Below are 54,023 nucleotides of genomic sequence, written 5' to 3' on the forward strand. Positions count from 1 at the left end.
AGGAACTTGCCGAGGACGTCCTGGTTCTCCATGGCGAGCGAGTCCCCGAGATAGAGCACCTTCGGCGCCGGCTTGGCCCCATCGGCGTCGTTATCGGCATCGGCATCGGCATCGGCATCGTTCTCGGCGTCGGCTTCCGTGCCGGGGGACGCGGTGGAGGCCCGCTGACGGGTGGTCGGTGACGTGTCCGGCGCCGCGGCCGACGGCGGTGCCTCCCCGGGCGCGGACTCCGGATCCCCGCACGCGCCGAGCAGCAGCGCGGCGAGCACCGCCCCCGCCACTCCCACGATCCACGGCTTGCGCATACGGCGACCCCCGCCCCGGCCATCGAAACGGTTCCCCAGGCAAGCACAGCCCGGGACGAGGCGGAAGACCCGTGTCGGCCACGAGGGCGCCCGGACCGGAAACGACCGGACGCCCCCACCCGGTCAGGTCAGGGCGTCATGCCGCCGGAGCACGCGGCACCCGGCTCCGGCGTCTGCTCGCCCTGGACGTACTTGTCGATGAACTTCCGCACCCGCGGGTCGGACGCCTTGTCCACCTTCAGCTGGTGCTCCCAGGCGCTCAGCACGATGGGCGAGGACTGGTCCTCGTAGGGGCTCATGAAGGTGTACGTCGTCTTGTTCACCAGTCCGGTCAGCGACTCGACGTCCGCCTTGGCCGCCTTGTCGTTGTACGTGATCCAGACGGCGCCGTGCTCCAGCGCGTGCACCGCGTTCTCGTTCGGCACGGCCTTGGTGTACACCTGCTTGTCGCAGTTGACCCACACCTGGTTGTGGTCGCCGCCCACCGGCGGGCTCATCTTGTAGTCGACGGGCTCGGAGACATGGTTCTGGGTGAGCTTCGACCAGCTCTTGACGCCGTCGACCGGCGCGGCCTTCGCCTCCTCCTTCTCCTGGGCGGAGTCGATGAGGAACCAGCCGCCGCCCACGAGCCCGGCGAGGATCACACCGGTCACGCCCAGCGTGAGCATCCGCATCCGCCGCTCACGGGCCTGCTCCGCCTTGCGTATCTCCTCGACGCGGGCGCGCCGCGCCGCCTCCCTGGCCTTCGGGCTGTTGTTCCTGCCCTTCGAGCCGCTGTTGTTGGCCTTCGCCTTGGATGAAGCCATGGGGATCGTCCTTCTTCTCCCTGCCGCGCCGCACGGGCACGGCGGTCCTGCGAGTCGTCGGTGGGTCTGTCGTACGGGTCTGTCGTACGGGCCGGTGGCCGGTCTAGACGCGGAGCAACTGCAGTTCGTGGAGATCGGGAGGGCGGGCCCGTCCCGGCTCCCGGGAGCCGACGGGCGTGACCAGGGCCGGAGCGGGCGCCGGCGGCCAGGGCGCGGCGGTGTGATCGGCGCCGGGCAACGGCACATGGCCCAGGACCGCGGCCGGGTCGGAGGCGTGGCAGTCGTGCCCGCCGGGGCTGTGCTCACAGGGGTCGCGCTCCGCACGCGCCGCCCGCGCGGGGGCCGCCCCCTCCGCCGCCGGCCCCGCCGACACCGAATGCGGGCGTGGCCCGGGAGCCTCACCGGGCGGCGAGCCCGCGCAGAACAGCAGGAACGTGGTCAGGGCCAGCGAGACCACGAGCATCAGGCGCACCGACCGGCTCCGGGCGCACGGCAGCGCCGTACGTCGGAAGGGTCGGCCGGACATGGAGGCACCTCACGAGTCGAGGCGAACGGGAGTGCGAGCGCCGCTGAAATTATCAGACGGCGCACGGCCGTGGTCCCGTCCCACGGATCCCGTGCCGGTTTCACGCGGTCCGTCCCGTTCGGCGCGCGTCCCGGTGCGGTCCTGGCTAGCGTGAGACCGGGGAGAACCACCCGTTCCGGGGAACCACCGGTCGAACCGAGGAGAGTGGCAGCCATGGCCGCACATCCCGAGGGAGCACCCTGTTGGGCCGACGCGATGTTCAGCGACGTCGAGGGGGCGAAGAGTTTCTACGGCGACGTACTGGGCTGGACGTTCGGCGAGTCGTCCACCGAGTTCGGCAACTACACACAGGCGTACGTCGACGGCAAGGCGGTGGCCGCGGTCGTCCCGCCGATGCCCGGACAGGAGGGCCAGTCCGCCTGGTGCCTGTACTTCGCCTCGTCCGACGTGAACGCCACCGCCGCGAAGGTCCGTGACAACGGCGGCGAGGTGCTGATGGAGCCGATGCGGGTCGGCGAGTTCGGCTCCATGCTGCTGGGCCGCTCCCCGGACGGCGTCGTCTTCGGCGTCTGGCAGCCCGGCGTCCACAAGGGCTTCGAGGCGATGGGCGTGCCCGGGGCGTACGTCTGGGCCGAGATCTTCACCCGCGAGCCGGAGAAGTCGGACGCGTTCTTCCCGGCCGTCTTCTCGTTCCGGGCCAAGCAGATGGACCACCCCGACGACCCCGAGCTGGACTTCCGGGTCTTCGACCGGGGGGAGAGCCCGCTCCTCGGCCGGATGAGGATGACGGACGACTTCCCGCCCGAGGTGCCCTCGTACATCAACGTGTACTTCACCGTCTCCGACTGCGACGACGCGGTCGCCAGGGCCACCAAGCTGGGCGGTGTCCTGCGCTTCGGCCCGATGGACACCCCCTTCGGCCGCTTCGCCGCGCTCAGCGACCCGCAGGGCGCGTCGTTCTCGGTCATCGACGTCACCACCACCCACGGCGAGATGCCGGCGCTCACGGACGTCGACTGAGCGGACCGGGCGGTGTGCGCGGGGGCGTGGGACCCGTGGACGGTCCCACGCCCCCGCGCATGGCATGATCGAGCGCATGCCGGAACGTGTTGTGGCCGCCTGTGACGGAGCGTCCAAGGGAAACCCCGGACCAGCGGGCTGGGCCTGGGTGGTCGCCGAGGACGATGAGATCCCTTCGCGCTGGGAGGCCGGCCCGCTGGGCAGAGCCACCAACAACATCGCCGAACTCACCGCGCTGGAGCGGCTGTTGGCGGCCACCGACCCGGCCGTCCCGATCGAGATCCGGATGGACTCGCAGTACGCGATGAAGGCGGTCACCACCTGGCTGCCCGGCTGGAAGCGCAACGGCTGGCGCACGGCCGCCGGCAAGCCGGTCGCCAACCAGGAACTCGTGGTCCGTATCGACGAGTTGCTCACCGGCCGCGCCGTGGAGTTCCGCTACGTCCCCGCCCACCAGGTCGACGGCGACCGGCTCAACGACTTCGCCGACCGCGCGGCGAGCCAGGCGGCCGTCGTCCAGGAGCCCGCCGGCACCGAGCTGGGCTCCCCGGAACCGCCGGCCGCGCCCGATACGCCCCCGTCCCGTTGGAGCGCGGCGAAGAAGTCCGCGAAGTCCGGCCGACCCGGCGGCCGTACCGGCTCGTCCTCCGCGTCCTCGTCCCGCACCATCAAGGCGAAGTTCCCCGGCCGCTGTCTGTGCGGCCGTCCGTACGCCGCGGGTGAGCCCATCGCCAAGAACGACCAGGGCTGGGGCCACCCGGAGTGCCGTACGGCGGCGCCGGCCGGCGCCGAGTAGCGGCCGCCGCGCGGGACGGCGTGGGCGTCACAGGACGGTGCCGCGCCACTCCCCGGTCGCCCGGCCGCGCTCCTCGATGAACTTCTTGAAGCGCTCCAGGTCGCCCTTGGTCTGCCGCTTCACGACCCCCAGCTTGTCGGCCACCTTCTCGGCGGTGCCCTCGGGCTGGAACTCCATCTGGAGCATCACCTTCGTGCGCTCGGGGGAGAGGTGGTGGAAGGTGACCACGCCGGCCTGCCGGGCCTCACCGGCGACGGTCGTCCACGCGACCCGCTCGTCCGGGATCTGCTCGGTGATCTCCGCGTCGAACTCCCGGTGCACGCCGTCCACCTTGGTCACCCAGTGCGTGAGCGTGTCCGAACGCTGCTCGATCCGCTCGACCCCGCTCATGAACTCGGGGAACGTCTCGAACTGTGTCCACTGGTCGTAGGCGGTCCGCACGGGGACCTGGACCTCGATGGACTCCTCGATCTGGGTCATCGGTCGCCTCCTGACATCGGTTCGGGTGTCGATCGCGTCCGGGTCGCCCCGGGCGCGTCCGAGGCGGGTACCCAGGTCCTCCGTGGATCAACGTGGTCAGGCCGCGTCGAACGTGTAGTGCGCGGTGTGGTCCAGGAGGGCCGCCGGGGTCGTGTCGTTCCACGGCTTCATGGTCTCGTTCAGGTCGACCACGTTCGGCGTCCCGGCGCCCGGCACGTACGCCGAACCCGGGTGCAGGCGCTGCCAGTCGGCCCAGAGCCTGTCGACAAACGCGTGGTGCAGCCAGAAGACCGGGTCGTTGGGGGAGACCCCGGTGCCCATCTGGCCGCCCACCCAGACATGCACCCGGTTGTGGAGGTTCACGCCCCGCCAGCCCTCCAGATGGTTGCGGAAGCCGTCCGAGGCGCTGTTCCAGGGCGCCATGTCGTACGTGGACATCGCGAGCACGGAGTCCACCTCGGCCCGGGTCGGCAACTGCCGTACCGCGCTCCCGAGGGACCGCCGCAGATAGGTGCGGCCGTCGATGCGCACATTGATCGGCCAGTTCCCGGTGGACGCCGCGAACGGCCCGTCCATCACCCGCCCGTCGCGGCTGCGCCCGGTGCCGCCGAGGAAGTCCGGGGCCCACAGCGACGAGCGTGCCGTGCGGTCGGCCGTCCAGTCCCAGTAGGGGAGTGCCACGGCGGGGTCCACGGACTGCAGGGCCCGTTCGAACTCCAGCAGGAATCTGCGGTGCCAGGGCAGGAAGGACGGCGAACGGTGGCCCGTGCGTTCGCCGTTGTCGGTGTCGCCGAGGATGAACGCGTTGTGCGTCGTGACGAACTCGTCGTAGCGGCCCGAGCGCTTCAGCGCGATCAGCGCGTCGGTGAAACGCCGCTTCTCGTCGGCGGTCAGGGTCGCCTGGTTCTTGCGTACGGTCATGGGTCTGCGGCTCCTCGCGGTGGTACCTGTGGTGCGTGTGCGGATCAGTTGAAGGGGACGAGACGGGCGCCCTGGAGTTCGTCGACCGCGGCGCGGGCGGCGGCGCGCGGGGTCGGCACGGGGGAGTAGTGGCTGACGACGCTGATCCAGCTGCCGTCGGCGTTCCGCATCACATGCAGCTCGGCCCCGTCGACGAACACGGCGTATCCGGCGCCGTGATGGTGACCGCCGCCCTCGGTGGCGTGCCCCTGTATCCGGCGGCCCCGGTAGACCTCGTCGAAGGCCTGAGGGTCCTGGTGGCCGCCGTGGTCTCCAGGGCCGCCGTGGTCGTCCGCGACGGCGACGGCGGCGGTGAGCGGGGCGCCGACGGTGACGGCCAGCGCCGCCGCGGCTCCGAGCGCGTGACGGCGGGTGATGTCGGGCATGCGAAAGCCTCCTGGGAAAGGGGGATTGATGACTCGTCATGCCTATCGATCCGATGCGGAACCGGAGAAATCCCAGGAATCCGGTTGGCTGTGATCCGGACAATTAAGTACATGTCGTGCAAGGTTGAACAAAGATGATCTTGCTGTGGCGGCCCTCGGGGGCGGGCTGGAGGGAGATATTCCGCCCGGTGGTGGCGGCGGCGCCGATGATCTTGCGGCAGTCGTGTGAATCGAGTGGCCGGTGTCACGCGGGCAAAGTGACGTGAATCCGGGGCGCGCGAGCGCTGCTACTCTTCGTGGTCAATTGATCGCTTTGCGCAGCGAAATGGGAGTGTGCGTGAAGATCGCGTGCGTCGGCGGCGGACCCGCAAGCCTGTACTTCTCGATCCTGATGAAGCGGCAGGACCCGTCCCACGACATCACCGTCCATGAACGGAACCCGGCCGGATCGACCTACGGCTGGGGCGTGACCTACTGGTCCGAGCTACTCGACAAGCTCCGTGAGAAGGACCCCGAGACGGCCCTCGCCATCAGCGAGAACTCCGTCAACTGGAACAGCGGCGTGGCGTACGTCCGCGACCGGACGACGGTCCAGCCCGGCGACGACGGCTTCGGCATCGGCCGGCGCCGCATGCTGGAACTGCTCGCCGAACGGGCGCGGGCCCTCGGTGTCCGCGTGGAGTACGAGCACGAGATCGCGGCCGACGACCTGCCGGACGCCGATCTCGTCGTCGCGGGCGACGGAGTCAACAGCGCGGTGCGCGAGCGGTACGCCGACCGCTTCGGCAGCGACATCACGCTCGGCCGCAACGTCTACATCTGGCTCGGCACCACCAAGGTCTACGACGCCTTCACCTTCTCCTTCCAGGAGACGGACCACGGCTGGATCTGGGCCTACGCCTATCCGTTCAGCGACGAACAGAGCACCTGTGTCATCGAGTGCTCCCCGAAGACGCTGACCGGCCTGGGCCTGGACCGCCTGGGCGAGGCGGACGGCCTGGCCCTGCTGGAGAAGCTCTTCGCCGAGATCCTGGACGGCCACCCCCTCCTGGGCCGCGCGCAGGACGACGGCACGGCCCAGTGGCTCACCTTCCGCACCCTGACCAACCGCGCCTGGCACCACGGCAACCTCGTCCTGCTCGGCGACGCCGCCCACACCACGCACTACTCCATCGGCGCCGGCACCACCCTCGCCCTGGAGGACGCCATCTGCCTGGCCGAAGCCCTCGGCGACCACCCGGACACCGCGACCGCGCTCGCCGCCTACGAGCGACGGCGCAAGTCCGAGCTGCTGCGACTGCAGAGCGCGGCCCGCCACAGCGCCCAGTGGTACGAGAACATCCACCGGTACATCGACCTGCCCCCGGAACAGATGTTCGCGCTCCTCGGTCAGCGGCACTCCCCGCTGCTGCCGTACGTGCCGCCGCAGCTCTACTACCGCCTCGACCGCGCCGCCGGCCGTCTGGAGGCGCTGCGCCGCCTCAAGCGCTGGCTGGGCCCGAAGCTGGCCCGGTCGTCGCAGTCGCGCGCCCTCGCCGGCCGGAAATAGCGGGCTCCCGGAGGTCTCGGGGGGCCGCTAGCGCACGCCCTGGGGCCGGAACTGGACGCTGATGCGCGGCCCCACCGCCCGCGCCGACTTCGGGATCGCGTGGTCCCAGGTGCGCTGGCAGGAGCCGCCCATCACGATCAGATCGCCGTGGCCGAGCGGGAAGCGCAGGGTCGGTCCGCCGCCGTGAGGGCGCAGCGCCAGATCGCGAGGGTCGCCCACGGACAGGATGGCCACCATCGTGTTCTCCTGGGCGCCCCGCCCGAACCGGTCGCCGTGCCAGGCCACGCTGTCCCGGCCGTCGCGGTAGTAGCACAGCCCCGCCGTGACGAACGGTTCGCCCAGCTCGGAGCCGTAGTGCGCGGAGAGCGCCTCCCGGGCCTCGTCCAGGACGGGGTCCGGGAGGGCGTCCTCGGCGCCGTAGAAGGCGAGCAGCCGGGGTACGTCCACGACCTGCTCGTACATCTGCCGCCGTTCCGCCTTCCAGGGCACCTCCTCGGCGAGCCGGGTGAACAGCGCGTCGGCCCCGCCGAGCCACCCGGGCAGCAGATCCACCCAGGCGCCGGCGCCCAGCTCACGCCGGCGCAGCCCGTCGAGGGGGCCGAGGCGGAGGTCGTCGGACTGGTCGAAGAGGGAGCCCTGGAGGTGCGTGGCCATACAAGCAGCGTACCTCCATATTCGACAATCTGTTCGACTGTGCTGGCTCCCTCCCCGCCCGTGGTGCTCCGGGCCGCTGATCAGTGCTACGGATCGGCGCTGCTGATCAGTGCTGCTGGGCCTTCTGCGGCGTCAGCTCGCTCGGCCGTACGACCACGAAGCCCTCGCCCTCCAGCTTCAGCTGCACGGCCTCCCCGGAGCCGCCCCGGATCATCGAGCCGAAGGACTGGGAGCGGTGCAGCGAGGTGGTGAGGTGGGCCGTCCAGCCCACGACCGCGTCCGTGTCGACGAACACGGGCAGCTGCGGTGAGACCGGGATGACCAGCGGATTGCCGTCGCAGACGAGACCGAGCTTCCCCTGCCCCGTGAAGACGCTGTTGAACAGACCGCCGCCGGTCATACCGGCCCCCTTCACGGTCTTGATCTCGTACGCCAGCGAGGCGTCGAAACAGAGCACGTTGCGGCCGTTGACGGTGAACACATCGCCCGGCTCGATGTCGACGATGAAACAGTTCTGCGCCTCGTGCGCGAACCAGGCCTCGCCCTGCCCGCGCACCGCCATCAGCGGCAGCCCCTCCCCGGTGACCGCGCGCTTGAGCATGCCGCCCATGCCCTGGCCCTTGCGCTCGAACTGCAGATTCCCGCGATAGGCGATCATCGCGCCCTGCCGCGCGAGCATCTCGCCGTTGACGGCGTACTTGATGGACTTGGCGTTCTGCACACTCATCCCCGGCGCGTACGCCGGCTGGATCATGTTCTCGTTGGAAAAGAGATCGCTCTTCATAGGGGCATGCTGTCCCGGACCGTCCGGTTCCGCCAAGCGACGCGCGCGGCAAGCGAATTGAGGTGCCTGACAACGTCTCGCCCGGAATGGTAGAAGCGGACACATGACCAACAAGATCGGCGTCGACCTCCCGGACCGCCGGGGCCGCACCGGGCTCGACCGCACCGGCCGCGACCTCACCGGCAACCCGCGCGTCAAGGTGCGGGACGTGCGACTGCTCTCCAGCCACTGGTACGTGGAGCGCACCACGACCTTCGACTTCCAGCACGCCGACGGCACCTGGAGCACCCAGGAGCGCGAGACGCACGACCGGGGCAACGGCGCCACCATGCTCCTCTACGACACCGAACGCGAAACGGTGCTGCTCACCCGGCAGTTCCGCTACCCGGTGTACGTCAACGGCCACCCCGACGGGATGCTCGTCGAGACCCCGGGCGGCCTCCTCGACGAGGAGGACGAGCATCCCGAGGTCGCCGTGCGGCGCGAGGTCGTCGAGGAGACCGGGCACACCATCGGCGAGATCCAGCACGTCTTCGACATCTACATGAGCCCCGGCTCGGTCACCGAACGCGTCAGCTTCTACGCCGCCCCCTACGGCGCCTCGACCCACACCCACGAGGGCGGCGGCCTCGACGAGGAGGGCGAGGACATCGAACTGGTCGAACTGCCCTTCCGCCGGGCCCTGGAGATGATCCGGAGCGGGGAGATCGCCGACGCCAAGACCATCATGCTGCTGCAATGGGCGGCGCTGGAGGGGCCGTTCAGCGCCGGAGGCAGGGCGTAGAGGGACGGAGGCCTCGGGGGCCGAGCGCCCGTCTCGGCCGAGGACTCAGGCGTCGAGGATCTCGGCCGGGCACTCAGGAGTCGAGCGTCTCGGCCGCCTCGGCGGCGACCGCCTCCGCCACGGCCGTCAGGGCGGGGGAGTCGAGCTTCCACTGCTGCCAGAACAGCGGGGCGTCCACGGTCCGCTCCGGCGCCAGATGGACGAGCCGTCCGGCGTCGAGCAGCCGCTCGGCCTGCGCGGCGGGCACCATGCCCCAGCCCATCCCGGCGGTCACGGCGTCGACGAACCCCTCGGACGTCGGTACGTAGTGCCGTCGGGCACCGGCGGGACGGCCCCGTGTCAGCCTTCGTACGAAGGTGTTCTGGAACTCGTCCCGCCGGTCGAAGAACACGACCGGCGCGTCGGCGATCAGGTCCTTCAACGGCACACCCGAGCCGATGCCGAGCCACCGCTCCGCGAAGGCGGGAGCGGCGCAGGGCACGTACCGCATCCGGCCGAGCGGCCGGACCGAGCAGCCCGCCACGGCGTCCGGCGCCGAGGTGACGGCGGCCATCACCAGCCCCTCGCGCAGCAGCCGGGCGGTGTGCTGCTCGTCCTCGCGGAGCAGTTCGTAGCAGGGGCGCAGGTCCTCGGGCACCCGGGTGAGGGCGGGCAGGAACCAGGTGGCCAGCGAGTCGGCGTTCACCGCGATCGACACGCGGGTGGTCTCCCCGGCGCCCGTCATGCCGAGCGCGGTGTGCGCGTCGTGTTCGAGGCGGGCCAGCTGGCGCGCGAACCGGACGATCACCTCACCGGACTCGGTCGGCCGCACCGGCTTCTCCCGGATGAGCAGGACCCGGCCGACCCGCTGCTCCAGCGCCTTGACCCGCTGGCTGACCGCCGACGGCGTCACATGCAGGGCACCGGCCGCCGCGTCGAACGTTCCTTCGTCCACCACCGTGAGCAGGGTGCGCACCAGATCGAGCGGGAGCTGAGTCGGAGACATCACGATCGCTAATGATACGTAAGAATCTTTAGCTGTACGCGGGGCGAAGGTTTTCCTAGCGTCGTGGGTGTGTTCAGCGAAATGACCGCCCTCGCCGCCGGATTCGGCACCGGCCTCTCCCTCATCGTCGCCATCGGCGCCCAGAACGCCTTCGTCCTGCGCCAGGGACTGCACCGCGACGCCGTGCTCCCGGTGGTCGCCATCTGCGCGCTCTCCGACGCGGTGCTGATCGCCCTGGGGGTCGCCGGGGTCGGCGCGGTGGTCGTCGCGTGGCCCGGCGCGCTGCGGGCGGTCGCCCTGGTCGGCGGCGGCTTCCTCCTGGTCTACGGCGCCCTGGCCGCCCGCCGGGTCCTGCGGCCCGGCGACGACGCGCTGCGCACGGAGAGCGGCTCGGCGGGCTCGGTGCGCCGGGCCGTCCTCACCTGTCTGGCGCTGACCTGGCTCAACCCGCACGTCTACCTGGACACCGTGTTCCTGCTCGGCTCCATCGCCTCCGACCGGGGGCCCCTGCGCTGGACCTTCGGTCTCGGCGCCGTCTTCGCCAGCCTGTGCTGGTTCGCCGCCCTTGGCTTCGGCGCCCGGCTGCTCAGCCGCTTCCTGGCCCGCCCGTCGGCCTGGCGGGTCCTCGACGGGCTGGTCGCGGTGACGATGCTCGCGCTCGGCGGGATGCTGATCGCCGGGGCCTGAGCCCCCTGACATGTCCGTACACCGACACGATGTGAGACGGCCGGGACACCGCCTGTTCCGGCGGCGGTGATCTCCGCGATAGTGGTGCCCGTATCGAAAGATGTATCGAGCATCAGGATGCCCGTGGACACCACCAAGAGCAGCGCCGGCGACGACACCGCACCGGAGGGCGACGACACCGCGCCCGAGGGCGCCTCACCGCAACCACCCCGCCGGGGCTGGCGCCGCTGGGCGATGGACACCCGCCCGCTGCGCCGCCCCGCCTACCGGCGTCTGTGGTCCTCGACCATCGTCACGGCCGTCGGCAGCCAGCTGACGGCCGTCGCCGTGCCCAAGCAGATCTACGACATCACCGGCTCCTCCGCCTGGGTCGGCTACGCGAGCCTCGCCGGTCTGCTGCCCCTGGTGGTGTTCGCGCTGTGGGGCGGCGCGGTCGCCGACAGCGTGGACCGCCGCACCCTGCTGCTCGTCACCAACACCGGGATCGCCGTCACCTCGGTGCTGTTCTGGGTCCAGGCCGTCACCGGCCTCGAATCCGTGTGGGCGCTGATGGTCCTGCTCGCCCTCCAGCAGGCGTTCTTCGGCCTCAACTCACCCGCCCGCAACGCCTCCGTGGCCCGGCTCGTCCCCGCCGGTGAACTGGCCGCCGCCGCGGCGCTCGGCTCGACCGTGATGCAACTCGGCCTGGTCGCCGGGCCGTTGCTCGCCGGCGCCCTCATCCCGGTCATCGGCCTCGCCGAGCTGTACCTGATCGACGCACTCGCCCTCTGCATCACCCTCTGGGCCGTCTACAAGCTCCCCGCCCTGCCACCCCTGGACGGCGCCACGACCAAACGGGCCGGCTGGCGGGAGGTCCTCGCGGGCTTCCGCTACATCGCCCTGCACAAGGTGCTCCTGCTGTCCTTCCTCGCCGACATCATCGCCATGGTCCTGGGCATGCCCCGCGCCCTCTTCCCCCAGCTGGCCGACACCACGTACGCGCCCTACGGCGAAGGCCTCGCCCTCGGCCTGCTGTTCGCCGCGATCCCCATCGGCGCCGTCGTCGGGGGCCTGATGTCGGGCACCTTCTCCCGCTCCCAGCGGCACGGACTCATGGTCATCGTGGCCGTCATGGCGTGGGGCGCGGCCATCACCGGCTTCGGGCTGACCACCAGTCTCTGGTTCGCCGTACTGTTCCTCGCCGCCGCCGGGGTCGCCGACATGGTCTCCATGATCTTCCGCGGGGCCATCCTGCTGTCCGCCGCCACCGACGAGATGCGCGGCCGGATGCAGGGCGTCTTCACCGTGGTCGTCGCCGGCGGCCCCCGTCTCGCCGACGTCCTGCACGGCACCGCCGGCGCGGCCTTCGGCGCCCGTACGGCCGTCGTCGGCGGCGGCCTGCTCGTCATCGCCGCGATGCTGCTCCTCGCCTCGGTGACACCGGCCCTGTGGCGGTACCGCATCTGACCGGTCGGCACCTCCGCACTTCCGTACGCTTGTCAGCCGCACACCCCACAGGCAGGAGTCGCAACGATGGAGTACGTGAAGCTCGGTTCGACGGGTCTGGACGTGTCCCGGATCTGTGTGGGATGCATGAGTTTCGGCGTCCCCGGCCGAGGCACGCACGAGTGGACCCTGGACGAGGAGGCCTCACGCCCTCTGATCCGGCAGGCGCTGGACGCCGGGATCAACTTCTTCGACACGGCGAACGTCTACTCCGACGGCACCAGCGAGGAGATCGTCGGCCGTGCGCTCAAGGAGTTCGCGCGGCGTGAGGAGATCGTCCTCGCGACCAAGGTGAACGGCGCGATGCACCAGGGCCCCAACGCGTGGGGCCTGTCCCGCAAGGCGATCATGACGGAGATCGACGACAGCCTGCGGCGCCTCGGCACCGACTACGTGGACCTCTACCAGATCCACCGCTTCGACCCGAACACCCCGGTCGAGGAGACGATGGAGGCCCTGCACGACGTGGTGAAGGCGGGCAAGGCCCGCTACCTCGGGGCGAGTTCGATGTACGCCTGGCAGTTCGCCAAGATGCAGCACACCGCCCGCCTGAACGGCTGGACGCGGTTCGTGTCCATGCAGAACCACTACAACCTCCTCTACCGCGAGGAGGAGCGCGAGATGCTCCCGCTGTGCGCTGACCAGAGCGTCGCCACCCTGCCCTGGAGCCCGCTCGCCCGGGGCCGCCTCACCCGAGACTGGGACACCGTCACCGCGCGCACCGAGACCGACAACTTCGGCAAGACCCTCTACCAGGAGGGCGACCGCGAGATCGTCGACGCCGTCACCCGGATCGCCGACGAGCGCGGGGTGCCCCGGGCCCGGATCGCCCTCGCCTGGCTGTCGAGCCGCCCCACCGTGACCGCCCCCATCGTCGGCGCCACCAAGCCCCACCACCTCGACGACGCCGTGGCCTCACTGGACGTCACCCTCACGGAGAAGGAGATCGAGGAGCTGGAGCGGCCGTACACACCGCGCGCGATCAGCGGCCACTGAGCCGGGGCGGCGCTCGACCACGGGTTCACCCGCGTTGGAGCACCGCTGTAGGAGTTCTCTCTCTACGGTTCTCGCGTGTGCACGGGGGGTCCCGGCCTCATGTGCGCTGCACCCGTTGTCTCGGCGCCCCCTGCGGCACGCGGTCGCGGGCGCCGAGCCTGGTGAGTGGCTCGCCCGTCCCGCTCGGGGCATCCGGGGTCGTCAGGCGTGGCCTGAGCGTGGCAACGGCCCGCGACCTGGGCGCGCCGGGCCTCAGCGCTCACCATCGCGTACGTTTCCGGCCATACGGGGGCGGCACAGCATGGTCGACGAGCCACAGGGGCACCGATGCCCTCGTGCAGACAACAGACGAGACGGCCGACTTCACGGCACTGTCGCAGGAGTTGACCGGATTCGACGAGGCGACGCTGCGGGGCACGGGACTCGCTGAAACCTACCTGGCAGTGGCCGCCGAGCGACTGGGCCGGGACCGATTGGGGCGGCTGCTGGGGGCGGGCGGAGACCCGCTCGGCGAGCTGGACGACGACCTGCTCGGTGCCGCCCGCGCCCTCACCCACCTGTGGTACACGGGCAGTTGGCCGGATCCGTCACCCTTCGTGGTGTCGGCGCGGGCCTACGCCGAGGGGCTGGTCTGGAAGGCGGCAGGGCTCGCCGCTCCCGCCACCGCACCCGGCGGCTACGGGAGCTGGGCCGCCTCCCCGTCATCCTCCCCCTCCCGGGCGGGCTCCCGGTGAGCCACTACGACGTGATCGTCGTGGGCGCCGGGGTCGCCGGCTCGCTCGTGGCGAAGGAACTGAGCCGCCGGGGTCGCCGTGTCCTGGTCCTGGAGGCCGGGGAGCGCGTCACCGACCCCGTGCGAGGCCACCGTGAGGCCCTCGACCGGTACGCCACGGCATCCGCGAAGGTGCCGGGCTCCGCCCACCGGCCCCACCCGGCCGCCGACTGGCCCGAGGTCACCGACCTGACGGGCACGGACGGCGACCCGGGATTCCGGGCGGCCGGCCATCTGTTGCAGGACGGCCCGCTCCCGTACGCCAGCGGCTACGTCAGGGCCAACGGCGGCACCGGCAACGTCTGGACGGGCCTCGCCCCGCGCATGCTGCCGGAGGACTTCGACACCGAAGCCTTCGGGTACGGGCGCCGCTGGCCGCTCAGCTATGACGACCTGGAGCCCCATTACCGGGCGGCGGAAGGGGAGTTGGGGGTGGCCGCCGACACCGACGAGCAGCGCGCGCACGTGGGGCTAGGCTTCCCCGAGGGCTACACCTTCCCCATGCGGGCTCTGCCCGCCAGCCACCTGGACCGCCTCCTCGCCGCAAGCCTCGACGGACGGTACGTCAAGGATCCGGTGACCCTGGGCGAGGTCGAACTGCGGCTGGTCGGCACCCCGCAGGCCCGTAACGGCGTGCCCGACCCGGGCTACGACGGCGGGCGCGGCTACGTTCCGCGCGGCGCCCAGGGGCGGCCCGACCCGGCCAGCCGGTGCGTGGGCAACGCGACGTGCATCCCGCACTGCCCCTCGTACGCGAAGTACACCCCGCTCAAGACCCAAGGACAGTGGGGGAGTTCGGTCACGCTCGTGGACCGGGCCGTGGTCAGCCGCGTGCTCGTCGACGGGAACGGGCGCGCCACGGGCGTGGAGTACCTCTCGTACGACGGTCGGGCCACGCGGGTGCAGGCCGTCGTCGTGGTCCTCGCCGCGCACGCCATCGAGAACGCCCGACTGCTGCTTCTGTCCCGGCTCGCCACCCGCAGCGGTCAGGTCGGCCGCAACCTGATGGACCACCCGGTGCTGCTCACCTGGGGCCTCATGCCGGAAGCGGTCGGCCCTTATCGCGGGCCCGGGTCCACCTCGGGCTTCGAGGGTTTCCGCGCCGGGCCCGAACGGCGCGCGCGGGCGCCCTTTCGCATCGAGGTCGGCAACTGGGGGTGGGCGTGGGCCAAGGGCTCGGTGGACGGTGATGTAGCCCAACTCCTGCACGAAAAGGGTCTGTTCGGAGCCGAGCTGCGACGCGCCGTCGGGGACCGGGTACGCCGCCAGTTCGCCCTGCAGTTCGAGATGGAGCAGGGCGCCGACCCCGCCAACCGTGTCACCCTCCACCCGCACGCACGCGACCAGCTCGGCCTGCCCCGCCCCCAGGTCACCTACGACCTGTCGGACCACGTCAAGGACGGCATGGTCGCCGCCAAGCGCGCGTCCGACCAGATCTTCGCCCTGCTCGGCGCCGAGGACCACACCGACTACGAGCCCCCGGCGGCGTGGCCCGGCCGCTTCGAGCGCAAGGGCCGCCTCTACGGCTATCGCGGCGCCGGCCACGCCGCCGGCACCCACATCATGGGCGACTCCCCGCGCACCTCGGTGGTCGACTCATGGCAGCGGTGCTGGGACCACCCCGGCCTGTACGCCGTGGGCTGCGGCAGCATGCCCTCCGTCGCCACGTCCAACCCGACGCTGACCATGGCCGCCCTCGCCCTGCGCAGCGCCCGGCGCATCGAGGCCGACCTCACCGAACGGGAGCGCCCCGTCGCGCTCACCCCGGACGCCCCCGCATGAGTACCCCACGTACGCCATGTACCCCCACGGACCCCCCGTACCCCAGGAGTGCCCGCATGAGCCCGCTGCCCCTGCCCCCCGTCGCCGAGCCCTTCCAACTTCCGTTCCATTACGGTGCGTTGCACAACATCGGCATCGACTGGCTCACCGAGGCGGAACCGGTCCGGAACCTGCTCGCCAAGCATCACCCCGCCCTGACCGCCGCCACTTTCGACGGCCGGGCCCTGGTCTCGCTCAACTACCAGCTCTACTTCGCGCAGTACGCGTTCGGCGGAGGCGTCACCCAGGAGATCGAGTACAACGTCATCGCCTTCCCCACCGCCCAGGCGGACCGCGTCCCCGAGCTGACCTACGCGCAGTACGCGCAGGGCTGGGACCAGACGAAACTCCTCGGCATCGCCCGCATCCACGTCGTGTGCGACAACCCGTACGCCATCACGGCCGGACGCGTGCTGTACGCCGAGCCGAAGTATCCGGGCTGGTTCGAGGTCGACCTGCCGTCCCTGAACGGCCCGGCGGGCGAGACCTGGACCGTGCACTGCAAGGCGGCCGAGGTGGCGGACGACACGCTGGTGCGTGAGGACACCCACCTGGTCTCCCTCAGAGCCGAGCTGGACGGCCTGACGGCCACTCCCGCCAACAACACCCCCATCACCGGCTACGGCACCGACACCGACGGCCGGGCCCTCGCGGGCCCCATGAACGTCTACCAGCCCTATCGCTGGTTCGACCTGAGCGCCCCGCACCACACCGACCGTGTACGCCTGACTGTCCACTCCCACGACAACGACCTCGGCCGCGACCTCCACCATCTGCTCGGTGACACCCGCGCCGCCGGCGCCTGGACCTACCAGTCACCCCCGGTGGCCGCCCACAACCGGCCCTACTACCTGGGCTCCCAGGACTGAAGGACTCCTTGGAGCGCGACCGCCTCACCCGCTTCGCGAGAGCGGGTGTCACAGGCGGGCGTACTCCAGGCGCACGGTGGTGGCGAGGCGGGCCAGGGCCTCCTCGGCGCCCTCGCGGTCGGTCTTGTCGAGGAGGGCGAGTGCGTCGGCGGCGGCCACGCGGACCCGCTGGGGGACCTCGTCCAGCGCGGCCATGCGGTAGGCGATGGTGCGGCGGGCCGCGCGCTCCTCGGCGCTGACGCCGTCCGGTCCGGTGCGGGGGAAGACGGCGGCCTCGTAGGCGGTCACATGGATGAGTACGCCGTGCGCGATGCCCTCGGCGTAGCCCCGCTGCCCGGCCTGCCGCTGGGCCATGGCGAAGTGCGCCATGGCCCGCCGCCGCACGATGAGCGAGCCCACCATCCCGACGAGCCCGGCGCACACGGCCGCCCCCAGGGCGACGAGACCGCCGCCGATCAGCGCGCCGATCAGGGCGCCGCCCGCCATCAGCAGACAGGTCAGCCCGGTGGTCAGCATCAGCAGGGCGCGCGCGGGAGTGAAGGAGGCCATGGCGTGCAGTGTCTCAGCCCCGGCCGGGTGCCCGAGCGGTGGGCCGGTGGGGGAGGGGGCGACGCGGTCCGTGCCGGACGGTCGGACGGCGCCCCGCGCGGCGGGTCATTCGCCGCCGGAGGGCCCCGGACGCTCCAGGCGGGACAGCCAGGTCGTGAGCACCGTTTCGAGTGACCCGGCCTCGTCCGGCGCCAGCAGATCCAGGAGGCGCCGCTCGTTGCGCATGTGCGCCGTGAACGCCTCGTCGATCAGCTCGCGCCCCGGCCGGGTGAGGGCGACGATCCGGCCGCGCTGGTCGTCCTCGGCGCGACGGCGGGTCACGAGCCCGGCCCGCTCCAGCCGGTCGATCCGCTTCGTCATCGCGCCGGTGGTGACCATGGTGTGGGCGGCGAGTTCGCCCGGTGCCCGCTCGAAGGGCTCACCGGCACGGCGCAGGGTGGCGAGGACGTCGAACTCGCCCTCGCTGAGCCCATAGCGGCCGTAGACGAGACACAGTTCCTCGGTGAGCCGGTCCGCCAGGCGGTGCAGCCGGCCGATCACTCCCTGCGGGCCGACATCGAGGTCGGGCCGCTCACGGCGCCAGTCGGGACCGGAACCGACTTCGGCGACCGACTCACGCGAGAGTCCTCGAAGCTCGCCTCACTCCCTGAGGTGATCCGCCCCGGGCGTGACCGGGCCGAGGCCGGGCGGCAGCCGGTGTGCGGCGATCGCCGCGGCCTCCCGTGCGGTGGTCGTGTGCGCGAGGACGGACTCGCCCGTGAGGTCCGCGTTCACCGTGTACCGGTCGACGGTGTGTGCCATCAGGATCGGCCCGACGTCGGCCAGCCGGCGGCGGGTGGTGGTCGAGAAGCGCAGCGCCCAGTGGCTGGTGAACGGATACAGGGCCCGCAGCGCCGGTTCGGCGTACGCCGCCTCCACCAGCGCGCGATAGGCGTCCCCGGGACACTCCGCCGTGCGCGCCTCGGCACGCAGATGCTGCCACTCGGACTCCGTCAGAAGCAGAGGATCGCCGTCGGGAACCTCGAAGCGGCCGGTCGGCTCCACGAACGGTGCCAAGCGACGGATGTCGTCCAGCGCCGCCCCGTCGTGCCACGCCTGCGCGGCCCTGGCCACCTGCGCCAGGTCCTCAGTGACGCCCTCGACGAGCGCCATGCCCTGGTACGACTCCTGACCCCGGATCGACCACCGCCGCTCGAAGTGCCATGAGCTGACGTACAGCGCGTCGCGGTGCGGGAGCGTGCTCGCGACGGCGGCACGCATCAAGGGATCGGAGGCCGACGACTCGACGGGTGCGGTCAAGAAGCCCTCGCCAGCGGCGACTCGGAGCGCGGCGGCGAGGCTGCCGTGAGGGGCGACGTCGGGATACAGGACGGCTGGATCGGGGCGGGTGGCCATGGCCGGTCATTGTGCCGCGCGCGGCGCCGGGCGGGGAGGGTCGCCCTCTCCCGTCTCGTCGCCAACTACCCGCCGCCGTACGAAGATCAGGTGTCTGCATAGGGTGGGGCCTGTGAGAACCAGCGACACCGGTGAGGCCGTCGCGTACCAGAGCGCGACCGAGGGGGAGACCGCCGTCCGATGAACCAGATCCTGTACGCCGGGGCCATCGGCCTGTTCCTGACACTGATCGGCACACCGTTGCTGATCAAGCTGCTGGCCCGGAAGGGTTATGGGCAGTACATCCGTGACGACGGCCCACGCGGCCACGCCGGCAAGCGCGGCACCCCCACCATGGGCGGCATCGCCTTCATCCTGGCCACCCTCGTCGCGTACGCGACAACCAAGATCATCACAGGGGAGAGCCCGACCTTCCCCGGCGTCCTGGTGCTGTTCCTGATGGCGGGCATGGGGGTCGTCGGGTTCCTCGACGACTACATCAAGATCGTGAAGCGGCGTTCGCTGGGGCTGCGGGCCGGGGCGAAGATGGCCGGCCAGCTGATCGTCGGCATCGTGTTCGCCCTGCTCGCCATCCGGTTCGCGGACGACCGGGGCCAGACACCGGCCTCCCTGAAGCTGTCGTTCGTCACCGACTTCGGCTGGACCATCGGGCCGGTGCTGTTCGTCGTCTGGGCCCTGTTCATGATCCTGGCCATGTCGAACGGGGTGAACCTGACCGACGGTCTGGACGGCCTCGCCACCGGCGCGTCGGTCATGGTCTTCGGCGGCTACACCTTCATCGGGCTCTGGCAGTTCCAGAACTCGTGCGCCAACGCCATGGAACTCACCGACCCCGCCTCCTGCATAGAGGTACGCGATCCACTCGACCTCGCCGTCGTCGCCGCCGCGCTGATGGGCGCCTGCTTCGGGTTCCTGTGGTGGAACACCTCGCCCGCCAAGATCTTCATGGGCGACACCGGGTCCCTGGCTCTCGGCGGCGCCCTCGCCGGACTCGCCATCTGCTCCCGCACCGAACTGCTCCTCGCCATCCTCGGCGGACTCTTCGTCCTGATCACCCTGTCGGTGGTCATCCAGGTCGGCTCGTTCAAACTGACCGGCAAGCGGGTCTTCCGCATGGCCCCGCTCCAGCACCACTTCGAACTCAAGGGCTGGTCCGAGGTCCTCGTCGTGGTCCGCTTCTGGACCATCCAGGGCATCTGTGTGATCGCCGGCCTCGGGCTGTTCTACGCGGGGTGGGCCGCGAGCTGAGCCCCGCCTCTTCCGGGCGCCTCCCGCCGACGGCGTCGACGCTCCGTCGACGCCGCCGGACCACGTCGCGTCAGTGGTGGGCGCCGTGCCGGCCGAGGGTCTCCACGGGGGTCGCGCCGGGGCGGGTCCACTGCGGTACGGGGCGGCTGGTGGGGCCCCAGGTGGCGTTCCCGTCCGCGTCCGAGCGCCAGGACCAGCACGGGACGCGGCCCTCGGGTCGGCCCTCGGGGTTGTCCTCCCAGGCCTCGCCGCGGCCGTGGGGCGTCATGTCGAGCAGGCCCAAGGACCCGTTGACCCGCTCGTTGCCGCGGCCCGTCGTGGAGTAGGTGAGGAACACGCGGTCGCCTTCGCGCAGGAAGCACGCGAGGTACCCCATCTCGCCGCCGACCGGCGCGGCCAGGCCGCGCACCGAGTACCAGGGCTGGGTGTAGCCCATGAACGCGACGAAGTCGGCCACCTCGTCCCACGGGCCCGTGGTCAGGACGGCGAACGACACGCCTCGGGCGTTGAGGTAGACGGCGTCCTTCAGATGCCAGGCCGTCGTGGTGCAGCCCTCGCACTGTCCCTGGTGCGGCGCACCGTCGTACCACATGTGCTGATAGACCACGAGCTCGTCGCGGCCCTGGAACAGGTCCAGGAACGGGACCGGGCCGTCGGGTCCGACGACCTGGACCGTCCCGTCGAACTCCACCATCGGCAGCCGGCGGCGGGCCGCCGCGATGGCGTCGCCCTCGCGGGTGTGCGCCTTCTCGCGGACCAGCAACTCGTCACGCGCGGCCTGCCAGGTGGCCAGGTCGACGACGGGCGGAAGGCCGGGCAGCGCGCCGGCCGGGTCACTCGGCGTGGTCGTCATGGTGTCCTCCGTGGTGTCTCGGGCGTGGTGGTGCGAGGCGGCTTCTGCCGGGCAGCGTCGTACGGCGTCCTACGACCCTCACCAGAACAGACCCACGCCCCGGCGGAAACTCATCGCCGCCACGCGCGGGCGCCCTCGGCCGAGCCCGCACGGACCACGCCGGGCCCACCGGCCCACCGGCCCACCGGCGCGCCCTCGGCGCTACGAGGCGCCCGCCGCCAGCCGGAACACCACGCTCCGCCGCAGTGGCCCCTCCGGTACGTCCGGATCGTCGAAGTCGTCGGCCGGGTTCCGGGTCATGCCGAGGCGGCGCATCACCGCCTGGGAGCGGAGGTTGGTGGCGGTGGTCACCGCGAGGATCTCGGGGAGACGGAGCCGGCCGAAGCCGAAGTCCAGGACCGCTCGCGCGGCCTCGGTGGCATAACCGTGGCCCCACGCCGTACGGGCCAGTCGCCAGCCCGCTTCCACCCCGGAGAACGGCAGGTGCTCGTCCACCGGATCCAGCCCGGTGAAACCGATGAACTCGCCCGTGGCGCACACCTCCACGGCCCACCAGCCCCAGCCTCGTGCGTCGAGGTCGGCCTGGAAGCGGGCGGCGGACGCCTCGCTCTGTTCGCTCGTGAGGACGCCCGGAAAGTACTCCCGCACCTCCGGATCGGCGTTCAGCGCCGCCCAGGGGGCGAGGTCGGATTCCCGCCAGTCGCGCAGGAGAAGACGGTCGGTGCGTAGTTCGGACATCGCGCCAACGTAACGCGATCATGGTCCGGGAGCGATCGAATAACCACCCGCGGCGGGCCTGCCCCTCGCCTAGAGGCCACCGCTAGAGGCCACCGCTCGCCCCCAGTCCGCAGCGCACCGCCCGGAGGTGTTCGGTGAGTGGGCCGAGGCCCACGTCGTGGCGGCGTTCGTCGACCGTCTCGGGGTGGCGGATGGGGTACGGGAAGAGGGTGCCGGGGTTGATGCGGGTGCCGTAGAACTGGGGCTGGCTCAGGGCCACCGCGCAGTGGTCGGCGATATAGGCGTGGTGCACGGCGGGGCAGCGGCCGTCCGCGACGGCCTCGGCGATCAGGTCGCGGCAGGTGAGCTGGAAGCCGAGGTCGGGGGAGTGCAGGAGGATCATCAGGGCCGCCGTGGAGGCGGGTTCGCCGACCGACTCGGCGGTGGGCCAGCCGTGGCGGGCGACGATCGCGTGCAGGGCGTCCCCGTTGCCGGCGTGGCACTCGGCGATCCGGTCGCGGGCCCGCGCCGTGGGAGCGGAGCGGACCTCGTGCGCCAGCCGCCGTTCGTCCTCGGCCCTGCGGATCAACTCGGCGGCCAGGGCCCGCTTGCGGGGCGGCTCGGTGCCGGACGTGCGTTCCGACGTGGGATCCATGGCCGGGGCGCCCTTCACCTCGGCTCCCGGGCGGCGAGCGGGAACCGCGTCTTCTCGCGTGCGGCGGCGCGCACCGGTGGCGCCGGTGGCGCCATCTCGCAGGGGCGGGACCGGTGGAGTGAGTTCAAGGCAGCCTCACCGTGCCCGGGGATCGGTCCACCCCGTCGGACGGCGCGTCGTGGACGCTCCACCCGGGGTCGTGCGCCGCTGCGGCAGGGGGCCGTCGGCCGGGCGCGTCGACACTGACCACCGTCATCGGGTCCTCCTGGTCCTTGAGGGTGCTGTTGTCGCAGACAACAGCACCGGGCACACAAAACACCAGGTGGTGGAGGGGTTGTGCAGTTGCGGGCGGGTAGTGACGCGCGCTGTATATGTTCCCGACCATGGTGAACGTCGACGAGAACCCGCTCCTTCGCGAGCGGCACGTCCCCGCCGGCTGGCCCGGTATGCGCGGCAAGAGGGTGGTGGTTACCGGGGGCAGCCGCGGTCTGGGCGCCGATGTCGTACGGCTGCTGCTCGCCGAGGGCGCCCAGGTGGCGACCTGCGCGCGGGAGGCGGCGGGACTTACGGCGTTGGCCGACTCCTTGGCGGGGGAGGAGCGGGCCCGGCTGTTCACCGAGCGGCTGGACGTCACCGAGCCCGGACGGCTGGAGGACTTCGTCACGGCTTCGGCGAAACGTTTCGGTGCCGGTGCCGGTGCCGGTGCCGGTGCCGGTGCCCGTGCGACTGGGGGCAGGGTGAGCCCGGGCGGTCTCGACGGGGTCGACGGTCTCGACGGCGTCGTGGCCTGTGTCGGCGGCTCCCGGGGCGGCACCTTCGAGCAGGCGGACGGTGCCGACTGGGCGGCGACCTGGGAGCTGAACGTCGGGCACACCGCGCGTCTCGTCCGTGCCGCGCTGCCGCGTCTGCGGGCGGCCGGCGGTGGCTCGGTCGTGCTGATCGGCTCGATCTCGGGCTGGAAACCGGGACCGCCCGCCCAGTACGGGGTGACGAAGAGCGCCCTGATCCAGCTGGCCGCCTCCCTGGCCCGCGAACTGGGCCCGGACCGTGTCCGCGTCAACGCCGTCTCGCCGGGCTCGATGCTGATCCCGGGCCGCCGCTGGGACCGTATGCGCCGAGAGGACCCACCGGCGTACGACGCCTTCGTCGGGGCGGAGTTGCCGACCGGTGCCCCGGTCACCCCGCACGAGGTGGCGCGAACGGTGGTGTTCCTGCTCTCCGACTGGGCGACGGGTGTCTCCGGGGCCCACCTGCCCGTGGACCGGGCCCAGAACGCGCCCTCGCCGTACGGCTACTGAGACACTCCCGGCGTGGAGGTGGGCCCGCCGTCAGGCGGCCGCCCCCAGTACCACCCGCGACCGGTGTTCGAAGTCCTGGACGAGGGGTTCGTGGCGGCGGGACGCCAGTCGGCCACGGAAGTCGCGGAGGGCCTGGATGGACCGTTCGCTGTGCACACCGCTGAGCGCTTCGAGGGCGTCGGTGGCCGTGGCGATGGCCTCGTCGAGGCGGTTCTGCTGGAGGTGGGCCGTGGCCAGGACGGACCGGCTGATGGCCTGGCGCCGGCGGCGGTCGGCGTGGGCGCGCACCGACTCGCCCGCCGTGTGCTCGGCCTGCGCGGCGAGGCCCAGGTCGCGGAAGCAGAGGGCGGACTCGGCCTGGAGGTAGTGGTGGTCGAGGAACCGCACCCACGGCGACTCCTGGGCCGCCCCCCGGCTCGCGTCGAGCTGCTTCTCGGCGGCGCGCAACGCCTCGGCGGTCTCACGGGGCCGGCCCAGCGCCGCGTGGCCGCGCGCGGACATGGCGTGCAGCCGCATCAGACCGAGCGGGCTGCCCGCGTCCTTGGCGGTGGCGACCCCGGCCCGGGCCAGCGCCACGCCCTCGTCCGGGCGGCCCAGGCTGGTCGCCAGATGGGAGAGACCGGCCAGGATCTGCCCGCCCAGCACATGGTCACGGCCCTCCGCGCAGAGCCTGAGCCCCTGCGTCATGTACCGCTGGGCCAAGCCGTACTCCCCGGCGTCGTACGAACTCCAGCCCGCCATGGCGGCGAGCCGGGCGGCGGCGGCGAACAGCTCGCGGCGGTGGTGCGGCGGTATGCCGCGCTGCTGGAGCAGTGGGATGGCCTCGGTGGTGAGGTACTGCACGATGCTCGTGCGGATACCGCCGCCGCCGTACTGGTTGTCCATCTCGTCGAACATGCGGAGCATCGCGTGGACCTGCTCCACCGGCCCGCCGCCCGACACCGGGGCGAGTCTGGGGGCGTCACGGCTCTCCACCAGCCAGAGCAGCCAGGCCCGCTGAGGGTTCGTCAGGGCGCCGGGCACGAACGGCACCGAACCGAGCAGACTGCGCCGGGAGATGTCGGTGGAGCCCAGTTCGGCCAGGGTGTGCAGGGTCTCCGCCACGTTCTCGACGTACATCAACGCCCGTCCCGTCACCGGTCGTCCGCGATCGAGCGGGAAACCGAGATCGGCCGGAGTGAGGGCGCGGCCCAGTCGTTCACCGAGGACCGCGGCGATCAACTCCGGTGTGTTTCCGCGTGGTTGCTGGCCCTGGAGCCAGCGGGTGACGGAGGCCTTGTCGTAGTTGGTCTCCGCGCCCTGGCAGCGGCCCAGGTCATTGACCCGGAGGGCGAGCGACGCGTACGAGCAGCCCGCCTCCTTCAGGGCTGTCGCCAGCGGCTTGTTGGGCCCACCGGTCCCCTTGACCGGGCTCCTCGGTAATCCGTTCGTCACGGCGGCCATCCAGGTGTCGCATCGTGTCGGCGCGCGGCTTGACCCCTGCCCGCCGTGGCGCCAACTCCGGGGCGGGCCGGAGGAGTTCGAGGGACGCTGCGCGCAGTGTGCGGCAGGTCACTCGATCACTATGGTGGCCGAACAACTCAGCCCGCAACCGGCGTTCTGATAATTTCAAAATGAACTGCGAGGAGCTGTCCGTGTCAATGGATCGCGTGGCACACTGCACGCTGTGAATCCCGCCCGGGGAGGTTGCACGTGAGTGAGACCCGCGTCGGAGGGAGCGCTCCCTCGGCGCCCACGGTCCTGCGCATGGTTCTCGGCAAGCGGCTCCGCCAGCTGCGGGAGCGGGCCGGAGTCTCCTTCGACGACGCCGCCCGCGCCATCGAGGTCACCGCCCTGACGGTCCGCCGTATGGAGAAGGCCGAGGTCGGCCTCCGCATCCCCTACGTGAAGGAGTTGCTGCGCACCTACGGGGTCTCCGGCACCGAGATCGAGGACTTCCTCGCCCTCGCCCGTGAGGCCAACCAGCCCGGCTGGTGGCACAAGTTCCGCGATGTGCTGCCCGAGTGGTTCAGCGCGTACGTGAGCCTGGAGAGCGAGGCCGCCGTCATCCGGCTCTACGAACCCCAGTACGTACCCGGCCTGTTGCAGACCCACGACTACGCCGCCGCCCTCATCCGGGTCGGCTTCCCCAACGCGAGCGCCGAGGAGGTCGAGCGTCATGTCGCCCTGCGTCTCAGACGCCAGGACCTGCTGGTCAAACCCGAGGCGCCGGCGGTCTGGGCCATCCTCGACGAGACCGTGCTGCGTCGGCCGGTGGGCGGCCCGGAGGTGATGCGGGCCCAGATCGACCGGCTCGCCGAGGCGACGGAACGGCCCAAGGTCAGAATCCAGATCATGCGGTTCGCGGCCGGGCCGCACCCGGGGGCGTACGGCCCCTTCCACTACTTCCGGTTCGGTTTCTCCGAACTCCCCGACATCGTCTACACCGAGGGTCTCGCGGGCGCCCAGTACGTCGACCAGCCCGTGGACGTCGTGACCTACCTGGAGGTGCTGGACCGGATGTCCGTTCAGGCGGAACCGGTGGCCCGGACCAGGGACATCCTGGCGGCACTACGCAAGGAGTTGTGAACATGGCAAGCACATCCGAGCGCTCCGTCCACAGCGGTATGCCCGCTCCCGAACTGGGTGCGGAGGGCTGGCGCAAGCCCTGGAGCGGCACGAACGGTGGGTCCTGTGTGGAGGCCAAGCGGCTGCCCGACGGGAGCGTCGCGTTGCGTCAGTCCACCGATCCGGAGGGGCCCGCCCTTGTGTACTCCCGGGAGGAGATGGTGGCGTTTCTGGCGGGTGCGAAGGCGGGGGAGGCCGACTTCCTGATCGCCTGAGCCGCTTGGGGTGTGTTGTCGGGTGTGGGTCCGGTGGGGCTTCTCGCGCAGTTCCCCGCGCCCCTGAAAGGCAGGGGCTGCGCCCCGTGCCTTTCAAACCCGCAGCCCCGCGGATCACTACGCCCCCGCGGAGCACCATGCCTTCGCGGATCACTACGCCCGCACAACCGGACAACCCGTGCGCGCGCTGCCGTCGGCTGCCGGGTGCGGCCAGACTGGGGGCATCCTTCGGGCCGCGCACGGGGTCGGGAGGGGGTCGACCGCCGCGTACCACCCGAAGGGAGCGGTATGCGTACGCCGCCTCGTGGCCCGGGCCGGGACATGCCGCCCGGCGACGACGCTGTCCGGGCCGCTGCCGAGGGGCGGGGATGACCCCGCCTCCGCTGCCCGCGCTGACCCCGTACCGGACCTTGATCGTCGAGGGGCACGAAGGTCCCGGCCGGACCCGTCTGGTGGCCGAGCTGGCCCACCTCGGCTTCGAGGTGCGGCACATGCCGCCCGCCCTTCACCACCTGGACCCGGCCCTGCCCTACCGCGAACTCCTCGCCGGGCCCGGCCGGCTGGCCGTCGACGGACATCTCCTCGCGGAACTCGTCCACGGGCCGCTGCGCCGGGGCCGCTCCCGGGTCACCTGGCTGCAGGCCCTGGACCTCGCCGACGCCGTGGCCGAACGCGACGGAGCCATGCTCCACCTGACCACGTCCGAGACCACGGAGGCCGCCACCGCCTACGCCCGCGTCTTCCGCACCCTCGCCCAGCACGTCCCCGTGGTCACCCTCGATGTCGGCGAACCGGGCGGCCCCATCCGTGGACCCGCAGCTCGTCCGTACCAACTCTGGCGAAACGCACGGCAGTTGACGATAGGTTAGCGACGACCACGCGATGTGAGGCAGGAGAGTTCCCATGGCAGACGGCCACCCCACTCCCGATCAGGAAGCCCTGTCGAAGATCGACACCACGGTTCCGCACTCGGCCCGCATCTGGAACTACTGGATGGGCGGCAAGGACAACTACGAGGTCGACCGTGAGGCGGGCGACGCCTACCGCGAGATCGCCCCCAACATCGAGACGATGGCCCGCGCCTCCCGCGTCTACCTCATCCGCACGGTCACCTTCGTGGCCCGCGAGCTCGGCATCCGCCAGTTCCTGGACATCGGCACCGGCCTTCCGACGTACGACAACACCCACCAGGTCGCCCAGAAGGTCGCCCCGGAGTCCCGCATCGTCTACGTCGACAACGACCCGCTGGTCCTGCGGCACGCGCAGGCGCTGCTCACCAGCACCCCGGAAGGGGTCACCGACTACGTCGACGCCGATCTGCGCGACCCGGACACCATCCTCGAAGCCGCCGGGAAGATCCTGGACTTCGGCAAGCCGGTGGCCCTGATGCTGATGGGCATCCTCGGCCACATCCAGGACTACGAGGAGGCCAAGGACATCGTCCGCCGCCTCCAGGCCGCCCTGCCGCCGGGCAGTTACTTCGTCCACTACGACAGCACGGACACCGACGCCGAACTCAAGCGCGCCCAGGACGGCTACGACGACACCGGCGCCGTCCCCTACGTCCTGCGCAGCCCCCGCCAGCTGCACGCCTACTACGAGGGCCTGGAACTGCTGGAGCCCGGCATCGTGTCCTGCCCCCTGTGGCGCCCGGAACCGGGCACGAACCCGGAGCCCACGGACGTGTACGGGGGAGTCGCCCGCAAGGCCTAGCACCGCACGTCCGGTACGGGCGACCCGGGTGGCGCGGGAGGATGCTGGGAACAGCCGTGTACTCCTGGGCACTTCGGGTAGGCCCCCCGCATGACCGGCCCCGCCGACTTCGACCGGCAGGTTCTCGAGGCTGTGGAGAACCTGGTGCCGCTCTGGTTCTCGGCAGTCGAGGACGTCACCCCTCGGCTGTCCCCGAGACAGATCCTGGCACTGCGAGCGGTGCGCCGGCGGCCCGAGCCGAACCTGACCGCCCTGGCGGAGCGGCTCGGGGTCGGTCTGCCCACGGCCAGCCGGCTCTGCGACCGGCTCGAAGCGGCGGGCCTGCTCCAGCGGTTCGTCCGGCTCGACGACCGGCGCGAGGTGCGCCTGGTGCTCACCGAACGCGGACACGGGTTCCTCGCGGACGTCACCGAGCGCCTGTCGGCGCTTCTCGGTGACGTCCTGGCGGCCATGCCGTCGGCCGAGCGCGCGCGGGTCGAGCAGTTGCTGCGGGCCCTGGGGGGACCCGCCGGTTGAGCCTGTCAGCCGAGCCGCGCCGAGACATGTCCCGCGTCGCTGTGCACATGGGAGATCAGCAGACACACGTCGTCCTCGTGCTCGTCGTCCAGCAGGGGCTGGAGGAGCCGGTCGGCGGACTCTTCGAGGTCGTCGTCGAGGGTGGCGGCGGGGAGCGCTTCGAGGGACGAGGCCAGCTGCTCGATGCCGGGGTCGATGCCCTGCGCCCGGCGTTCCACCAGCCCGTCCGTGTAGAGGGCCAGCGTCGAACCGGGCGCCAGCGGCTCGGTGTGGTCGGCGATCTCCTGGTGGAGGGGGATGCCGAGCATCGCGCCGGGCTTGGCGTCCAGGATCCGCACCCGCCCGTCGGGCGAGCGCAGCACCGGCGGCGGATGTCCCGCGGCCGCCCAGGTGAGGGTGGGCTCGCGCGGATGGAACCGGGCGATGACGGCGGTGGCGTACAGGTCGGGCTGCAGATGGTGCAGGAACAGATGGAGATGGGTGAGGAGCTGGCCGGGTGTCTTGCCGTCGACGGCGTAGGCGCGCAGCGCGGTCCGCAGCTGGCTCATCATCACCGCGGCGCGCAGACCGTGCCCGGTGACATCGCCGATGACGGTGATCAGACTGCCGTCGGGCTGGCGGAAGGCGTCGTACCAGTCCCCGCCGATGTTCAGGCCCCGCGTGGCCGGCAGATAACGCGCGGCCAGCCGTAGCCCCGGGGTGGTGGGCAGTTCGGTGAGCAGGGCGCGTTGCAGGGTCTCGGCGATGTCGCGGTTGTGCTCGAAGCGGCGGGCGTTCTCCAGGGCGACACCCGCCCGCCGGGCCAGCTCGATCAGCATGAAGGCGTCGTCGGCGTCCCAGCGCTCGTCGTGGGGCGGGGACAGCGTCAGGACGCCCAGAGGCGCGCCCCGGGTCATCAGGGGCACGCACAGCAGCGGCCGGGCGGGGTCGAGCGCGGACGGCGGCTGGTCGTCGACCCCGGGCAGCCCGCCGGGGTGGTCGGCGGCGTACTGGGGGCGCCCCCGGCGGGCCGCGACGACGGCGGCGGCCGGACGCGGACCGCCGCGGGCCACGTCGTCCTCCCCGTCGAACAGCCAGACGTCGGCGGTGCGCGCGTACCGGGGCACCAGGAGGGTGGGCAGCAGCCGCACGATCGCGTCCGGGTTGAGGGACGCGGTCAGGGCGGCGCTGGCGTCGGCCAGGAAGGTGAGCCGGCCGCGCGCGTTCTCGGCCTCCCTGCGGGCCTTCTGCTCGGCGTCGAAGAGGTCGCGCTGCGCCCGCCCGGCCGCGTCCAGCTCGGCGTGCAGGGCCAGCACACCCTGGTTGGTCTGGTGCAGCTCCTCACGGTGGAACGCGACCAGCGCCTCCTGCTCGTCGAGTTTCTCCAGCAGCAGCGCGGCGTCCTCGTCGGCCCCGAACAGCGCCTCCGCGAGCGTCGCCGGATCACCGGCCACATGTTCGCTGTCCGGCACCCGCCCCTCCTGCGAGCAGGCGACCGTCAGCCGCCAGGGCTGCCGGAACTCTCCCGGCCGCCGGTTCGCCGACGTCACCTCGACCAGGAACCGGCAGCCACCGGGCCGCGCCGTGGTGGCCCGCGCCGTCAGCAGCCACGTACCCCCCTTGGTGAGGCACTGCCGCAACTGCGCGGTGAGCACGGACACCAGCCGGGCCCGCTCGGTCGGGGTGACCCCGTGCGCGGTGGCCAGCCGCGCGGTCGCGATACGCGCCCGGGCGGCGTCGGTGACGGAACTGACATGCCAGGTACGGGTCATGGGCGGTGGTCCGGCGGGGAGGGGCTCAGTACGGCGACGGTGGTGTCGTCGCGTACCGGCCGGGCGGGGCTGCTCGCGTCGCGCACGATCACGGCGGCGATCACAGCGGGGTCGAGGATGGGACTGTGCGCGGCGGGGCCCGGACTCCAGCGGCTGGGCAGGCCGTCGCTGTGCAGCACGAGCAGACAGTCGTCGCCCCAGGCCGCCTCGTGCTGCGGGAGATGGGCGGCCCGGTGGGCGCCGACTATGCCGGGCCGCGACAGCAACGGCTGCCAGTCCGCGCCGGTCCGCAGCCGCGCCCCGATGTTGCCGATGCCGGCGAACAGCAACCGCCCCGCCGCGACGTCGAGCTGGGCGACGGCCACGGCCGCGCCCCGGGTGTCGCGCAGCGCGCCCTCCATCCGCCGCAGCAGCTGTGCGGGGGGCAGTTCCGGCGCGCGGTACAGCTGCTCCACGGCCGCCGAGGAGGCACGGGCCGCCGCCAGACCGTGGCCCAGGCCGTCGGCGAGCATCAGTGTGGTGAGGTCGCCCTCCCGGACCCAGGCCCAGGCGTCGCCGGAGAACTCCGCGCCGGCGAAGGGGACGTTGACGCCTCCGGCGCGCACGGCCGCGGCGGGGGAGGGGGCCGGGCGTGCGCGGCGTTCGGAGCGGGCGCCGAGCCGGGCCAGGGCGATGGTGCCCCGGCCGACCGTGCTGTGCAGGTCGAAGTCGTCGGCGACCCGGCGGCAGGTGCCGAGGCCCGCGCCGAGCGAGGACGTCGTCGAGAAGCCGTCGCGCAGCGCGCCCGCCACATCGCGCACCCCCGGCCCGTGGTCGATCGCCACGATCTGCACCAGGGGCGCCGCGCCGTCCGCCCGGCCCGGGGTGGGACGGGACACGACATCGAGCAGTATCAGCCCGCCCCCGGCGTGCTTGAGCAGATTGGTCGCCAGCTCGGTGGCCACCAGCGCGCAGCCGGCGGTACGGCCCTCGTCCAGCCCGGCGCGCGCCGCCGCGGCCTCGGCGGCCACCCGGGCGTCGCGCACCCGGGTCGAGTCGTGCACCGGAACCTCCCAGACGCGCGGCATCAGCGCTCCTCGCGCGGACGCGGGGCGCCCGACATCCAGGACGTCACCGTGACCGTGGTGCCCGAGCCGGGGCGGCTGTCGATCGCGAACTCGTGGACCAGGCGCCGGGCGCCGCCCAGCCCCATCCCCAGCCCCTCGCCGGAGGTGTAGCCGTCGAGGAGGGCCTGGTCGAGGTCCGGGATGCCGGGCCCCTCGTCGCTGAACGTCAGCCGCAGACCCCGTGCGCCGCCCCGGTCCACCGGCGCGCACTCCATCTGCCCGCCGCCGCCGTGGACCAGGGTGTTGCGGGCCAGCTCACTGGCCGCGGTGACGAGTTTGGTCTGCTCGACCAGACCGAAGCCGAGCTGGGCGGCCGCCTGCCGCACATGCTGACGTACCCACACCAGATCGAGATCCGAGTGGATCGGCAGGCAGGCGGAGATGCCGCCGGCGGTCTGCATCACGGACTCTCCTGGCGGGCGTGCCCTCGGCGGGCGAAGGTCGGGTCCGATTCACCGAGGAGGCGCATCGCGTCCTCGGTGGTGAGCGCGGTGCGCAGTCCCGGCAGCGTCAGCCCCAGCTCCACCAGCGTGATGGCCACCGCCGGGCGCATGCCCGCCACCACCGTCCCGGCGGCCAGCAGGCTCGTCTGGGCGGCGATGTCGCCCAGTACCCGGCCGAGAAACGAGTCGACCATCTCCACGCCGGAGAGGTCGATGACCACGCCCGTGGCGCCGCTGCGCGCGACCGTGTCGCTGATGTCCTGCTGGAGCTGCTCCGCCGCGCCGTCGTGCAGATCGCCCTGGAGCGACACCAGGAGCACGCTGCCGAGCTTGAGCACGGGGACGGGTGCCCCGTACGAGGACGGTCCGCCGTACGCGGCGAAGAGATCGTCGCTCACCTGTGCCCCGAACGGGCGTCGTCGCGGGGCACGATGTCCGTGCCCAGTTTCCGCAACGCGTAGGCCAGGGCGTCCGCGAGGCTCGTGCGGGTCAGTACCGAGCTGAGGTCGATGCCCAGATGGACGATGGTCTGCGCGATCGGCGGCCGGATGCCGGAGACGATGCACTCGGCGCCCATCAGCCGTGCCGCCGCGACCGTCTTCATGAGGTGCTGGGCCACCAGGGAGTCGACGGTCGGGACGCCGGTGATGTCCAGGATGGCGAACCGGGCGTGCTGCTCGACGATCGAGTCGAGGAGCCGCTCCATCACCACCTGGCTGCGGGCGCTGTCCAGCGTGCCGATCAGGGGGACGGCGACGATGCCGTCCCACAGCTTGATCACCGGTGTGGCGACCTCCATCAACTGCAGCCGCTGCCGGTGGATCAGCTCCTCGCCCTCGCTGAGCGCCGTCTCCAGCACCACCAGGCGCAGGGTGCCCATCAGGACCGTCAGTGTCGTGGTGCACTCCCGCAGGTGCGTGGCCGGCGCGGCGGCGAACTCGGCGATCAGCAGCTCGGTTACGGGTGGCCGCAGGGCGTCCACCTCGGCGGAGATCTGCGTGACGGTGGAACCGGCCCGCGCCCGGGAGGCGGCCGTGCGCGCGAGCTGCTCGCGTACGACGTGGAAGCCGCCGGACTCCGCGTCCTCGACAGTGTCCGCGGCGGCCACGGCGGCGAGCGCGTCCACGACGGCCCGGCCCGCCTCCACCGCCTCGTCCCGGGAGTGGGTGAAGACGGTACGGAACAGCGCCGCGTCGGCCCAGCGCTGGGCGATCTGTTCCTGCCGCGTCCGCAGGAAGCCCGCCACCTCCTGCGCCGGTGTCAACTGCCTGCCTGCCGTGTCCTGTTCCGGCACGGGTCTCTCCTCACATGCTGACGCGCCTCCCCGCTTCGGGAAACGACTGATGGGCGAATTCATCGGTGGGTCCGGCCGGTCTCCTCGCGGCCGAACCAGTCGAGACAGACCACGAGCGCGTCGTCGTCCGCCTCGGGGGTGCCCCGGTGACCGCTCAGCTCCCTGAGCACCGCGCCGGGTACGTCGGCGGCGGGCAGCAGACGGGTGGCGTTGACCGCCCGGGCCAGTGCCCGTTCCCCGTACGTCTCCCCGCCGGGGGTGGCGACGGAGTACACCCCGTCGCTGACGAGGACGAGCCGGTCGCCCGGTTCGATCGTGAGCTCCTGGACGGCGTAGTCCGTCTCCTCGAACATGCCCAGCGGCAGCTGCGCCTCCAGGGCGACCGAGGTGACGTTCCCGTCGCGCAGGAGAAGCATCCGCGGGGAGCCCGCGTCGACGACCTCCAGGCGTCCCGTGGCCAGGTCCAGATCGAGCAGCAGCACCGACAGGTGGAGGGCTCCGCCGTACTGGGCGTGGACGGCCTGGTCGGCCAGGGCCGCCTGGTCGGCGATGGACAGGCCGGCCCGGCGGGCGTTGCGCAGCGCGTTGATCCCCAGATGGGTCAGCAGGGAGGCGTCGATGCCCTCGCCCATGCCGTTGGTGACGTACAGCATCAGATGGTCGGCGCCCGCCGACCAGTCGAAGTTGTCGCCGAAGATGGCGTAGGCGGGCTCCAGCCGGCCGCCGAGCGCGTATTCGGGACGGGTGGAGGAAAGGCCCGGCAGCAACTGCCACTGCATCTCCGCCGCCAGGGTCAGCCGGCTGGAGCGACGCGCTCGGAGGTACAGATCGGTGTCCCGCTCCGCGACGACCAGCTCGTGCCCCAGCACGCGGGCCAGCTCCGCCAGTTCGGCGAGGCACTCCTCGGCGTGCGCGGCGGACGGCAGTGTCAGGCACAGCACACCCAGCCGGTCACCGCGCACGGTCACCGGCAGATGCGCCCGCACCCGGCCGTCGGCGCGGTGATCCACATACGGTTCCTGTGCCCCGAACGCCCGGCCGGCGGGCCCGATGTGCATCGGAAGGGGCTCCGGCGCGTCGGGCCGCGTGGACACGGGCCGCAGGGTGGTGAGCGAGTAGTCGGCCAGGTAGACCTCGACGTCCCGCGCCGACCATTCGTCGCGCAGTACGGCGCGGAGCGCGTCCACCAGCTGGTGCGGAGCAGCGGAGCGCAGTGCTCGTTCGGCTGCCACGAATCTGTTCACGATGTCGGATACGCCATTCTTTCCACAGCTGACAGTGTTCGAAATGCCTGGAAGAGTGGGTCCGTGACTTCCTCCTCCCACCCCCGGCCGGACGAGGTGGCGCGGGTGACCTCCGAGGCGGCCGAGCTGCTGGAGGTCCTGTGGGCCCGCGCCTCGACGGCACCGGTGTCCGCTTCCCAGATCCGCGTGCTCTTCGTCCTGGAGCACAACGACGGCATCAACCTGCGGATGCTCGCCGACGCCCTCGGCTCCACACCGCCCTCCACCAGCCGGCTGTGCGACCGCCTGGAAGCGGTGGGCTTCGTCGAGCGCCACGCCAGCACGGCCGACAGGCGCGAGCTGTGTCTGCGGCTGAGCCGGCGCGGACGGTCCTTCCTGGCGGACCTGCGGGCCCGTCGTGAACGCGCCCTGCGGTCCGTGCTGGAGCAGATGCCCGCCGGGAAGCGGACCGCGCTGGTGGAGGGGCTGGAGGCGTTCTGCGGCGCCGCGGCGGCGGAGATCCACGAGGGCGACGCCACCGACGCCCGGAGCGCCTGACCGCCGCCGACCCGACCCCGGTCCGACAGCCTCATCCCAACCCTTTCCACATGCTCGGCCCGGCTCACTCTGTTGCCTTCCGGCCATAGTTGTCAAACGACAACTGTTGGTCGCGTGTAGGCGCCGCAGCGCCGACGGACCACGCCTGAAGGCGCCGCCCGTCGGCGCGTCGGCAGCCGCTACTCCTCCGCCCGCGGCTCGTCCGGACGCGGCGCCGTCTGCCCGGAGTCCACGGCCGCCAGCGCCTCGTCCACGCTGTCCACCGTCGTCACGGTGAGGCTGACACCGGTGAGATCGAGTATTCGCCGCACGGCCGGCGCCGGGGCGATCACATACACGCCGCCCGGGATCCGGCGCACCTCCTGATACGTCCGCAGGATGATGTTCATGCCGGACGAGTCCATGAAGGGGACCGCCGACACGTCCAGCAGGAAGTGCCGTCGGCCGTGGCGCAGTTGGTTCGCCAGATGATGTTGCAGTTCGGTCGCCGTGTCGATGTCCAGTTCCCCCTCGATCGTGAACAGCACGGCGTCGTCCCGAGGCAGATCGACCTTGATCGACAGGGGATTCTGGGCAACGGACACAAGAGCCTCCCAAGGCGCTACCGATCGGGACGGGTGCCCCGATTCACGGATTCGACGCATCGACCGGCGATGCGCCCGTGCGCATACCCGCGAATCGTCCGGACACACGGGCCCCGATCAGGCGACTCCGGGCTCCAGGAGCCCCTTGCGCAGCCGCTTGATGATGCGGCTGATCAGCCGGGACACATGCATCTGGGACACCCCGAGCTGCTCGGCGATCTGTGACTGGGTCTGCTCCTCCACGAACCGCAGATGAAGGATGCGCCGCTCACGGTCGTCGAGTTCGGTGATCAGCGGCGCCAATGAGTGGAAGTCCTCGACGAGTTGCAGGGACGGGTCCTCCTCGCCGATCAGATCGCCCAGCACGGTGTCGCCGTCCTCGCCGCCGTCGGAGGTGAGCGCCGCGTCGAGGGAGGAGGTGTTGTAGCCGTTGGACGCCTTGCGCGCCTCGATGACCTCCTCCTCGGACAGGGACATCAGCTCCGACAGTTCACGCGTCGTCGGCATCCGGCCCAGCCGGGACTGCAGCTCGTCCGTCGCCCGGGCCAGCTCCACCCGCGCCTCCTGCAGCCGCCGCGGCACATGCACCGCCCAGCTGGTGTCCCGGAAGAACCGCTTGATCTCGCCGACGATGTACGGCACGGCGAACGTGGTGAACTCCACCTCCCGGGACAGCTCGAACCGGTCGATGGCCTTGATCAGCCCGATGGTCCCCACCTGGACGATGTCCTCCAGGGAGTCCTCCCGGCCGCGGAAGCGCGAGGCCGCGTACCGCACGAGCGAGAGATTCATCTCGATCAGCGTGTTGCGCACGTACTGATAGGTGTGCGTGCCCTCGTCCAGCATGGCGAGCCGGTCGAAGAACTGCCGCGACATCTCCCGCGCGTCCTTCGGCCTGACCTGCGACGGGTCCTCGATCAGGGGCAGGCCCACCCCGTCCGCCATGACCGTCCTGTGTGCCGTGGCTGTTGTCGTGCGCGCCGTCACGGCTGCCATGCTGTCCACCCCTCTCGCCCGAACCCTTGCTGCCATCCCACGCCTGCCCCGCTCTCCGCGTCTCAGTCCCACCCGGACCCGAAAGGGACCGTGTCGCTCCCCACTCTGGCCTGAAGTCGCCGCCGCTCCCGGCGGCGGGGACCCGCGGAGCCGACGGTCCGGCACGACGAACACGCATCCCGTTGTTTGTCCACGGAGCCGTGGGGCAAGCGGAGTTCCACGCCTCCGGATCGGAGGCACACCGGCGGAAGCGGTGTTTCGCGTACGGGCCCTGGTCGCCCGCCCACCGCTCTCCGCCGCCCTTCCCTGAAAGCGTCGTTCAGGAGCGATTTCCCATGCTGGTCAATGTGTCCGCAAACGGTTCCGGTACCTCCGCACGTCCCGGCACGCCCGACAGGAGGACGCACGACGACGCCCCCCAGACCGCCGCCGCCTTCGCCCGGCTCGCGGCGATGGACGAAGGCCCCGAACGCGACGCCGTACGGGACGAACTCGTGCGGGCCTGGTTGCCCATGGCGCACCGCATAGCCGGCCGCTTCCGCAACCGCGGCGAGTCCCTGGAGGATCTGCGCCAGGTCGCGGCCATGGGCCTGGTCAAGGCGGTGGACCGCTACGAGCCGGACCGGGGGGCGTTCGAGAGCTACGCCGTGCCCACCATCACCGGAGAGATCAAGAGGCACTTCCGCGACCGGATGTGGACACTCCGCGTCCCCCGGCGCGTCCAGGACCTGCGCAACAAGGTGCGCGTGGCGCGCCGCGAACTCAGCCAGACCTCCGGCGGCGCCACCGAGCCGTCGGTCGCCGACATCGCCGCCCGCGCCGGACTCACCGAGGAAGAGGTCAACGCCGGGATGGAGGCGCTCGACAGCTTCAGCGCCCTGTCGCTGGACGCCGAGATGTCCTCCGGGGACGACGGCTACAGCCTCGCCGACACTCTCGGCTCGCCCGACTCGGCGTACGACGTCGTCGTGGACCGCGAGGCGGTCAAGGAAGGGCTGCGGCGGCTGCCCGAACGCGAACGAGCCATCCTCTACATGCGCTTCTTCGAGGACATGACGCAGAACCGTATCGCCGACCGCCTCGGCATCTCCCAGATGCATGTCTCCCGCCTCATCAGCCGCAGCTGCGCCCGCGTCCGCGACGAGGCCCTCGGCGGCACCACGCCCGCCGCCTGACCCGACCGCCGTACGCCGTGGTCCGGCCGGCCGCTCTGCCCGGCCGCCGGACGCCGCCGTCCGAACGCCCAGGAGAGATACCGATGCTGACGCCCCATCCCGCGACCCTGCGCGGGCTCGTCGAGGAGTACGAGTCACTCGTGCCCCACGAGGGCGAGCCGAGCGACCCCCGGACCGTGCGCCGCGCCCAGGACCTGGCGTACACGCTGTGCGTGTCCACCGGCACCCGTGACGTCCAGCGGGCCCTGGACACCGCACACCGGCAGCTCGCCGCAGCGCAGGCGACCGCGACCGCCGAGCTGTGCGGGCAGCGGCTGGTACTTCCCGGAGATCTCGGCAGTCATGGTCCGGGCGCGAGCGGGTATGCGGCGCTCCATGAACAGTGATGAGTCGAGCTGTCCCGAGCCGTCGACCCCGCACACGCCATGACATCGATGGAACGCCACCTGCTGATGAACCACGACACCGCTCCCGTGGAAGCACCGTCCGGCCGTGCGGCGCGGCCGCCGGTCGCGATCACCACCGCCGCGGCGGCCCGCCGCCATGTGCGGGCGTTCGTGGGAGAGCGGTGGCGTTCCCCGGCCGGACCGCCGACCGAGCAGTCGATGATCGACCTGATCCTCGTCGTCTCCGAACTGGTCACCAACGCGATCCGGCACGGCGGCGGCATCGCCGGATTCCACGTCGACCTCACCCCCGAGGGCGTCCGGCTGAGCGTGCGGGACCACAGCCCCGCCGTGCCCGTGGGTCTCCACGGGCCCGGCGTGCTGCCCCGCGCCCACGAGGGCAACGGCTACGGATGGCCGCTGATCAACCGCCTGTCCAGCGAGGTCGACGTGGAACGCCGCACGGCCGGCGGCAAGACGATCAGCGTCCTGGTGCCGCTGGCCTGACACCTCACCAGGGCAGGAAGTCTCACCAGGGCAGAAAGACGTGGACGTCCTTGCCGTGGTCGTGCACCACCACGCTCACCTGGTCGCACAGCGTGTGGATCAGATACCAGCCGATACCGCCGCCGCCCTTGCTGGGACTGAAGGGACGCGGCGCGGGCGACGCCGTGCTCGTGTCCCCCAGCGTCACATGCACCCCGTCGAGGGTGCGGCGCATCGTCAGCTCGAAGCGCCCCGGAGCGTACTGCACCGCGTTTGCGGCCAGCTCCGTGACCACCAGCAGGATGTCGTCCCAGTGCTCGACGGCGGCCGGCGGCGAGGTGCGCGCGAGGATGCCCAGGAACCCCTCGGCGGCCGTACGGGCTCCCGTCACGTCGCCGAGGGCTCCGTCGAAGGCGGCGTGGCTGTCGTAGATCTCCTCGGCAGGCAGTTTGTCGTCCCTACGTGGCTCGGTTGCCATCTCGTGTTCCCCGGCTCGGCTGCTTGAGGCGGACGCGGTGCCGCGTTCTCCTCCGACGCTCGTGTTTCCCGTGCGGAGAGTGGCTACGCGTGCGAAAGCGTGGGGAAGTGTGGGGCCTTGGAGAAGAGAGTGTTCCTCCGGGGCCCCCGCCCGGCGCCGGCGCTCTACCAGGCATCCTCCTCACCGCCCTCGGCCGGGGTCCGGAAGACCAGCAGGGCGACGTCGTCGTCGTTGTCGACGGGACGGGCGCGCTCCAGGAGCAAATCGCAGAACACGTGCAGCGGCCGGTGCACGAGCGCCGCCGCGTGCTGGCGCAGCCGGGCCAGACCCCGGTCGAGGATGTGCCCCGGCGACTCGACCAGACCGTCCGTGTACAGCACGAGCGTGGACCGCGGCGGGAGCGGGGTGAGCGTGTCGGTGCGCGCCCGTATCAGGCCCGTGCCCAGCAGATGGTCGTGCTCCTCGTCCAGGAACCGGGACCGGCCGTCATGGGTGATCAGCAGCGGCGGCGGATGCCCGGCGTTGGTCCACCGCAGCGCCCACCCGTCGTCGTTCCGCTCGACCCGGCCGAAGATCAGGGTCGCCATGGACGCCTCGGCCACGTTCACCACGGCCTGGTCCAGCCGCTCCACGATCGCGCTCGGCGGCTCCTCCAACGCCCAGGCGTAGGCCCGGAGCATGTTGCGGACCTGCGCCATCCCCGCCGCCGCGTCGATGTTGTGCCCGACGACGTCCCCGATGGCCACCGCCGTGGACCCGTCGGCCAGCGAGAACACGTCGTACCAGTCGCCGCCGACCTGCGAGGACTCCGACGCCGACTCGTAGCGCGCCGCCATCCGCAGCCCCGGCACCTCCGGCATCTGCGGCAGCAGATGGCGCTGCATGGTCTCCGCGATGTGCCGCTGACGCTGGTACAGACGCGCGTTCTCCAGCGCCAGTCCGGCCCGGCGGGCGATGTCCTCCAGCAGCGACAGCTCGGCGTCGGCGAAGGCCCCCGGCCGGTCGCTGAGGCCCAGCGTGAGGGCGCCGAGCACCGCGCGCGGCCCCCGGATGGGAGCGATCGCCGCCGAACGCAGACCCGTCTCCCGGAACAGCTTCTGCTGCGCGACCGCGATCCCCGAATCGGGCGGCCCCTGGTAGGTCTCGGGCCCGGCCAGGGTCGACGCCGCCCCGCGCAGCGCCCGGGACAGCGGCATGAACGACTCCTCGTGCACCGGCGGCAGCGGCCCCTCCAGCTCCTCGCGCCGCACCACGACACCGTCGCGGTGGGTCGCCACCGTGGTCCGCCAGACGTCGTCGCTCTCGGTGATCAGGTCCACGACCGCCCAGTCCGCCAGCCGCGGCACCACCAGCCGCACCAGGCGCGCGACCGCCTCGTCGGCGTCCAGCGTGGACGTCAGCCGGGTCGTCGTCTCGGCGAGCAGCGCCAGCCGGTCCAGCTGCGACAGTGTCGTCGGCGCGGCGGCCGGGGCCTCGTCCTTCTCCGGTTCGCACTCGTAGAAGAGGACGGCGGCGCCGGTCGCGCCGTCGTCGAGCCGGCACGGTGTGACCAGCCAGGTCACCGGCAGCAGCGTGGTGTCGCCGCGCCGGAACCACGCGCGGTCCCCGCCGCCCGTACGGCCGCTGAGAAACGCGCGCATCATCGAGCACGACGCCCGGGGCACCGTCTGCCCGAGGCGGTCGCGGTGCAGCAGGTCGTGGCCGTCGTGCCCGACGAGTTCGCCGGCCGTGCGGCCGAGCAGGGCCTCCGCCCGGGCGTTCACCGCGACGATGGCGCCGTTGTCGTCCACCACGTACATACCGGCGTGCAGGAGGTCGGGCAGTCCGTCCGGGGACCGCACAGCCGCGCCGGGCGGCGGCTGCCGTCCGATGTGATCCGGACTCCACGCGCTCATGGTTCGGGCTCCTCGGCTCCGGTCGCTGACGGGACTGTGGCGGGCCGGCGGACGGGTCCGCCGTACGTGCTGCACGCATTACCCCGTCCCGGACGACCTACGCGCGGGAAGCGCTCCACCGCAGGTGGGAGCCTGTTCCCAGGGGCGGTGATCTGCCGGGGGCCGGGCACGCACAGCGACGCCCCGGGCACCGTTCGCGCCGGGGCGTGCTGCCGGAGTCAGGCCTGGGTGTGCCCCACGCACGCGGCGACCACCTCGCGCAGGCTCCCGGTGCGCTCCATCACCTCGCGCTGCACCCGGGCCCCGTTGCCGCGCCCCGTCAGCGCGGCGATGGCGTCCCGGACGCGGCCGGTGTCACCGTGGTCGTCGAGGGCCTCCCCGACATGGTCGAGCAGCGAGCGGATCACCTCGGCGGCGGGCCGGGGCCGCATCGTCGTGGGGTCCAGGAGGTTCTCCGACATACCGGAACGGGCGGCCCGCCAGGTGGCCAGCCGCAGCAGTCCCGCACTGTGCCCGAGCGGCTCGACACCGGCCCGCCACTCACGCGCGGCGGTCTCCACGAGCCCCCGGGTGAGGGCCGCGATGAGGACGGCGGTGTCGGGGTGCAGACAGACGTCCGCGACCCGGACCTCCACGGTCGGATACCGCTGGGACAGCCGCGCGTCGAAGTAGATCATGCCCTCGTCGCGGACGACGCCCGTGGCGATCAGGTCCGCGACGTTGGCGTGGTACCGCTCCGCCGACCCGAAGACATCCGTGGGCCCGGCCATCGGCCACATGTCCCACACCTGGCTGCGATAGCTGGCGTACTTGCTGTCATGGCCCTGCCAGAAGGGGGAGTTCGCGCTCAGGGCCCGCAGCACGGACAGCCACGGCCGCATCCGGTCCAGGACGGCGACACCCTCCTCGTCGGACTCGACGGACACATGCACATGGCAGCCGCAGACCAGCTGCACCTGCGTGGACAGACCGAACTCCCGCGCCATCCACAGATACCTGCTGTTCACGGTGATCGTCGGGCTCACCGGCAACGGCGACGTGGCCAGCGCCACGACCGCGCTGCCGAGCCCCTCCGCGTGGCGCGCCGCGTCCTTGCGGCAGCGGATGATCTCGGCCCCCAGGTCGGCCATGTCCGACTGCGGATGCGTGGCGAACTCCACCTGCTCGTCGTGGAGCTCCTTCTCGAACACATCCTGCCCCGTCCCCTCCTTGGCGGCCCGCGCGAGCACCGCCGCGGCCCGCGCCTGCGGCTCGCCGGACTCGGGATCGACCAGCAGAAGTTCCTCTTCCACTCCGACGGTACGCACGTCATCCGCCCTTCTGAGCGCTCGATGGTGACAGCCGTGTGCCCTCGGACGACGCCGGGACACCTCACCGGACGGCGCGTGGTTCGGGTTCGGGTTCGGGACGACGTCGGGCACTCGCTCCCGCCACAGCGTCATTGTGGGCACGGCCGAGGGCGTCGTGCGAACCGGCCGGGGAGGCGGCACCCGGACACCGGACACGACAAAGGCAAGGAGGTCGACCGCTCCTTGCCACTCTCAACGTATAGCGCACCGGGGGGCTTGCGGCAAGACCCCGCCCGTGCCGCAGAATCGCCGACCGAAGCGCGCATCCGCGCACACGGGGGTCGAGATGTTCTGGGGGTTGAGATGATCGACGTGATCGTCGTCGGCGGCGGGCCGACCGGACTGATGCTGGCGAGCGAGCTGCGGCTGGCCGGGGTGGAGACGGTCGTCCTGGAGAGGCTGACCGAGCCGACGGGGGAGTCCCGGGGGCAGGGCCTGCACGCACGCAGTGTCGAGGTGATGGACCAGCGCGGTCTGCTGGACCGGTTCCTCGCGGTCAGCGAGAAGTTCCAGGTCGGCGGGCTCTTCGGCGGCATCGTGAAGGCGTGGCCCGACAGCCTGGACACCGCTCACGCGTACGGCGTGGCCACCCCGCAGCCGGTCACCGAGCGCCTGCTCCACGAGCGCGCCGTCGAGCTGGGCGCCGACATCCGGCGCGGCGGCGAACTGGTCGGACTGAGCCAGAGCGACGAGGAGGGTGTGAGCGCCGACCTGGCGGACGGTACGCGGCTGCGCGCCCGCTACCTCGTCGGCTGCGACGGCGGCCGCAGTACGGTGCGCAAGCTGCTCGGCGTGGGCTTCCCCGGCGAGCCCGCCACGGTCGAGACACTGCTCGGCGACATGGGGGCGACCGAGGACCCGGCGACGATCGCCGCCGTCGTCGAGGAGGTCCGCAAGACGCAGCTGCGGTTCGGCCTCGCCCCTCTCGGGGACGGGAACTACCGCGTCGTCGTCCCCGCCGAGGGCGTCTCCGAGGACCGTACGACCCCTCCGACCCTCGACGAGTTCAAGCAGCGGCTGCGGGCCTTCGCCGGCACCGACTTCGGGGTGCACTCACCGCGTTGGCTGTCCCGGTTCGGCGACGCGACGCGGCAGGCCGAGCGCTACCGGGTCGGCCGGGTGCTGCTGGCCGGCGACGCGGCCCACATCCACCCGCCGACCGGCGGGCAGGGCCTCAACCTCGGCGTGCAGGACGCGTTCAACCTCGGCTGGAAACTGGCCGCCGAGGTCAACGGCTGGGCACCCGAGGGGCTGCTCGACAGCTACCACACCGAGCGGCACCCGGTGGGCGCCCGCGTGCTGGACAACACCCGGGCGCAGATCACGCTGCTGGGGGCCGACCCGGGCGCCACCGCGCTGCGGGAGCTGTTCTCGAAGCTGATGGACTTCGAGGACGTGAACCGGTACGTGACCGGGATGATCACCGCGGTCGACGTCCGCTACGACCTCGGCGAGGGCCACGACCTGCTCGGCCGGCGCATGCGGGACGTACGGCTGAAGCGGGGGCGCCTCTACGAGCTGACCCACGGAGGCCGAGGCCTGCTGCTCGACCAGACCGGCCGGCTCTCGGTGACGGGCTGGCACGACCGCGTCGACCACGTCATCGACACCGCCGAGGACCTGGCCGCCCCCGCGGTACTGCTGCGCCCCGACGGCCATGTCGCATGGGCCGGCGAGGACCAGGGGGAACTGCTCGAACAACTCCCGCGGTGGTTCGGCGCGGCCACGGGCTGAGCGCGGTCGTACGGGCGGGTCTGGTCGTACGGGGCGGGTGTGGTCGTACCGGGGAGTGGCGGCCCGCGTCGGGGAGGTGCGGGGGCGCGACGTCTTGGGGAGGTGCGGGTCGGAGGGGTGCGGGTCGTCTCGGGAGGCGTGGTCGCCCGGATGGTTGTGGGGCCGACCCCGCCCCGCGCAGGATGCTGCGATGACCTCGCCTCCCGCAGTACGCCCGTACCGTCCCGAGGACCACGACGCCCTGCACGAGATCTGCGTCCGCACCGCCCACAACGGCGGCGACAGCCGGCCCGTCTACACGGACCCCGACGTCTTCCCGGCGACCTTCGCCACCCCGTACGCCCACCTGGAACCGGAGCTGACCTTCGTCCTGGACGACGGTCACGGACGAGCGGTCGGCTACATCCTAGGCACCGCGAACACCCCCGCCTTCGTGAAGGACTTCCGCGAGAAGTGGCTCCCCCTGGTCGAAGGCCGTTTCCCGGCGCCCGTCGGCCCACCGGCCACCCCCGACGAGGCGATCGTCCAGCTCCTGCACGACCCCGAACGCATGATCCTCCCCGAACTCGCCCCGTATCCGGCCCACTTGCACATCGACCTCCTCCCCGCCTGGCAGGGCCGGGGCCACGGCCGAGCCCTGATGCACACCTTCCTCCAGACCCTGCACACCGGAGGGATCCCGGCCGTCCACCTCTCCATGCTCACCACCAACACACCGGCCCGTGCCTTCTACGACCGGCTGGGCTTCCACGAGATAGCCGTCCAGGATCCCGGGCCGGTGACCTACCTGGGGCGCACGACGAAGGAGAAGTGACTCGCCGCGCATCAGAGGCGGTGACGACCGGAACCCGCTGTCCTCGGCCCCGCACGAGGGCGACCGACCCGGCGGATCAGGGACGCGAAGTCACCGCCGACCGCTCTCTGCCGGGCCACAGATCGTCATGGGCGGCGTCCATGAACTCGACCTTGCGCCCGGTGCAGGACGGCCGCGTCGGCGCCGCCTCCTCGTGCCGCCTCGGTCAGTCGGGCCGCGAAGCGGTAGGCGGGGATCACACCCTTCAGCTCGGCCCGATGCGCGGCCGCCTCCTGCGCCTCCGACTGCCGTGCGCTCACGCGCGACACCAGGTACTGCCCGAAGAGCGAGCCGACGGCTCCCGGCGCCACACCCACCAGGGACAGCACCGCCGGCCCCGATACGCCCCAAGATCCCATCCCGGGAGTCTCCCAGCCTCCCCGGCCGACCCTGACAGGAGTTCACCGCACGGCGGCCAGGACATGGCTGGGTCCCACCTGCCAGACCGCCCCGACATGTTCGAAGCCCGCGTCGCGCAGCAGGGTCACATGGCCGGACAGGGTCAGGTCGTTGCCCTCGCAGTGGGGGCGGCCGGCGTCGTCGCCCCGGGAGAGGAGAGGGGCCAGCTCCGGGTCGGTGGCCGCGCTCGACCACCAGGAGTCCCAGTCCTCGGTGAGGGACGCGGCGCTCCGGGCGGCCCGGCGGCGGCCGATGTCGATCGCTAGTTCGGACACCTTCGTCGAGTCCGGGCTGATGTGGTCGCCGTTGATGAGGATGCCGCCGGGGCGCAGCAGCCCGGCGAGCTCCCGGTAGACGCGCCGCAGGGTTTCCACGCCCAGGTAGTGCAGGGCCGTGGTCGACACCACCGCGTCCACGGGGCGGGCCAGGGCGAGCGTGTCGAGCCAGCCGGGCTCGCCGATCAGGGTCCTGACGTACCGCAGGGCGCTGCCGTAGTGCGCGCTGCCGAGTTCCAGGAGGAGCGGGTCCGCGTCCACGGCGATCACCTCGGCCGTCGGCAGCCGGCCGGCGAGCCGCGCCGCCAGACAGCCGGGGCCGCTGCCCAGGTCGAGGACGAGCGGCGCGGGGCAGTCGCGCGTCACATGCTCGACCAGGTCCGCGATGACCTCGAACCGCTCCTCGCGGTCGACCGCGTACCGCTGCTGCTGACGTTCCCAGCGCTCCACCCATCGCGCCGCCGTCGCCGTACTCAGATCCATGCCGGTCGCACTGCCTCCGTCTCGTCTCGCCACTGCTAATGGAAATCATTGCAGAGTGGCGAGAACGGAGAGCAACTCCTCGATCTCCCGGGGGGTGTTGTGCACGTGCAGACTGACCCGCACCGAACCGTCCTCCGCCTCGCGCCCCGCCTGGCAGTGGCCGTCCGTCCGCACCATGAACCCATGGCTGAAGAGGATGAACCCGAGGTCCCGTGAACCGATCTCACGGTGCCGGAAGGTGACGAGGCTCCGCCGCCGCTGCACCTCGCTGTCGGCCGTCAGGCTCGACCGGCAGCCGAGCACCTCGTAGGCGTCCATCCGGGCCAGCCCGTCCGTGAGCAGGGAGGTCAGCGCCACCGTCCAGCGCTCGATCCGGTCGGTTCCGGCGGCGTCCAGCCAGTCGAGCGCCGCCGTCAGCGAGACGATGCCGACCGTGTTGGGGGTGCCGCTCCAGCCGCCGGGCCGGAACGCCGGCCCCCGCAGGTTCCTGGACCAGACCGCGCCGGTACCGGGCAGCGCCATCGCCTTGTGCCCGGAGAACACCACGAAGTCGACGTCGAGCGCGGCCGTCGACAGCGGCAGATGGCCCACGCTCTGCGCGGCGTCCAGACAGATCGGCACCTCCGGCCCGACCACCCGCCGGATCCGGCGCACGTTCATGTCGACGCCGTAGACGTGGTGGACATGGGTGGCGGCCACGCAGCGGGTGCGGGGGCCGACGGCCTCGGCGAGCGCCGCCGGATCGTAGTCGCCCGAACTCTCCTGGTACGGCAGGCGCCGGACGCGGACACGCACCCCCCGGCGGGCGAGCAGCTCCTCCGCCTCCAGCCACGGCGACAGGTTCGCCTGATGGTCGGCGAACGGGACCACGATCTCGTCCCCGTCGGCGAGGACGCCGGGCAGCCAGTCCCGGGCGATGCTCCGCAGCCCCTCGGTGGTCCCGCTGGTGAAGTGGACCGACGACCGCTCCGGGTCCGGGTCGTCCAGGAACGCCCTGATCCGGTCCCGGGCGCCGTCCACCAGCGCCGTCGTGGTGTTGGCCCAGGGATACGAGCCGCGCCCGGCGTTGGCGTTCGAGGTGGTCAGATACCTCTGCACGGCGTCCAGGACGGGCTGCGGCTTCTGGCTGGTGGCCGCGCTGTCGAGGTAGGCCAGCTCCGGGTGCGCGACGACGATCGGGAACTGGGCGCGCAACGCCCGCTGCCATCCGGCCGACTCCTCCGCTTCCACCGGCCTCTCCGACCGCGTACGGGGCTCGGCCATGTCAGTCACGCACCAACGGCGCACCGGCGTCCCGCCAGGCGATGATGCCCCCGGCCAGGCTGCGCACATCGGGATGACCCATACGGGTGAGCAGGGCCGCGTACCGGGCCGACTTCTCGCCGACCGGGCACGCGAGCAGCACGGGCTGCCGTTTGCCGAAGGGCAGCCCGCCCCGCAGGAGTTCGTCGAAGAGCTCGTCGACGATGTTCACCGAACCGTCGATGTGGAGTGCCGCGTAGGCGAAGGGGCCGCGCAGGTCGACCACGAGGGGGCGCTGGGCGGCGATCCACTTCTGGGCGTCCTCGACGTCGATGACCGTCGCCGTGCGGATCTCGGTGTCGGTGAGGGTGGTGACAGAGTTCTTCGCGGGAGGCCTGCCCAGCAGCTCCGGGCGGCGCCGGCGGACGTAGTCGAGATAGCTCTCCACCCGGTCGCAGACGATGAAGACCGCCGTCTTCCGCTCCGTCAACTCGGCGTCCAGTGAACGGAGATGACGGACTCCGCCGTAGTAGGCCGCCCCACCGGTGGGTCCGGCGAGCAGACCGCAGCGGCGCAGCAGGGTGACCATCCCGTCGATGGCCTCGTCGGCGCTCACCGCCTCCAGCGTGTCGTAGGTGGCCGGGTCGAAGATGCCGACCTCCTGCACCTCGTCGACGGTACGGATGCCGGGGATGAAGTCCGCCTTCCGGCCGACCAGTCCGATGACGCGCACCGCCGGGTCGTGCGCGCGCAGGGCGCGGGCCACGCCGGTGGAGGACCCGGCGGTGCCCACGCAGGCGATGAACCAGTCGGGGGCCCGGCCGTCCAGGTCGGCGATGATCTCCGGGCCCGTCCCGATGGCGTGGGCCTCGGTGTTGAGGGCGTTGAAGTACTGGTCCGTGTGGAGGTGGGCCCCGCCGGGGCGGTTCAGCCGCTGGTGGAAGAGGGTCAGCGGGTCGTCGGTGTCGGTCGGGTCGAGGCACTCGGTCTGGCCGGGCAGTTCCTCGATCTCGGCGCCGAGCAGCAGGAGCAGATCCTTGATCTCGGGTATGCGCATCCGGTTGGTGACACTCTTGAACGGCAGTCCGTGCAGGCCGGCGATGAGGGCCAGGGCCTTGGCGGTGTTCCCGCTGGACAGCTCCACGATCGTCTCGCCGCGCTCCTTGGCGCCGGCGATGTCCTGCCGGGTCATGCTCCACGCGGCCCGGTCCTTCAGCGAGCCGAAGGGGTTCAGCATCTCCAGCTTGGCGTAGAGGTCGATGTTGCGCAGCCCGTGCACGGCCGGGTCGATCCGGACCAGTGGTGTGTCGCCGATGGCGTCGGTGATGTTGTCGTACCTCATCCCTGCGGTTCCCCCGTACGGTCGAACGGCCAGTACTCCTCGTCCAGACACCACCGCCACTGTCCCGCCTCCTCGTGGACGGCCACCTTCCGTGCCATGGACTGCTGTTGGGCGTGGGTGGCGCCGAAGTCCATGCAGTAGCCGGCCGTGTTGGCGAAGGCGAGGAGATCGCCGGAGCGCGGCAGCCGGGGCAGGAACACGGTGCGGCGGGTGATGAGATCGGCCTCCAGACAGAGGTTGCCCATGAGATGGACCGCCACCGGGCCCGCCGGGTCGGGTGGGCCCGGGTCGCGGGGTACGACCACGGGGTCCATCAGCACCCCGTGGTCCTCCAGGCCGACGTCACCCGCGTTCATCGCCAGGCGCACCATGGGCTCTCCCGTGTCCGTGGGCCGCACCTCCAGGACCCGGCCGAGGGTGAGCCCGCAACTGTCGGCCAGGGCCCGGCCGGGCTCGACGTAGAGGTCGTAGAGGCTCTCCAGCAGCAGGGTGCCCAGGGGGCGGCCCAGGCTCGGGGCCGGGCGGGAGAGCAGGTCGTCGAGGTAGGCGGCGCCTGCCGTGTGCCGATGGGCCGGGTAGAGGCTCAGGGCGCCCTTCAGTGTGCCGTTCTCGGTGCGGAGGCCGTAGCCGTGGCCGCCCCAGGTCATGGGTGGGCGGCTGCCCATGACGGCTCCGGTGAGTTCGGTGGTGTAACGCTCCCACTGGGCCGCGTGCGCCAGGTAGTTGACGCCGAAGCCGCCGCCGACGTCGATGGCGCGCGGCTGGAACCCACGGATCCGTAACTCCTCCATGGCCTGGAGGCAGCCTTCGAGCGCCGCCGCCTTCTCGTCGAGGCTCGTGGTGTCGAGGTGGTAGCCGACACCGATCGGCTCCAGTTCCTCCCGGTGCCGTTCCAGGACGTCGAGAAGGTGGTGCAGGGACTTCACCGGCGTACCGAAGCGGCTCCTGCGCGAGAGCCTTCTGGCCCCGGACGTCTCGAAGCCGGACAGCCGCAACAGGACACGGACGCGCGGGAGTCCATGGGCGCGGACGAGGCGCGCCGCATCCTCCAGCTCGGCCGGACCGTCGGCGTTGAGACACGCTCCGCTGCGCGCGGCGAGCCAGAGGAACTCCGGGTCCTTGGGGCCGGTGGCCATGATCCGGGATCCCGTGAACCCGGACCCGAGAGCGTGCCGCAGTTCGCCGAGCGACGCGGCGTCGAGGGCCGCGTCCGTCGTGGTCAGCCGGCGGACGAGCGAGCTGGAGCGGTTCGCCTTGTGGGCGAAGAAGATCCGCCCGGCCAGTCGGTGGCGGTCGAGGACCGAACGGAAGCGCCGTACGTTGTCGGCGATCTGCTCCGGCAGCAGGACGTTCAACGGGGAGCCGAGGGCGTCCACGAGGGTGTGCAGGAGCGGTGCCGAGTCCAGGAGGGCCGCTGTGCGCGGTTCCAGCCGTGGTGCCAGGTACAACGGGTCGTCGCTCATCCCAGATGTTCCTCCCCACCGAGGAAGACGTTCCGGTGTCGGCAAACGGTCATAACGACCGTAACCCTCCCCCCACCGGGCCTTCCGAATCGGGCCAGGTGAGGGAGGGGCCGTTTCCCGACGTCCGACGGCTGGAACAGGACGGTCGCCGGGGCGTACGGGGCGAGGAACCGGGCGGGGTTCGGTGGGTCAACCGGTTCACTGGGTCAGCCGGTTCGCAGGGCCGAGCGGTTCGGTGGGGCAGCGGTTCGGCGGGTCAGGCGGCGCGCAGGGCGAGGCTCATCAGGATCGCGTCCCGGTCGTCGCCGGGGGCGATCCGCAACGCGCCGGGCCAGCGGCCGACTTCGACCCAGCCCACCTTGCGGTAGAAATCCTCCAGGCCCACACCGCCCCGGGTGGAGAGCATGAGCCGCTCCAGGCCAATCTCGTCCCGGGCCACCGCGTGGACGCGGTGCATCAGCGCGGCGCCGATCCCCCGGCCGCGAAAGCGTGGATGCGTCTGGACGTGGTTGACCGTGCCGCAGTGCGCGCCCAGCCGATGCGGCTCCCGGCGGACGATCAGCCAGCCGGCGAGCGCGCCGCCGACGGTGGCGACGAGCAGTCTGCCGCGCCCCGGATGCAGGCTCTCGACGAGCCCGTCCACCACGGGAGCGACATCGTGCGCGCCCACCGGCAGGGGAGGGAACTCGGTGGCCAGGACCGCGCCCCCGGCGTTCGCCACGACCTCCCAGCAGCCGGCGATCTCCTGTCTGAGCCCCGGGGTGACCTCCTCGGGGCTGGTCAACTGCAGCAACTCCGGGACTTGATGATCGGTCATGGCCGTCAGCCTCGCACAGCCGCCGCCGAGGACACGCGGGCAAGGCGTGCCACCGCTACGGCTTCGCCCTGACCAGCCCGGCGTCGTACGCCATGATCACGGCCTGGATGCGGTCGCGGGCGCCGATCTTGGCGAGGACACGGCCGACGTGCTTCTTCACGGTGGACTCGGTGAGGACGAGCCGTTCGGCGATCTCCGCGTTGGTCCAGCCGTGGCCGATGGCGACCAGCACCTCGTGCTCGCGGTCGCTGAGGGTTCCCAGCCGGGGGTCGGCCGGCGGCGGGGTGCCGGTCGGGGCGAGTACCTGGTGGGCGTAGGCGTCGAGGAGCCGCCGGGTGAGGCTGGGGGCCACGACGGCGTCGCCGGTGGCGACCGCGTGGATACCGGCGACGAGTTCCTCGGGGCGCGCGTCCTTGAGGAGGAAGCCGCTGGCGCCCGCCCGCAGCCCTTCGTACGCGTACTCGTCGAGGTCGAAGGTGGTCACGATGAGGACGCGGGTCCGGCCGCCGGCGGCGACGATCCGGCGGGTCGCCTCCAGACCGTCCATACCGGGCATACGGATGTCCATGAGGACGACGTCGGGGCGCAGTTGCGCGGCCAGCCGGACGGCCTCGGCGCCGTGCTCGGCCTCTCCCACCGGGGTGAGGCCGGGGGTGCCCTGGAGGAGCATGCGGAAGCCGAGGCGTTGCAGGGGCTGGTCGTCGGCGATCAGCACGGTGGTCATGGCAGATGATCTCCTGATGCCGGCAGGGCGGGCGGCGCGGGGGGTGCGTCCAGCACGACGTCCACGATCCAGCCGTGTCCGGTGTCGCGGGGGCCGATGGTGACGGTGCCGCCGTACATGGCGGCCCGCTGCCGGATGCCCACCAGACCGTGCCCCGGGTCGTCGGCCCCGGGCCCGGATCCCGGCTCCGCGCGGCCGGGTGTCCCCGCCGGTACGCCGGTGTCGGCGACCCGGACGCGTACGGTTCCGGCCTCGGCGGTCACCCCGACCTCGGCGGCGGAGCCCGAACCGGCGTGTTTGAGGGTGTTGGTCAGGGCCTCCTGGACGATGCGGTACACGGTGAGCTGGACACCGCTGCCCAGCGTGTCGAGATCGCCCACGGTCCGGTAGGTCACGGGCAGACCGGCCGCGCGGACCCGCGCCAGCAGCGGGTCGAGGTCGCGGATGCCCGGCTGCGGGCCGAGGAGCCGTTCGTCGTCCTGGTCCTCGCGCAGGACGCCCAGGACGCGGCGGAGTTCGCCCATGGCCTGCCGGCCGGTGTCGCCGAGGAGGCGCAGGGCCTCGGCGGACCTCTCGTTGTTGTGGGCGGCCAGGGTGGCGGCGCCGTCGGCGAGGCCGACCATGACGGAGAGGTTGTGGCCGAGGATGTCGTGCATCTCGCGGGCCACCCGGGAGCGTTCGGCGGCGGCGGTCAGCCGGACGCGCTGGTCGCGTTCGACCTCCAGGCGGGTGGCGCGGTCCTCCAGGGTCGCCAGATACATCCGGCGGATACGGAGGGTGAGGCCGAGGGTGACGGACGCCGTGGCCGTGCCCAGCAGGAAGAACAGACCGAGCAGCGGATGCTCGACCTGCCCCAGGAGCCAGACCGCGAGGGCCAGTTCGCAGACGGTCACCGCGACGGCCCAGCCCAGCACCCGCAGGGAGCCGTGCAGGGCCAGGCTGTACAGGGCGACGAGCATGCTGATCCCGGCCTGCTGCCACACGTCCATCGACCACTGGACGAGGGAGACCGCCGCGATCACGAAGTAGGTGACGGCCGGGGCCCGGCGCCGCCACCACAGCGGGATGATCAGCGCGGCCGCGAACAGGAACGGGACGGCGGCGGGCAGGTCGGTGCGGTACTCCGTCTCCCCGAAGGGGCCGCCGTCACCGCCGTGGGTGAGGAGGTCGGGCAGGCTCACCAGGGCCACGACCAGCACCACCGCGGTGTCGAGCAGCCAGGGGTGCCGCCGGTCCAGCAGCTGGCGCCGGTGCTGCCCGTGCAGCATCCGGCCCAGGACCGGGTGCCAGGCGGCGTCGAACCCCGGGGACGGCGGAAGTGCCGTCCCCGGGGCGGTCTCCGCGGCGGGTGTCGCGCGGTGCGGACTCATGGTCCTCATTGTCCTCGGTGTGTCGGAGGCCGGGCGGCCGACGCCTCGCGGGTCGGACGTCTGCGATCCGGGAGGTACGGGGTCCGTTGCCCGGCGGGTCGGGTGTCCGTGTTTCAGCAGGTCGGGTGTCCGTGGCCCGGAGATTCGGGGCGTCCGTGGTGCGGCGGGTCAGGCGTCCGTGCGGCGCAGGCGGTACGCCGCTCCCGCGAGGGCCAGGGCGACCCAGCCGGCGAAGACCGCGAGTCCCTGTCCGGGGGAGAGGGAGTCCGCGGACTCGGTGAGGGCGTAGATCGCCGACCCCGCGTTGCTGGGGAAGTAGGGGGTGATCGTGTCGTACCAGGAGTCCGGCAGCAGCGTGGCGAGCCCGGGGAGGATGAGCAGGATGCCGACCAGCGCGGCGATGGCTCCGGCGGAGGAGCGCAGCAGTACGCCGAGGGCCACTCCGAACACGGCGACCAGACCGAGGTAGACCCCGGCGCCGGCCAGACCGCGCAGCACCCCGTCGTCGCCCAGCGACAGCGAGATCTTCTCCCCGTCCAGACCGGGCACGCCCAGCTGGAACGCGGCCAGCGCGCCGACCGTGGTGAGGACCAGCGCGATCACCCCGATCACGGCGCTCTTGGACCACAGCACCGGCAGCCGTCGCGGCACCGCCGCCAGCGTGGACCGGATCATGCCGGTGCTGTACTCGCCCGCCGACAGCAGCACCCCGAGGACGCCGACCGCCAGGGACGCGAAGGTCACGCCGGTCAGTGCCAGGCTGACCGCGTCGCTGCTGCCGGACCCCTGTCCGGGCGGCCCGTCGGCGACGACATCGGGGCTGTAGGTGTAGCTGGCGATGGCCCCGAAGAGGACCAGCAGCACCAGGGCCACCCCGAGGGTGATCCAACTGGAGCGCAGCGACCAGAACTTGGCCCACTCCGAGCGCAGCACCCGGCGGCCGGTCACCTTGTGCACTGTGGTGCGGGCGGGGACCACGGAGAGATCGGTGGCGGTCATCAGGCGGCCTTTCGCGCGGGCTCGGCGGGAGCGCTCTGGTATTCGACGGCGTCCTGGGTGAGTTGCATGAAGGCCTCCTCCAGGGAGACGGCCTGCGGGGTGAGTTCGTACAGCGGCACCCCGTGCTCGGCGGCGATGGCCCCGATCTCCCGGGCGTCACGGCCGGC

Annotated in this window: 60 protein-coding genes (2 of these 60 running past the window's edge); 23 read left to right on the forward strand and 37 right to left on the reverse strand. The window is 71.9% G+C overall.

Translation table 11 applies throughout. The annotated features are described in order from the left end of the window. The 3 genes from ABT147_RS12975 to ABT147_RS12985 all read right to left on the reverse strand — a co-directional run. Positions 1-305, reverse strand: partial view of an SGNH/GDSL hydrolase family protein gene (locus ABT147_RS12975; protein ID WP_351405020.1) — the beginning only. It extends 670 nt beyond the left edge of the window; only the first 305 of its 975 coding nucleotides appear in the window; the start codon lies at positions 303-305; the stop codon falls past the left edge of the window. 128 nt (positions 306-433) lie between these two features. Further along, positions 434-1,111 (reverse strand): thioredoxin-like domain-containing protein, encoded by a 678-nt coding sequence (locus tag ABT147_RS12980; RefSeq protein ID WP_351405022.1) that lies wholly within the window; start codon positions 1,109-1,111, stop codon positions 434-436. A gap of 103 nt (positions 1,112-1,214) precedes the next feature. Further along, positions 1,215-1,637, reverse strand: a complete 423-nt coding sequence (locus ABT147_RS12985; RefSeq protein WP_351405024.1) for a DUF6153 family protein — start codon at positions 1,635-1,637, stop codon at positions 1,215-1,217. A 213-nt stretch (positions 1,638-1,850) separates the two neighbouring features. On the opposite strand from ABT147_RS12985, the gene ABT147_RS12990 reads away from it, so the two are divergent. Both ABT147_RS12990 and ABT147_RS12995 read left to right on the forward strand, forming a co-directional pair. Beyond that, a complete protein-coding gene (locus tag ABT147_RS12990; RefSeq protein ID WP_351405027.1) occupies positions 1,851-2,657 on the forward strand; it encodes a VOC family protein in 807 nt (268 codons plus the stop codon). A gap of 64 nt (positions 2,658-2,721) precedes the next feature. Next, positions 2,722-3,453, forward strand: coding sequence for a ribonuclease H family protein (locus tag ABT147_RS12995; RefSeq protein WP_351405029.1), 732 nt, complete (start codon positions 2,722-2,724; stop codon positions 3,451-3,453). Positions 3,454-3,480: 27 nt separating this feature from the next. Here ABT147_RS12995 and ABT147_RS13000 read toward each other — a convergent pair whose 3' ends face one another. From ABT147_RS13000 to melC1, 3 genes are all read right to left on the reverse strand, one after another. After that, entirely contained in the window at positions 3,481-3,933 is a 453-nt protein-coding gene (locus tag ABT147_RS13000) for an SRPBCC family protein (protein ID WP_351405030.1), read from the reverse strand. A gap of 96 nt (positions 3,934-4,029) precedes the next feature. Further along, a complete protein-coding gene (melC2, locus tag ABT147_RS13005; RefSeq protein ID WP_351405032.1) occupies positions 4,030-4,854 on the reverse strand; it encodes a tyrosinase MelC2 in 825 nt (274 codons plus the stop codon). 44 nt (positions 4,855-4,898) lie between these two features. Next, positions 4,899-5,279 (reverse strand): apotyrosinase chaperone MelC1, encoded by a 381-nt coding sequence (gene melC1 / locus ABT147_RS13010; protein WP_351405034.1) that lies wholly within the window; start codon positions 5,277-5,279, stop codon positions 4,899-4,901. Positions 5,280-5,616: 337 nt separating this feature from the next. Between melC1 and ABT147_RS13015 the strand changes: the two genes are divergently transcribed. After that, on the forward strand, positions 5,617-6,828 hold the full coding sequence (locus tag ABT147_RS13015; protein WP_351405036.1) for an FAD-dependent monooxygenase: 1,212 nt from the start codon (positions 5,617-5,619) through the stop codon (positions 6,826-6,828). 27 nt (positions 6,829-6,855) lie between these two features. Here ABT147_RS13015 and ABT147_RS13020 read toward each other — a convergent pair whose 3' ends face one another. Together ABT147_RS13020 and ABT147_RS13025 are read right to left on the reverse strand one after the other, a co-directional pair. Continuing rightward, positions 6,856-7,482 carry an alpha-ketoglutarate-dependent dioxygenase AlkB gene (locus ABT147_RS13020; RefSeq protein ID WP_351405038.1) on the reverse strand — a complete coding sequence of 209 codons (627 nt, stop codon included), beginning with the start codon at positions 7,480-7,482 and terminating at the stop codon, positions 6,856-6,858. 106 nt (positions 7,483-7,588) lie between these two features. Further along, positions 7,589-8,266, reverse strand: coding sequence for an AIM24 family protein (locus ABT147_RS13025; protein ID WP_351405041.1), 678 nt, complete (start codon positions 8,264-8,266; stop codon positions 7,589-7,591). Positions 8,267-8,369: 103 nt separating this feature from the next. On the opposite strand from ABT147_RS13025, the gene ABT147_RS13030 reads away from it, so the two are divergent. After that, on the forward strand, positions 8,370-9,050 hold the full coding sequence (locus tag ABT147_RS13030; protein WP_351405043.1) for an NUDIX domain-containing protein: 681 nt from the start codon (positions 8,370-8,372) through the stop codon (positions 9,048-9,050). Positions 9,051-9,123: 73 nt separating this feature from the next. Here ABT147_RS13030 and ABT147_RS13035 read toward each other — a convergent pair whose 3' ends face one another. Beyond that, positions 9,124-10,035, reverse strand: a complete 912-nt coding sequence (locus ABT147_RS13035; protein ID WP_351405197.1) for a LysR family transcriptional regulator ArgP — start codon at positions 10,033-10,035, stop codon at positions 9,124-9,126. Between the two features lie 81 nt (positions 10,036-10,116). Between ABT147_RS13035 and ABT147_RS13040 the strand changes: the two genes are divergently transcribed. From ABT147_RS13040 to ABT147_RS13065, 6 genes are all read left to right on the forward strand, one after another. Next, positions 10,117-10,722, forward strand: a complete 606-nt coding sequence (locus ABT147_RS13040; protein ID WP_502983084.1) for a LysE/ArgO family amino acid transporter — start codon at positions 10,117-10,119, stop codon at positions 10,720-10,722. 123 nt (positions 10,723-10,845) lie between these two features. Next, positions 10,846-12,168: an MFS transporter gene (locus tag ABT147_RS13045; protein WP_502983082.1), complete on the forward strand. Its 1,323-nt coding sequence runs from the start codon at positions 10,846-10,848 to the stop codon at positions 12,166-12,168. Positions 12,169-12,234: 66 nt separating this feature from the next. Continuing rightward, complete coding sequence (locus ABT147_RS13050) at positions 12,235-13,203, forward strand: aldo/keto reductase (RefSeq protein ID WP_351405050.1); 969 nt, start codon at positions 12,235-12,237, stop codon at positions 13,201-13,203. 335 nt (positions 13,204-13,538) lie between these two features. Continuing rightward, positions 13,539-13,937 carry a hypothetical protein gene (locus ABT147_RS13055; protein ID WP_351405052.1) on the forward strand — a complete coding sequence of 133 codons (399 nt, stop codon included), beginning with the start codon at positions 13,539-13,541 and terminating at the stop codon, positions 13,935-13,937. Further along, a complete protein-coding gene (locus ABT147_RS13060; protein WP_351405054.1) occupies positions 13,934-15,757 on the forward strand; it encodes an FAD-dependent oxidoreductase in 1,824 nt (607 codons plus the stop codon). The genes ABT147_RS13055 and ABT147_RS13060 overlap by 4 nt, the downstream gene beginning before the upstream one ends. Positions 15,758-15,813: 56 nt before the next feature. Further along, positions 15,814-16,665 (forward strand): hypothetical protein, encoded by an 852-nt coding sequence (locus tag ABT147_RS13065; protein WP_351405056.1) that lies wholly within the window; start codon positions 15,814-15,816, stop codon positions 16,663-16,665. Positions 16,666-16,713: 48 nt separating this feature from the next. Here ABT147_RS13065 and ABT147_RS13070 read toward each other — a convergent pair whose 3' ends face one another. The 3 genes from ABT147_RS13070 to ABT147_RS13080 all read right to left on the reverse strand — a co-directional run bounded on the left by ABT147_RS13070 (position 16,714) and on the right by ABT147_RS13080 (position 18,609). Then, a complete protein-coding gene (locus tag ABT147_RS13070; RefSeq protein ID WP_351405057.1) occupies positions 16,714-17,214 on the reverse strand; it encodes a hypothetical protein in 501 nt (166 codons plus the stop codon). Between the two features lie 105 nt (positions 17,215-17,319). Further along, on the reverse strand, positions 17,320-17,754 hold the full coding sequence (locus ABT147_RS13075) for a MarR family winged helix-turn-helix transcriptional regulator (RefSeq protein ID WP_351405059.1): 435 nt from the start codon (positions 17,752-17,754) through the stop codon (positions 17,320-17,322). Positions 17,755-17,853: 99 nt separating this feature from the next. Beyond that, on the reverse strand, positions 17,854-18,609 hold the full coding sequence (locus tag ABT147_RS13080; protein WP_351405061.1) for a DUF6193 family natural product biosynthesis protein: 756 nt from the start codon (positions 18,607-18,609) through the stop codon (positions 17,854-17,856). Positions 18,610-18,789: 180 nt separating this feature from the next. On the opposite strand from ABT147_RS13080, the gene mraY reads away from it, so the two are divergent. Then, positions 18,790-19,857, forward strand: coding sequence for a phospho-N-acetylmuramoyl-pentapeptide-transferase (gene mraY, locus ABT147_RS13085; RefSeq protein WP_351405063.1), 1,068 nt, complete (start codon positions 18,790-18,792; stop codon positions 19,855-19,857). 70 nt (positions 19,858-19,927) lie between these two features. Here the strand turns inward: mraY and ABT147_RS13090 are convergent, their stop codons facing one another. From ABT147_RS13090 to ABT147_RS13100, 3 genes are all read right to left on the reverse strand, one after another. Next, positions 19,928-20,710, reverse strand: a complete 783-nt coding sequence (locus tag ABT147_RS13090) for a DUF899 domain-containing protein (protein ID WP_351405065.1) — start codon at positions 20,708-20,710, stop codon at positions 19,928-19,930. Between the two features lie 201 nt (positions 20,711-20,911). Next, positions 20,912-21,448 carry a GNAT family N-acetyltransferase gene (locus ABT147_RS13095; protein ID WP_351405067.1) on the reverse strand — a complete coding sequence of 179 codons (537 nt, stop codon included), beginning with the start codon at positions 21,446-21,448 and terminating at the stop codon, positions 20,912-20,914. 82 nt (positions 21,449-21,530) lie between these two features. After that, complete coding sequence (locus tag ABT147_RS13100; protein ID WP_351405069.1) at positions 21,531-22,082, reverse strand: DUF6624 domain-containing protein; 552 nt, start codon at positions 22,080-22,082, stop codon at positions 21,531-21,533. Between the two features lie 383 nt (positions 22,083-22,465). Here ABT147_RS13100 and ABT147_RS13105 point away from each other — a divergent pair, with 383 nt between their 5' ends. Beyond that, the gene (locus ABT147_RS13105) at positions 22,466-23,380 is read left to right on the forward strand and encodes an SDR family NAD(P)-dependent oxidoreductase (RefSeq protein WP_351405071.1); all 915 of its coding nucleotides are present in this window, start codon (positions 22,466-22,468) and stop codon (positions 23,378-23,380) included. A gap of 30 nt (positions 23,381-23,410) precedes the next feature. Here the strand turns inward: ABT147_RS13105 and ABT147_RS13110 are convergent, their stop codons facing one another. Beyond that, positions 23,411-24,823, reverse strand: a complete 1,413-nt coding sequence (locus ABT147_RS13110; RefSeq protein ID WP_351405074.1) for an NsdA family TPR-like regulatory protein — start codon at positions 24,821-24,823, stop codon at positions 23,411-23,413. Positions 24,824-25,072: 249 nt separating this feature from the next. Here ABT147_RS13110 and ABT147_RS13115 point away from each other — a divergent pair, with 249 nt between their 5' ends. The 5 genes from ABT147_RS13115 (at position 25,073) to ABT147_RS13135 (ending at position 28,431) form a co-directional block, all read left to right on the forward strand. Then, on the forward strand, positions 25,073-25,948 hold the full coding sequence (locus ABT147_RS13115) for a Sco1979 family transcriptional regulator (RefSeq protein ID WP_502983083.1): 876 nt from the start codon (positions 25,073-25,075) through the stop codon (positions 25,946-25,948). 2 nt (positions 25,949-25,950) lie between these two features. Beyond that, on the forward strand, positions 25,951-26,202 hold the full coding sequence (locus ABT147_RS13120; RefSeq protein WP_351405076.1) for a DUF397 domain-containing protein: 252 nt from the start codon (positions 25,951-25,953) through the stop codon (positions 26,200-26,202). A gap of 368 nt (positions 26,203-26,570) precedes the next feature. Further along, positions 26,571-27,071 carry a hypothetical protein gene (locus tag ABT147_RS13125; protein WP_351405078.1) on the forward strand — a complete coding sequence of 167 codons (501 nt, stop codon included), beginning with the start codon at positions 26,571-26,573 and terminating at the stop codon, positions 27,069-27,071. Positions 27,072-27,105: 34 nt separating this feature from the next. Further along, positions 27,106-27,915 carry an SAM-dependent methyltransferase gene (locus ABT147_RS13130; RefSeq protein ID WP_351405080.1) on the forward strand — a complete coding sequence of 270 codons (810 nt, stop codon included), beginning with the start codon at positions 27,106-27,108 and terminating at the stop codon, positions 27,913-27,915. 90 nt (positions 27,916-28,005) lie between these two features. Continuing rightward, positions 28,006-28,431: a MarR family winged helix-turn-helix transcriptional regulator gene (locus tag ABT147_RS13135; RefSeq protein ID WP_351405083.1), complete on the forward strand. Its 426-nt coding sequence runs from the start codon at positions 28,006-28,008 to the stop codon at positions 28,429-28,431. A gap of 5 nt (positions 28,432-28,436) precedes the next feature. Here the strand turns inward: ABT147_RS13135 and ABT147_RS13140 are convergent, their stop codons facing one another. From ABT147_RS13140 to ABT147_RS13165, 6 genes are read right to left on the reverse strand one after another with little or no spacing between them, the layout of a single operon-like run. Then, entirely contained in the window at positions 28,437-30,182 is a 1,746-nt protein-coding gene (locus ABT147_RS13140) for a PP2C family protein-serine/threonine phosphatase (protein ID WP_351405085.1), read from the reverse strand. Next, positions 30,179-31,249 (reverse strand): SpoIIE family protein phosphatase, encoded by a 1,071-nt coding sequence (locus tag ABT147_RS13145; RefSeq protein ID WP_351405087.1) that lies wholly within the window; start codon positions 31,247-31,249, stop codon positions 30,179-30,181. Before ABT147_RS13145 ends, ABT147_RS13140 begins: the two co-directional genes overlap by 4 nt. Then, entirely contained in the window at positions 31,249-31,689 is a 441-nt protein-coding gene (locus ABT147_RS13150; RefSeq protein WP_351405202.1) for an anti-sigma regulatory factor, read from the reverse strand. Before ABT147_RS13150 ends, ABT147_RS13145 begins: the two co-directional genes overlap by 1 nt. Beyond that, a complete protein-coding gene (locus ABT147_RS13155; protein WP_351405089.1) occupies positions 31,689-32,129 on the reverse strand; it encodes an STAS domain-containing protein in 441 nt (146 codons plus the stop codon). Before ABT147_RS13155 ends, ABT147_RS13150 begins: the two co-directional genes overlap by 1 nt. Beyond that, positions 32,126-33,025, reverse strand: coding sequence for an STAS domain-containing protein (locus ABT147_RS13160; RefSeq protein ID WP_351405092.1), 900 nt, complete (start codon positions 33,023-33,025; stop codon positions 32,126-32,128). The genes ABT147_RS13155 and ABT147_RS13160 overlap by 4 nt, the downstream gene beginning before the upstream one ends. Before the next feature lie 59 nt (positions 33,026-33,084). Further along, positions 33,085-34,269 (reverse strand): PP2C family protein-serine/threonine phosphatase, encoded by a 1,185-nt coding sequence (locus tag ABT147_RS13165; RefSeq protein ID WP_351405094.1) that lies wholly within the window; start codon positions 34,267-34,269, stop codon positions 33,085-33,087. Positions 34,270-34,332: 63 nt separating this feature from the next. Here ABT147_RS13165 and ABT147_RS13170 point away from each other — a divergent pair, with 63 nt between their 5' ends. Further along, the gene (locus ABT147_RS13170) at positions 34,333-34,806 is read left to right on the forward strand and encodes a MarR family winged helix-turn-helix transcriptional regulator (RefSeq protein WP_351405096.1); all 474 of its coding nucleotides are present in this window, start codon (positions 34,333-34,335) and stop codon (positions 34,804-34,806) included. 179 nt (positions 34,807-34,985) lie between these two features. Here the strand turns inward: ABT147_RS13170 and ABT147_RS13175 are convergent, their stop codons facing one another. Together ABT147_RS13175 and ABT147_RS13180 are read right to left on the reverse strand one after the other, a co-directional pair. Then, positions 34,986-35,390, reverse strand: a complete 405-nt coding sequence (locus ABT147_RS13175; protein WP_351405098.1) for an STAS domain-containing protein — start codon at positions 35,388-35,390, stop codon at positions 34,986-34,988. Positions 35,391-35,507: 117 nt separating this feature from the next. Continuing rightward, positions 35,508-36,335, reverse strand: coding sequence for an RNA polymerase sigma factor SigF (locus ABT147_RS13180; RefSeq protein ID WP_351405205.1), 828 nt, complete (start codon positions 36,333-36,335; stop codon positions 35,508-35,510). 386 nt (positions 36,336-36,721) lie between these two features. Between ABT147_RS13180 and ABT147_RS13185 the strand changes: the two genes are divergently transcribed. From ABT147_RS13185 to ABT147_RS13195, 3 genes are all read left to right on the forward strand, one after another. Beyond that, positions 36,722-37,561 (forward strand): RNA polymerase sigma factor SigF, encoded by an 840-nt coding sequence (locus tag ABT147_RS13185; RefSeq protein WP_351405100.1) that lies wholly within the window; start codon positions 36,722-36,724, stop codon positions 37,559-37,561. 83 nt (positions 37,562-37,644) lie between these two features. Next, a complete protein-coding gene (locus tag ABT147_RS13190; protein WP_351405101.1) occupies positions 37,645-37,947 on the forward strand; it encodes a DUF5133 domain-containing protein in 303 nt (100 codons plus the stop codon). Positions 37,948-37,986: 39 nt separating this feature from the next. Continuing rightward, positions 37,987-38,454, forward strand: a complete 468-nt coding sequence (locus ABT147_RS13195; protein ID WP_351405103.1) for an ATP-binding protein — start codon at positions 37,987-37,989, stop codon at positions 38,452-38,454. Between the two features lie 22 nt (positions 38,455-38,476). On the opposite strand, the gene ABT147_RS13200 is transcribed toward ABT147_RS13195, so the two are convergent. The 3 genes from ABT147_RS13200 to ABT147_RS13210 all read right to left on the reverse strand — a co-directional run bounded on the left by ABT147_RS13200 (position 38,477) and on the right by ABT147_RS13210 (position 42,113). Then, positions 38,477-38,911, reverse strand: a complete 435-nt coding sequence (locus tag ABT147_RS13200; protein WP_351405106.1) for an ATP-binding protein — start codon at positions 38,909-38,911, stop codon at positions 38,477-38,479. A 164-nt stretch (positions 38,912-39,075) separates the two neighbouring features. Continuing rightward, complete coding sequence (locus ABT147_RS13205; protein WP_351405108.1) at positions 39,076-40,806, reverse strand: SpoIIE family protein phosphatase; 1,731 nt, start codon at positions 40,804-40,806, stop codon at positions 39,076-39,078. A 218-nt stretch (positions 40,807-41,024) separates the two neighbouring features. Then, a complete protein-coding gene (locus ABT147_RS13210) occupies positions 41,025-42,113 on the reverse strand; it encodes a glutamate--cysteine ligase 2 (protein WP_351405110.1) in 1,089 nt (362 codons plus the stop codon). A gap of 345 nt (positions 42,114-42,458) precedes the next feature. Here ABT147_RS13210 and rox point away from each other — a divergent pair, with 345 nt between their 5' ends. Beyond that, on the forward strand, positions 42,459-43,889 hold the full coding sequence (gene rox / locus ABT147_RS13215) for a rifampin monooxygenase (RefSeq protein ID WP_351405112.1): 1,431 nt from the start codon (positions 42,459-42,461) through the stop codon (positions 43,887-43,889). Between the two features lie 190 nt (positions 43,890-44,079). Continuing rightward, complete coding sequence (locus ABT147_RS13220) at positions 44,080-44,703, forward strand: GNAT family N-acetyltransferase (protein ID WP_351405114.1); 624 nt, start codon at positions 44,080-44,082, stop codon at positions 44,701-44,703. Between the two features lie 125 nt (positions 44,704-44,828). Here the strand turns inward: ABT147_RS13220 and ABT147_RS13225 are convergent, their stop codons facing one another. The 10 genes from ABT147_RS13225 to ABT147_RS13270 all read right to left on the reverse strand — a co-directional run. Beyond that, complete coding sequence (locus ABT147_RS13225; protein WP_351405116.1) at positions 44,829-45,101, reverse strand: hypothetical protein; 273 nt, start codon at positions 45,099-45,101, stop codon at positions 44,829-44,831. A gap of 42 nt (positions 45,102-45,143) precedes the next feature. Then, positions 45,144-45,899 carry a class I SAM-dependent methyltransferase gene (locus ABT147_RS13230; RefSeq protein ID WP_351405118.1) on the reverse strand — a complete coding sequence of 252 codons (756 nt, stop codon included), beginning with the start codon at positions 45,897-45,899 and terminating at the stop codon, positions 45,144-45,146. Positions 45,900-45,944: 45 nt separating this feature from the next. Then, positions 45,945-47,162: an aminotransferase class V-fold PLP-dependent enzyme gene (locus ABT147_RS13235; protein WP_351405207.1), complete on the reverse strand. Its 1,218-nt coding sequence runs from the start codon at positions 47,160-47,162 to the stop codon at positions 45,945-45,947. Position 47,163: 1 nt separating this feature from the next. Next, positions 47,164-48,483 (reverse strand): pyridoxal-phosphate dependent enzyme, encoded by a 1,320-nt coding sequence (locus tag ABT147_RS13240; protein ID WP_351405121.1) that lies wholly within the window; start codon positions 48,481-48,483, stop codon positions 47,164-47,166. Then, positions 48,480-49,946, reverse strand: a complete 1,467-nt coding sequence (locus tag ABT147_RS13245) for a type III PLP-dependent enzyme domain-containing protein (protein ID WP_351405123.1) — start codon at positions 49,944-49,946, stop codon at positions 48,480-48,482. Before ABT147_RS13245 ends, ABT147_RS13240 begins: the two co-directional genes overlap by 4 nt. A 256-nt stretch (positions 49,947-50,202) precedes the next feature. After that, entirely contained in the window at positions 50,203-50,763 is a 561-nt protein-coding gene (locus tag ABT147_RS13250; RefSeq protein ID WP_351405124.1) for a GNAT family N-acetyltransferase, read from the reverse strand. Positions 50,764-50,818: 55 nt separating this feature from the next. Next, positions 50,819-51,487, reverse strand: a complete 669-nt coding sequence (locus ABT147_RS13255) for a response regulator (protein ID WP_351405126.1) — start codon at positions 51,485-51,487, stop codon at positions 50,819-50,821. Beyond that, complete coding sequence (locus ABT147_RS13260) at positions 51,484-52,857, reverse strand: sensor histidine kinase (protein ID WP_351405128.1); 1,374 nt, start codon at positions 52,855-52,857, stop codon at positions 51,484-51,486. Before ABT147_RS13260 ends, ABT147_RS13255 begins: the two co-directional genes overlap by 4 nt. 168 nt (positions 52,858-53,025) lie before the next feature. After that, positions 53,026-53,856: an ABC-2 transporter permease family protein gene (locus ABT147_RS13265; RefSeq protein ID WP_351405131.1), complete on the reverse strand. Its 831-nt coding sequence runs from the start codon at positions 53,854-53,856 to the stop codon at positions 53,026-53,028. Next, positions 53,856-54,023, reverse strand: partial view of an ABC transporter ATP-binding protein gene (locus tag ABT147_RS13270; protein ID WP_351405133.1) — the final stretch only. It continues 762 nt past the right edge of the window; 168 of the gene's 930 nt are visible here — the last part of the coding sequence; its start codon lies off the right edge, out of view; the stop codon is at positions 53,856-53,858. Before ABT147_RS13270 ends, ABT147_RS13265 begins: the two co-directional genes overlap by 1 nt.

It is taken from the genome of Streptomyces sp. NPDC001868 (assembly GCF_040297125.1).
Classification (GTDB): domain Bacteria; phylum Actinomycetota; class Actinomycetes; order Streptomycetales; family Streptomycetaceae; genus Streptomyces.

Coding starts and splice junctions, on each gene's coding strand:
- ABT147_RS12980 (WP_351405022.1), bottom strand. CDS start 1,111: ATGGCTTCATCCAAGGCGAAGGCCAACAACAGCGGCTCGAAGGGCAGG.
- ABT147_RS12985 (WP_351405024.1), bottom strand. CDS start 1,637: ATGTCCGGCCGACCCTTCCGACGTACGGCGCTGCCGTGCGCCCGGAGC.
- ABT147_RS12990 (WP_351405027.1), top strand. CDS start 1,851: ATGGCCGCACATCCCGAGGGAGCACCCTGTTGGGCCGACGCGATGTTC.
- ABT147_RS12995 (WP_351405029.1), top strand. CDS start 2,722: ATGATCGAGCGCATGCCGGAACGTGTTGTGGCCGCCTGTGACGGAGCG.
- ABT147_RS13000 (WP_351405030.1), bottom strand. CDS start 3,933: ATGACCCAGATCGAGGAGTCCATCGAGGTCCAGGTCCCCGTGCGGACC.
- melC2 (WP_351405032.1), bottom strand. CDS start 4,854: ATGACCGTACGCAAGAACCAGGCGACCCTGACCGCCGACGAGAAGCGG.
- melC1 (WP_351405034.1), bottom strand. CDS start 5,279: ATGCCCGACATCACCCGCCGTCACGCGCTCGGAGCCGCGGCGGCGCTG.
- ABT147_RS13020 (WP_351405038.1), bottom strand. CDS start 7,482: ATGGCCACGCACCTCCAGGGCTCCCTCTTCGACCAGTCCGACGACCTC.
- ABT147_RS13025 (WP_351405041.1), bottom strand. CDS start 8,266: ATGAAGAGCGATCTCTTTTCCAACGAGAACATGATCCAGCCGGCGTAC.
- ABT147_RS13030 (WP_351405043.1), top strand. CDS start 8,370: ATGACCAACAAGATCGGCGTCGACCTCCCGGACCGCCGGGGCCGCACC.
- ABT147_RS13035 (WP_351405197.1), bottom strand. CDS start 10,035: ATGTCTCCGACTCAGCTCCCGCTCGATCTGGTGCGCACCCTGCTCACG.
- ABT147_RS13040 (WP_502983084.1), top strand. CDS start 10,117: ATGACCGCCCTCGCCGCCGGATTCGGCACCGGCCTCTCCCTCATCGTC.
- ABT147_RS13050 (WP_351405050.1), top strand. CDS start 12,235: ATGGAGTACGTGAAGCTCGGTTCGACGGGTCTGGACGTGTCCCGGATC.
- ABT147_RS13065 (WP_351405056.1), top strand. CDS start 15,814: ATGAGCCCGCTGCCCCTGCCCCCCGTCGCCGAGCCCTTCCAACTTCCG.
- ABT147_RS13070 (WP_351405057.1), bottom strand. CDS start 17,214: ATGGCCTCCTTCACTCCCGCGCGCGCCCTGCTGATGCTGACCACCGGG.
- ABT147_RS13080 (WP_351405061.1), bottom strand. CDS start 18,609: ATGGCCACCCGCCCCGATCCAGCCGTCCTGTATCCCGACGTCGCCCCT.
- mraY (WP_351405063.1), top strand. CDS start 18,790: ATGAACCAGATCCTGTACGCCGGGGCCATCGGCCTGTTCCTGACACTG.
- ABT147_RS13090 (WP_351405065.1), bottom strand. CDS start 20,710: ATGACGACCACGCCGAGTGACCCGGCCGGCGCGCTGCCCGGCCTTCCG.
- ABT147_RS13095 (WP_351405067.1), bottom strand. CDS start 21,448: ATGTCCGAACTACGCACCGACCGTCTTCTCCTGCGCGACTGGCGGGAA.
- ABT147_RS13100 (WP_351405069.1), bottom strand. CDS start 22,082: ATGGATCCCACGTCGGAACGCACGTCCGGCACCGAGCCGCCCCGCAAG.
- ABT147_RS13105 (WP_351405071.1), top strand. CDS start 22,466: ATGGTGAACGTCGACGAGAACCCGCTCCTTCGCGAGCGGCACGTCCCC.
- ABT147_RS13110 (WP_351405074.1), bottom strand. CDS start 24,823: ATGGCCGCCGTGACGAACGGATTACCGAGGAGCCCGGTCAAGGGGACC.
- ABT147_RS13120 (WP_351405076.1), top strand. CDS start 25,951: ATGGCAAGCACATCCGAGCGCTCCGTCCACAGCGGTATGCCCGCTCCC.
- ABT147_RS13125 (WP_351405078.1), top strand. CDS start 26,571: ATGACCCCGCCTCCGCTGCCCGCGCTGACCCCGTACCGGACCTTGATC.
- ABT147_RS13130 (WP_351405080.1), top strand. CDS start 27,106: ATGGCAGACGGCCACCCCACTCCCGATCAGGAAGCCCTGTCGAAGATC.
- ABT147_RS13135 (WP_351405083.1), top strand. CDS start 28,006: ATGACCGGCCCCGCCGACTTCGACCGGCAGGTTCTCGAGGCTGTGGAG.
- ABT147_RS13140 (WP_351405085.1), bottom strand. CDS start 30,182: ATGACCCGTACCTGGCATGTCAGTTCCGTCACCGACGCCGCCCGGGCG.
- ABT147_RS13145 (WP_351405087.1), bottom strand. CDS start 31,249: ATGCCGCGCGTCTGGGAGGTTCCGGTGCACGACTCGACCCGGGTGCGC.
- ABT147_RS13150 (WP_351405202.1), bottom strand. CDS start 31,689: ATGCAGACCGCCGGCGGCATCTCCGCCTGCCTGCCGATCCACTCGGAT.
- ABT147_RS13180 (WP_351405205.1), bottom strand. CDS start 36,335: ATGGCGGACGGGGTGGGCCTGCCCCTGATCGAGGACCCGTCGCAGGTC.
- ABT147_RS13185 (WP_351405100.1), top strand. CDS start 36,722: ATGCTGGTCAATGTGTCCGCAAACGGTTCCGGTACCTCCGCACGTCCC.
- ABT147_RS13190 (WP_351405101.1), top strand. CDS start 37,645: ATGCTGACGCCCCATCCCGCGACCCTGCGCGGGCTCGTCGAGGAGTAC.
- ABT147_RS13195 (WP_351405103.1), top strand. CDS start 37,987: ATGACATCGATGGAACGCCACCTGCTGATGAACCACGACACCGCTCCC.
- ABT147_RS13200 (WP_351405106.1), bottom strand. CDS start 38,911: ATGGCAACCGAGCCACGTAGGGACGACAAACTGCCTGCCGAGGAGATC.
- ABT147_RS13205 (WP_351405108.1), bottom strand. CDS start 40,806: ATGAGCGCGTGGAGTCCGGATCACATCGGACGGCAGCCGCCGCCCGGC.
- rox (WP_351405112.1), top strand. CDS start 42,459: ATGATCGACGTGATCGTCGTCGGCGGCGGGCCGACCGGACTGATGCTG.
- ABT147_RS13220 (WP_351405114.1), top strand. CDS start 44,080: ATGACCTCGCCTCCCGCAGTACGCCCGTACCGTCCCGAGGACCACGAC.
- ABT147_RS13225 (WP_351405116.1), bottom strand. CDS start 45,101: ATGGGATCTTGGGGCGTATCGGGGCCGGCGGTGCTGTCCCTGGTGGGT.
- ABT147_RS13230 (WP_351405118.1), bottom strand. CDS start 45,899: ATGGATCTGAGTACGGCGACGGCGGCGCGATGGGTGGAGCGCTGGGAA.
- ABT147_RS13235 (WP_351405207.1), bottom strand. CDS start 47,162: ATGGCCGAGCCCCGTACGCGGTCGGAGAGGCCGGTGGAAGCGGAGGAG.
- ABT147_RS13240 (WP_351405121.1), bottom strand. CDS start 48,483: ATGAGGTACGACAACATCACCGACGCCATCGGCGACACACCACTGGTC.
- ABT147_RS13245 (WP_351405123.1), bottom strand. CDS start 49,946: ATGAGCGACGACCCGTTGTACCTGGCACCACGGCTGGAACCGCGCACA.
- ABT147_RS13250 (WP_351405124.1), bottom strand. CDS start 50,763: ATGACCGATCATCAAGTCCCGGAGTTGCTGCAGTTGACCAGCCCCGAG.
- ABT147_RS13255 (WP_351405126.1), bottom strand. CDS start 51,487: ATGACCACCGTGCTGATCGCCGACGACCAGCCCCTGCAACGCCTCGGC.
- ABT147_RS13260 (WP_351405128.1), bottom strand. CDS start 52,857: ATGAGTCCGCACCGCGCGACACCCGCCGCGGAGACCGCCCCGGGGACG.
- ABT147_RS13265 (WP_351405131.1), bottom strand. CDS start 53,856: ATGACCGCCACCGATCTCTCCGTGGTCCCCGCCCGCACCACAGTGCAC.